55 protein-coding genes and 2 tRNA genes are annotated in these 53,988 nt (G+C 69.2%); 24 read left to right on the top strand and 33 right to left on the bottom strand.

The features are described 5' to 3' along the window. Positions 1–52: 52 nt before the first annotated feature. Positions 53–334 carry a hypothetical protein gene (locus N5095_RS00850; RefSeq protein ID WP_267620014.1) on the bottom strand — a complete coding sequence of 94 codons (282 nt, stop codon included), beginning with the start codon at positions 332–334 and terminating at the stop codon, positions 53–55. 222 nt (positions 335–556) lie between these two features. Here N5095_RS00850 and N5095_RS00845 point away from each other — a divergent pair, with 222 nt between their 5' ends. Then, positions 557–1,066 (top strand): hypothetical protein, encoded by a 510-nt coding sequence (locus N5095_RS00845; protein ID WP_267620012.1) that lies wholly within the window; start codon positions 557–559, stop codon positions 1,064–1,066. A 523-nt stretch (positions 1,067–1,589) separates the two neighbouring features. On the opposite strand, the gene glyA is transcribed toward N5095_RS00845, so the two are convergent. After that, a complete protein-coding gene (glyA, locus tag N5095_RS00840) occupies positions 1,590–2,852 on the bottom strand; it encodes a serine hydroxymethyltransferase (RefSeq protein ID WP_267620009.1) in 1,263 nt (420 codons plus the stop codon). 144 nt (positions 2,853–2,996) lie between these two features. On the opposite strand from glyA, the gene N5095_RS00835 reads away from it, so the two are divergent. Then, complete coding sequence (locus N5095_RS00835; protein WP_267620007.1) at positions 2,997–5,027, top strand: hypothetical protein; 2,031 nt, start codon at positions 2,997–2,999, stop codon at positions 5,025–5,027. Positions 5,028–5,140: 113 nt separating this feature from the next. Here N5095_RS00835 and N5095_RS00830 read toward each other — a convergent pair whose 3' ends face one another. After that, positions 5,141–5,326, bottom strand: coding sequence for a hypothetical protein (locus N5095_RS00830; RefSeq protein WP_267620005.1), 186 nt, complete (start codon positions 5,324–5,326; stop codon positions 5,141–5,143). Between the two features lie 220 nt (positions 5,327–5,546). Here N5095_RS00830 and tbsP point away from each other — a divergent pair, with 220 nt between their 5' ends. The 3 genes from tbsP (at position 5,547) to N5095_RS00815 (ending at position 9,674) form a co-directional block, all read left to right on the top strand. After that, a complete protein-coding gene (tbsP, locus tag N5095_RS00825; RefSeq protein ID WP_267620003.1) occupies positions 5,547–6,368 on the top strand; it encodes a transcriptional regulator TbsP in 822 nt (273 codons plus the stop codon). Positions 6,369–6,571: 203 nt separating this feature from the next. After that, positions 6,572–8,380, top strand: coding sequence for a YcaO-like family protein (locus tag N5095_RS00820; protein ID WP_267620001.1), 1,809 nt, complete (start codon positions 6,572–6,574; stop codon positions 8,378–8,380). A 151-nt stretch (positions 8,381–8,531) separates the two neighbouring features. Continuing rightward, entirely contained in the window at positions 8,532–9,674 is a 1,143-nt protein-coding gene (locus N5095_RS00815) for a pyridoxal-phosphate-dependent aminotransferase family protein (protein WP_267620274.1), read from the top strand. Between the two features lie 111 nt (positions 9,675–9,785). Here N5095_RS00815 and N5095_RS00810 read toward each other — a convergent pair whose 3' ends face one another. From N5095_RS00810 to N5095_RS00800, 3 genes are all read right to left on the bottom strand, one after another. Beyond that, complete coding sequence (locus tag N5095_RS00810) at positions 9,786–9,935, bottom strand: DUF7563 family protein (protein ID WP_267619999.1); 150 nt, start codon at positions 9,933–9,935, stop codon at positions 9,786–9,788. 113 nt (positions 9,936–10,048) lie between these two features. Beyond that, on the bottom strand, positions 10,049–10,663 hold the full coding sequence (locus N5095_RS00805) for a DUF7344 domain-containing protein (RefSeq protein WP_267619997.1): 615 nt from the start codon (positions 10,661–10,663) through the stop codon (positions 10,049–10,051). A 300-nt stretch (positions 10,664–10,963) separates the two neighbouring features. Then, positions 10,964–11,037: transfer RNA gene (locus N5095_RS00800), tRNA-Lys, on the bottom strand. Between the two features lie 479 nt (positions 11,038–11,516). On the opposite strand from N5095_RS00800, the gene N5095_RS00795 reads away from it, so the two are divergent. Continuing rightward, complete coding sequence (locus tag N5095_RS00795) at positions 11,517–12,971, top strand: DHH family phosphoesterase (protein ID WP_267619995.1); 1,455 nt, start codon at positions 11,517–11,519, stop codon at positions 12,969–12,971. A gap of 28 nt (positions 12,972–12,999) precedes the next feature. Here the strand turns inward: N5095_RS00795 and N5095_RS00790 are convergent, their stop codons facing one another. Further along, the gene (locus N5095_RS00790; protein ID WP_267619993.1) at positions 13,000–13,302 is read right to left on the bottom strand and encodes a PRC-barrel domain-containing protein; all 303 of its coding nucleotides are present in this window, start codon (positions 13,300–13,302) and stop codon (positions 13,000–13,002) included. A gap of 327 nt (positions 13,303–13,629) precedes the next feature. Here N5095_RS00790 and N5095_RS00785 point away from each other — a divergent pair, with 327 nt between their 5' ends. Beyond that, positions 13,630–16,794 (top strand): FAD-binding and (Fe-S)-binding domain-containing protein, encoded by a 3,165-nt coding sequence (locus tag N5095_RS00785; RefSeq protein ID WP_267619991.1) that lies wholly within the window; start codon positions 13,630–13,632, stop codon positions 16,792–16,794. 181 nt (positions 16,795–16,975) lie between these two features. On the opposite strand, the gene N5095_RS00780 is transcribed toward N5095_RS00785, so the two are convergent. The 3 genes from N5095_RS00780 to N5095_RS00770 form a co-directional block, all read right to left on the bottom strand. Then, on the bottom strand, positions 16,976–18,052 hold the full coding sequence (locus tag N5095_RS00780) for a pyridoxal phosphate-dependent aminotransferase (protein ID WP_267619989.1): 1,077 nt from the start codon (positions 18,050–18,052) through the stop codon (positions 16,976–16,978). Between the two features lie 79 nt (positions 18,053–18,131). Further along, entirely contained in the window at positions 18,132–18,923 is a 792-nt protein-coding gene (locus N5095_RS00775; protein WP_267619986.1) for a helix-turn-helix transcriptional regulator, read from the bottom strand. A gap of 277 nt (positions 18,924–19,200) precedes the next feature. After that, positions 19,201–19,629 (bottom strand): GIY-YIG nuclease family protein, encoded by a 429-nt coding sequence (locus tag N5095_RS00770; RefSeq protein ID WP_267619984.1) that lies wholly within the window; start codon positions 19,627–19,629, stop codon positions 19,201–19,203. Between the two features lie 154 nt (positions 19,630–19,783). Here N5095_RS00770 and N5095_RS00765 point away from each other — a divergent pair, with 154 nt between their 5' ends. Continuing rightward, positions 19,784–20,284: a DUF555 domain-containing protein gene (locus N5095_RS00765; RefSeq protein WP_267619982.1), complete on the top strand. Its 501-nt coding sequence runs from the start codon at positions 19,784–19,786 to the stop codon at positions 20,282–20,284. Between the two features lie 46 nt (positions 20,285–20,330). On the opposite strand, the gene N5095_RS00760 is transcribed toward N5095_RS00765, so the two are convergent. The 4 genes from N5095_RS00760 to N5095_RS00745 all read right to left on the bottom strand — a co-directional run bounded on the left by N5095_RS00760 (position 20,331) and on the right by N5095_RS00745 (position 24,640). Then, entirely contained in the window at positions 20,331–20,567 is a 237-nt protein-coding gene (locus N5095_RS00760; RefSeq protein WP_267619980.1) for a UPF0058 family protein, read from the bottom strand. A gap of 302 nt (positions 20,568–20,869) precedes the next feature. After that, complete coding sequence (locus tag N5095_RS00755) at positions 20,870–21,049, bottom strand: DUF7836 family putative zinc-binding protein (RefSeq protein WP_267619979.1); 180 nt, start codon at positions 21,047–21,049, stop codon at positions 20,870–20,872. Between the two features lie 94 nt (positions 21,050–21,143). After that, positions 21,144–22,127, bottom strand: a complete 984-nt coding sequence (locus N5095_RS00750) for a transcription initiation factor IIB (protein ID WP_267619977.1) — start codon at positions 22,125–22,127, stop codon at positions 21,144–21,146. A gap of 395 nt (positions 22,128–22,522) precedes the next feature. Beyond that, complete coding sequence (locus N5095_RS00745) at positions 22,523–24,640, bottom strand: thioredoxin domain-containing protein (protein WP_267619975.1); 2,118 nt, start codon at positions 24,638–24,640, stop codon at positions 22,523–22,525. A gap of 257 nt (positions 24,641–24,897) precedes the next feature. Here N5095_RS00745 and purD point away from each other — a divergent pair, with 257 nt between their 5' ends. The 4 genes from purD to N5095_RS00725 all read left to right on the top strand — a co-directional run bounded on the left by purD (position 24,898) and on the right by N5095_RS00725 (position 27,765). Continuing rightward, entirely contained in the window at positions 24,898–26,208 is a 1,311-nt protein-coding gene (purD, locus tag N5095_RS00740; RefSeq protein ID WP_267619973.1) for a phosphoribosylamine--glycine ligase, read from the top strand. Between the two features lie 220 nt (positions 26,209–26,428). Then, the gene (locus tag N5095_RS00735; protein WP_267619971.1) at positions 26,429–27,022 is read left to right on the top strand and encodes an acyltransferase; all 594 of its coding nucleotides are present in this window, start codon (positions 26,429–26,431) and stop codon (positions 27,020–27,022) included. 42 nt (positions 27,023–27,064) lie between these two features. After that, positions 27,065–27,487 (top strand): hypothetical protein, encoded by a 423-nt coding sequence (locus tag N5095_RS00730; RefSeq protein WP_267619967.1) that lies wholly within the window; start codon positions 27,065–27,067, stop codon positions 27,485–27,487. A 47-nt stretch (positions 27,488–27,534) separates the two neighbouring features. After that, on the top strand, positions 27,535–27,765 hold the full coding sequence (locus N5095_RS00725; RefSeq protein WP_267619965.1) for a hypothetical protein: 231 nt from the start codon (positions 27,535–27,537) through the stop codon (positions 27,763–27,765). 9 nt (positions 27,766–27,774) lie between these two features. Here the strand turns inward: N5095_RS00725 and N5095_RS00720 are convergent, their stop codons facing one another. The 3 genes from N5095_RS00720 to N5095_RS00710 all read right to left on the bottom strand — a co-directional run bounded on the left by N5095_RS00720 (position 27,775) and on the right by N5095_RS00710 (position 30,241). After that, a complete protein-coding gene (locus N5095_RS00720; protein WP_267620271.1) occupies positions 27,775–28,557 on the bottom strand; it encodes a mechanosensitive ion channel domain-containing protein in 783 nt (260 codons plus the stop codon). Then, entirely contained in the window at positions 28,554–29,369 is an 816-nt protein-coding gene (gene dacZ / locus N5095_RS00715) for a diadenylate cyclase (protein WP_267619963.1), read from the bottom strand. The genes N5095_RS00720 and dacZ overlap by 4 nt, the downstream gene beginning before the upstream one ends. A gap of 134 nt (positions 29,370–29,503) precedes the next feature. After that, positions 29,504–30,241: a beta-ketoacyl-ACP reductase gene (locus N5095_RS00710; protein WP_267619961.1), complete on the bottom strand. Its 738-nt coding sequence runs from the start codon at positions 30,239–30,241 to the stop codon at positions 29,504–29,506. 166 nt (positions 30,242–30,407) lie between these two features. On the opposite strand from N5095_RS00710, the gene N5095_RS00705 reads away from it, so the two are divergent. After that, positions 30,408–31,571 carry an acyl-CoA dehydrogenase family protein gene (locus tag N5095_RS00705; protein ID WP_267619959.1) on the top strand — a complete coding sequence of 388 codons (1,164 nt, stop codon included), beginning with the start codon at positions 30,408–30,410 and terminating at the stop codon, positions 31,569–31,571. 123 nt (positions 31,572–31,694) lie between these two features. Here the strand turns inward: N5095_RS00705 and N5095_RS00700 are convergent. Further along, a tRNA-Leu gene (locus N5095_RS00700) sits at positions 31,695–31,778 on the bottom strand. A gap of 205 nt (positions 31,779–31,983) precedes the next feature. On the opposite strand from N5095_RS00700, the gene N5095_RS00695 reads away from it, so the two are divergent. Then, positions 31,984–33,318 carry a cytochrome P450 gene (locus N5095_RS00695; RefSeq protein ID WP_267619957.1) on the top strand — a complete coding sequence of 445 codons (1,335 nt, stop codon included), beginning with the start codon at positions 31,984–31,986 and terminating at the stop codon, positions 33,316–33,318. A 74-nt stretch (positions 33,319–33,392) separates the two neighbouring features. After that, a complete protein-coding gene (locus N5095_RS00690) occupies positions 33,393–33,701 on the top strand; it encodes a transcription initiation factor IIB family protein (RefSeq protein WP_267619955.1) in 309 nt (102 codons plus the stop codon). A gap of 33 nt (positions 33,702–33,734) precedes the next feature. Here the strand turns inward: N5095_RS00690 and N5095_RS00685 are convergent, their stop codons facing one another. From N5095_RS00685 to N5095_RS00675, 3 genes are all read right to left on the bottom strand, one after another. Next, positions 33,735–34,229 (bottom strand): phosphopantetheine adenylyltransferase, encoded by a 495-nt coding sequence (locus tag N5095_RS00685; protein ID WP_267619953.1) that lies wholly within the window; start codon positions 34,227–34,229, stop codon positions 33,735–33,737. A gap of 132 nt (positions 34,230–34,361) precedes the next feature. Further along, on the bottom strand, positions 34,362–34,931 hold the full coding sequence (locus N5095_RS00680; protein WP_267619951.1) for a helix-turn-helix domain-containing protein: 570 nt from the start codon (positions 34,929–34,931) through the stop codon (positions 34,362–34,364). Positions 34,932–35,123: 192 nt separating this feature from the next. Further along, a complete protein-coding gene (locus tag N5095_RS00675; protein WP_267619949.1) occupies positions 35,124–36,248 on the bottom strand; it encodes a glutamate--cysteine ligase in 1,125 nt (374 codons plus the stop codon). Between the two features lie 207 nt (positions 36,249–36,455). On the opposite strand from N5095_RS00675, the gene N5095_RS00670 reads away from it, so the two are divergent. Continuing rightward, the gene (locus N5095_RS00670; protein ID WP_267619946.1) at positions 36,456–37,493 is read left to right on the top strand and encodes an SDR family oxidoreductase; all 1,038 of its coding nucleotides are present in this window, start codon (positions 36,456–36,458) and stop codon (positions 37,491–37,493) included. 35 nt (positions 37,494–37,528) lie between these two features. Here the strand turns inward: N5095_RS00670 and N5095_RS00665 are convergent, their stop codons facing one another. The 3 genes from N5095_RS00665 to N5095_RS00655 are packed head-to-tail and all read right to left on the bottom strand — an operon-like array spanning position 37,529 to position 39,360. Next, complete coding sequence (locus tag N5095_RS00665) at positions 37,529–38,176, bottom strand: fibrillarin-like rRNA/tRNA 2'-O-methyltransferase (protein ID WP_267619944.1); 648 nt, start codon at positions 38,174–38,176, stop codon at positions 37,529–37,531. Next, a complete protein-coding gene (locus N5095_RS00660; RefSeq protein ID WP_267619941.1) occupies positions 38,173–39,075 on the bottom strand; it encodes an NOP5/NOP56 family protein in 903 nt (300 codons plus the stop codon). Before N5095_RS00660 ends, N5095_RS00665 begins: the two co-directional genes overlap by 4 nt. 57 nt (positions 39,076–39,132) lie before the next feature. Beyond that, on the bottom strand, positions 39,133–39,360 hold the full coding sequence (locus N5095_RS00655) for a DUF7385 family protein (protein ID WP_267619939.1): 228 nt from the start codon (positions 39,358–39,360) through the stop codon (positions 39,133–39,135). Between the two features lie 156 nt (positions 39,361–39,516). Between N5095_RS00655 and trpB the strand changes: the two genes are divergently transcribed. The 4 genes from trpB (at position 39,517) to N5095_RS00635 (ending at position 44,322) form a co-directional block, all read left to right on the top strand. Beyond that, positions 39,517–40,692 (top strand): tryptophan synthase subunit beta, encoded by a 1,176-nt coding sequence (gene trpB, locus N5095_RS00650; RefSeq protein WP_267619937.1) that lies wholly within the window; start codon positions 39,517–39,519, stop codon positions 40,690–40,692. 171 nt (positions 40,693–40,863) lie between these two features. Beyond that, complete coding sequence (locus tag N5095_RS00645; RefSeq protein ID WP_267619935.1) at positions 40,864–41,757, top strand: bifunctional methylenetetrahydrofolate dehydrogenase/methenyltetrahydrofolate cyclohydrolase; 894 nt, start codon at positions 40,864–40,866, stop codon at positions 41,755–41,757. A gap of 210 nt (positions 41,758–41,967) precedes the next feature. After that, positions 41,968–43,275, top strand: coding sequence for an outer membrane protein assembly factor BamB family protein (locus N5095_RS00640; protein ID WP_267619933.1), 1,308 nt, complete (start codon positions 41,968–41,970; stop codon positions 43,273–43,275). Positions 43,276–43,341: 66 nt separating this feature from the next. Beyond that, positions 43,342–44,322, top strand: coding sequence for an alpha/beta hydrolase (locus N5095_RS00635; RefSeq protein ID WP_267619931.1), 981 nt, complete (start codon positions 43,342–43,344; stop codon positions 44,320–44,322). 14 nt (positions 44,323–44,336) lie between these two features. Here N5095_RS00635 and corA read toward each other — a convergent pair whose 3' ends face one another. The 5 genes from corA to N5095_RS00610 all read right to left on the bottom strand — a co-directional run bounded on the left by corA (position 44,337) and on the right by N5095_RS00610 (position 48,062). Continuing rightward, positions 44,337–45,317 carry a magnesium/cobalt transporter CorA gene (gene corA, locus N5095_RS00630; RefSeq protein ID WP_267619929.1) on the bottom strand — a complete coding sequence of 327 codons (981 nt, stop codon included), beginning with the start codon at positions 45,315–45,317 and terminating at the stop codon, positions 44,337–44,339. Continuing rightward, positions 45,314–45,490 carry a hypothetical protein gene (locus N5095_RS00625; protein WP_267619927.1) on the bottom strand — a complete coding sequence of 59 codons (177 nt, stop codon included), beginning with the start codon at positions 45,488–45,490 and terminating at the stop codon, positions 45,314–45,316. Before N5095_RS00625 ends, corA begins: the two co-directional genes overlap by 4 nt. Before the next feature lie 108 nt (positions 45,491–45,598). Further along, entirely contained in the window at positions 45,599–46,219 is a 621-nt protein-coding gene (locus N5095_RS00620; protein ID WP_267619925.1) for a DUF6517 family protein, read from the bottom strand. Positions 46,220–46,324: 105 nt separating this feature from the next. Next, complete coding sequence (locus tag N5095_RS00615; protein WP_267619923.1) at positions 46,325–47,155, bottom strand: enoyl-CoA hydratase/isomerase family protein; 831 nt, start codon at positions 47,153–47,155, stop codon at positions 46,325–46,327. Beyond that, positions 47,148–48,062 carry a 3-hydroxyacyl-CoA dehydrogenase family protein gene (locus N5095_RS00610; RefSeq protein ID WP_267619921.1) on the bottom strand — a complete coding sequence of 305 codons (915 nt, stop codon included), beginning with the start codon at positions 48,060–48,062 and terminating at the stop codon, positions 47,148–47,150. Before N5095_RS00610 ends, N5095_RS00615 begins: the two co-directional genes overlap by 8 nt. Before the next feature lie 195 nt (positions 48,063–48,257). Here N5095_RS00610 and N5095_RS00605 point away from each other — a divergent pair, with 195 nt between their 5' ends. The 3 genes from N5095_RS00605 (at position 48,258) to N5095_RS00595 (ending at position 49,403) form a co-directional block, all read left to right on the top strand. Beyond that, complete coding sequence (locus N5095_RS00605; RefSeq protein ID WP_267619920.1) at positions 48,258–48,494, top strand: amphi-Trp domain-containing protein; 237 nt, start codon at positions 48,258–48,260, stop codon at positions 48,492–48,494. Between the two features lie 70 nt (positions 48,495–48,564). After that, positions 48,565–48,966 (top strand): methylated-DNA--[protein]-cysteine S-methyltransferase, encoded by a 402-nt coding sequence (locus N5095_RS00600; protein ID WP_267619917.1) that lies wholly within the window; start codon positions 48,565–48,567, stop codon positions 48,964–48,966. 86 nt (positions 48,967–49,052) lie between these two features. Then, positions 49,053–49,403 carry a DUF7344 domain-containing protein gene (locus tag N5095_RS00595; protein WP_267619915.1) on the top strand — a complete coding sequence of 117 codons (351 nt, stop codon included), beginning with the start codon at positions 49,053–49,055 and terminating at the stop codon, positions 49,401–49,403. A 27-nt stretch (positions 49,404–49,430) separates the two neighbouring features. Here N5095_RS00595 and N5095_RS00590 read toward each other — a convergent pair whose 3' ends face one another. The 3 genes from N5095_RS00590 to N5095_RS00580 form a co-directional block, all read right to left on the bottom strand. Further along, entirely contained in the window at positions 49,431–50,939 is a 1,509-nt protein-coding gene (locus N5095_RS00590; protein ID WP_267619913.1) for a zinc ribbon domain-containing protein, read from the bottom strand. Next, on the bottom strand, positions 50,936–52,144 hold the full coding sequence (locus N5095_RS00585; RefSeq protein WP_267619911.1) for a thiolase domain-containing protein: 1,209 nt from the start codon (positions 52,142–52,144) through the stop codon (positions 50,936–50,938). The genes N5095_RS00590 and N5095_RS00585 overlap by 4 nt, the downstream gene beginning before the upstream one ends. A gap of 162 nt (positions 52,145–52,306) precedes the next feature. Next, on the bottom strand, positions 52,307–52,753 hold the full coding sequence (locus N5095_RS00580) for a hypothetical protein (protein ID WP_267619908.1): 447 nt from the start codon (positions 52,751–52,753) through the stop codon (positions 52,307–52,309). 141 nt (positions 52,754–52,894) lie between these two features. Here N5095_RS00580 and N5095_RS00575 point away from each other — a divergent pair, with 141 nt between their 5' ends. Beyond that, a complete protein-coding gene (locus N5095_RS00575) occupies positions 52,895–53,089 on the top strand; it encodes a cold-shock protein (protein WP_267619906.1) in 195 nt (64 codons plus the stop codon). An 88-nt stretch (positions 53,090–53,177) separates the two neighbouring features. On the opposite strand, the gene N5095_RS00570 is transcribed toward N5095_RS00575, so the two are convergent. Continuing rightward, positions 53,178–53,651 carry a DUF8009 family protein gene (locus N5095_RS00570; RefSeq protein WP_267619904.1) on the bottom strand — a complete coding sequence of 158 codons (474 nt, stop codon included), beginning with the start codon at positions 53,649–53,651 and terminating at the stop codon, positions 53,178–53,180. Positions 53,652–53,988: the final 337 nt, after the last annotated feature.

Here is a 53,988-nt window from a genome sequence, read left to right as displayed (position 1 = left end):
GTTTGTCGGTGACTCAACTCCCGGAGCCGTGCCGCGAGTCCGACACGGAGAGTCATTCCTCGGGGGACGAATGGAGAGACTTGAATAGGGGTAGAAAAGCGAACCACAGCAGCACTCCGGCTGTCGTGAGAAAGAGAAGAACGAATCCGGCACCAGTTAGTCCGAGAACGGAGTTGACGACGACTGTCGCAAGAATGGAGCTGAGGAAGAAGCCGACGGCGGCGAGGTACTTCGGAACGTGACCGCTGGTCTCTGCACCACCGTCCATCGGGTCCCACATACTCGACGTGTTCTCACAGCCGACGATAATCGTTCGGGGGATACGGAGGAACACACGCTCTGTCACCCCGACCAACGTTGGAAGAAACGTTCTTTGCTCCGACTGGGCTCGACGTAATTCGGCTCCTGGAGACGTACCGCGTATCCAGCGAGCGCTTCTGGCAGAAGCGCGACACACTTCTAGTGGCCGTGCTGCATACGATGTTCAATTCACCGTCAACGGTTGTCCATCGTACTGACCACAATAGTTATATCTCATATATAAAATAACCTTAATATGAGGAATAGAAGAGTCATTCAGATTTTAGGAGACCATGGTATCAGTCCGATACTCATTTCGATGGCTGGCTTCGTGGCGGTGGTCGTCGGGGTTCATCAAGGGGTTCTACACGTTGCACCGGGGTACCAAGGAACGATCGACGCTGGTGGAGAAGTACTCGGTCGGAGGGAGTGGTTGCTCGTAGGAGTGGGGACTGTTGGAGTCGTTGGGGCGGCTTCCTCCAAGCGAAGGAAGCGCCTCTCCGCTGTGCCAGTTGCGTCGGGAGGGGTTGTCCTATTCGAGGCGTTCCGGACGGTCATTCTCGCAGCGAATGGGCTCCCCTACCCGCTTTTCAGAGAGACGACTTACCGGTCGTCTGGCGGTCCCGTGATGTTCATTCTCGGCGCGGAGCCGTTCCTCCTCGTCGCCGGTGGCGTTCTCCTCGTCGCCGCCGGAGTCGGCGGGCGGCGTCTACATCGGCACCGAGAAGACGACGAGATGTCGTCAGCGCCGTCGACCTCAGCGTAGAGTCGGGTCCTGTTTTATCAACGAGGGTTTCACTCCGGGCGAGGGCAAGCAGTGGGAATACGTGCTCTGTATGCAGCACGACGGAAATGGCAGAGTTATAAGTAGTCGAACACTCCACTACTGGACTCACGCTTCGTCTCTATGAGCTGAGTCACCCCGAAACACGACGGGAGAAAACCACTCGGAAGCCCCCGGTGTCCCGGCTCGCTGTCGTTCGAGAGAGCTTCGCTCTCTCGTGATGTCGCCGGAGCCGTTGGCTCCGGCTGCTAACCGGAACGCTTCGCGTCCTTACCTCGTCGCGGAGCTTCGCTCCGAGGGATGCCACTGAGTGAAGCTCAGTGAGCAGCTTGCACGGACGAGTGCCGTCGGGAAGTTCGACCAATCAAGCACCGCAACCCGAGCGAAGCGACGGTGAGGCGCGCAACGAGTGGGACGAGTCGACGGCGCGAGGGCGTCGCTGGCTCACCAGCAGACCTCGTCCGGACGAATTCGACAGAAAAGAATCGGTACCTGCGATAGCGACTTATCGCGACGGCAGCTCCTCGTACAGCGGGTGGGCGTCACACAACTCGTCCACACGAGACGAGACCTCGGACTTCACGTCCCCGTCGTCGACGTTGTCGACGACCCGGTAAATCAGCTCACCGACCTCTCGACAGGCCTCCTCGTCGAACCCGCGGGTCGTGAGGCTGGGCGTCCCGGCACGAATCCCGCTCGGGTTGAACGCGGAACGGGTCTCGCCCGGCACGGTGTTCGCGTTGAGGACGATGCCGACCTCCTCGAGTGCCTCCTCGACGTCCTTGCCGGTCGTGTCGGGGTGGGACTCGCGCAGGTCGACCAGCACGAGGTGGTTGTCCGTCCCGCCGGAGATGAGCGAGAGGCCCTGCTCTTTCAGCGACTCGCCGAGCGCCTCCGCGTTGGCGACGGTCTGCTCGGCGTACGCCTCGAACTCGGGCTGGAGTGCCTCCTGGAACCCCACCGCTTTCCCGGCGACGTTGTGCAGGAGCGGCCCGCCCTGCATCCCCGGAATCACGGCCTTGTCGACCTCGTCTGCGTACTCCTCGCGACACATGATGATGCCGCCGCGACCGGCGCGGATGGTCTTGTGCGTCGACCCCGTTACGAAGTCGGCGTGCTCGACCGGCGAGGAGTGGACGCCGGCGGCGACGAGCCCGGTGATGTGGGCGATGTCGGCGAGGTGGTAGGCGTCCACGGCGTCCGAAATCTCGCCCATGCGCTCCCAGTCGACGTCCCGGGTGTACGCGGAGTAGCCGGAGACGATGAGGTCGGGGTCGTACGCCTCGGCCTGTTCGGCGACGGCGTCGTAGTCGAGGCGGCCGGTGTCGGGGTCGACCTCGTACTGCTCGACGTCGTACACCTGGCCGGCGAAGTTCGCCGGGTGGCCGTGGGAGAGATGCCCGCCGTGGGTCAGGTCGAGCGAGAGAATCTTGTCGCCGGGCTCCAGGACGGCGAGGTAGACGCCCATGTTCGCCTGCGAGCCGGAGTGGGGCTGGACGTTGACGTGTTCTGCACCCCACAGCTCCTTCGCGCGGTCGATGGCGAGCTGTTCGACGTCGTCGGCGAACTCACAGCCGCCGTAGTAGCGTTCGCCCGGGTACCCCTCGGCGTACTTGTTGGTGAGGACGCTGCTCTGGGCCTCGAGGACGGCCTCGCTGACGTGGTTCTCGGAGGCGATCATCGCCAGAGTGTCCTGCTGGCGCCCGACCTCGCCCTCGAGCGCGTCTGCGACTTCGGGGTCGACGTCGCGGACGTGACTGTAGTCCATACGTGAGGCCCGGACGTAGCGGGCAAAAGCCTATCCCTCCCGACGTGATTCGCGGGGACGTCGTCCACCGACGGGCCATCAGCCGGCGATATCGGTCGGTTCGACAGTGATTTACGTTCTCCGACGATGTATCGCACAACCGCGATGATCGAGGTAGTGTCGACGGAGAAGGGGCTCAGGGCGGTCGACGCCCGGAAGAACTCCATCGACGTCGTCACCGGAGACTGGGCCCCAACCACGGTCGAAGACGACGTGCCCAGCCCGACCGACGTCCGCGTCGCCGGGACGACGACGTCGCTCCGCCTGCCGCCCGCGTTCGTCTCCGTCACCCGTCTCGACGACAACGCCACCTTCGAACTGGGAAGCGAGACCGGCCCGCTCGAACTCGGCGACGCCGAGTTCCTCGTGCGTGTCAGCGGCAACGTCAACAGCTACCTCCGCTTCTCCGGTCCGGCGGAGGTCTCGAAACCGAACTACGAGGCGACGGTGCTCTCCTTTCTCCGCCCGACGGAGGTGACGCTGGGGTTCCGAAGCAGGGTCCAGTCCCCCTCGGGAACCCTCACGGTCCCGCGCACGCCGGCGGGCGTCGCCACCGCGCTCACTCACCTCTCAGCCAGCAACCGGACGGCGACCCCGGACCGGTCGTTCCCCACGATGCGGGGCCACCCGCCGCTGGTCGAGTTCGGCGAGGACACCACCGTACCGACGTTTCTGGAGGGTGGAACCGACGACACCGAGCTCGTGCTCCCGGCCGGCCTCGAGTACCTCTTCACGGCGGCCTCGCTCGCGCACTACCTCGGGGCGACCGTGACGGTCGAACGCGACGCCGACCCCCTGCTCAGGACCGCCGCCGCCGACCACCGGTTGGGGACGCTCCCCGAGTTCGAGCGCCGGGTCGCCGCCCTGCTCCGGCGGTGTTTCCTTCTCGACTGTCTCGTGCGAAACGCGGGTCCGTACGGGACGGACCTCGCCGAGTCGGCGCTCCTCGAGACGCTCTCGCTCGACGCGGACACCCTCTACGAGGCGAGCGTCGGGGAGCGCGTGGACGCCTACCTCGACGCGCCGTTCGAGCGCGTCGACGCCGACCTCCCGGAGTGGCACCTGTCGATGTACGTCGACCCCACCTACGACCATGTCGGCGTCCTCCCGTACCTGCTCGTGAGCCTCCCGAACGTCTTCCTCCCGCGGTCGGACCCGCTCCGCGAGGACGAACGGCTGTCGCGTTCGCTCGACGACTTCTACCGGAACGAAGTGGGAGACGCGGTCGCGGTCGACCTCGTCAAACCCCACCTCGGCCCGGGGCGAATCCACGGGTGGCTCGCCCCCGGGACGCCTATCGACGTGTTCAAATCGGTGCCGGCGGCGTACCGGAACGGCACCGGATACGAGTGGCGCGCCGACGAGTCCATCTCCATCGTCGCCGTGCTGAACGACAGCGAGATGTCGGGCGAACACGGCGAGGCGGCCCGAATCTACCGCGAACGGGCGCTCGACCTCGACCTCGACATCACCGTCCGCGAGCGGCTCTCCACCGAGGAGCTCGCCCGCACGTTCGAATCCTCACACGACCTCGTCCACTACATCGGTCACTGTGAGGAGACCGGCCTCCGCTGTCCCGACGGGACGCTCTCGATGTCGAGTCTGACCGAATCCAACGCTCAGACGTTCTTCCTCAACGCCTGCGGTTCGTTCTACGAGGGGCTGACTCTCGTCGAGAAGGGGAGCGTCGCGGGCGCGGTCACGTTCAACAAGGTGCTCGACGCCGACGCGGCCCGGGTCGGTACGAGTTTCGCCCGCATGCTGATGCACGGGTTCTGTCTCGAACGCGCACTCGACCTCGCACGCCGGCGCATCATGATGGGGAAAGACTACACCGTCGTCGGCGACGGGACGCACACACTCACGCAGTCCGAGAGCTTCATCCCGGTGACGATGACGCTCGACCCGCGAGCGGACGGACGGTTCGACGTCGAGTTCGACGCCTTCTCGGCGGAGAAGGTCGGCGGCCACTACCAGCCACACGTCCCGTCCTCCCGCCGGTCGTACCTGCACGGGAACCGTGCGGCGTTCACGCTCGACCACGAGGCGACGGAGGAGATTATCTCCCGAGCGGACGCGCCGGTCGTCTACGACGGCGACCTCCACTGGTCGAAGGACCTCGTCGACCTCCTGTGACGCCGACCGGGACCGTCACCATCGGCCGTCTACGGGCCGACGCCATCGCTCTCGCCCGTACACGCCGCGAAAAATCAGTCTATCGTCGACCGTTCGTGGCTCGCCCTTCCCGTTCAGGGACCGGTGTCCGAACTCGCGGCGCTGTTCGTTCCGGCCTCGAACAACTCGGCACCGACCGTTCCCTGCATCGCGATGAACAGCACGGTGAGTGCGGCCGTCAACACGAGTCGGGGGTGCGCCGCTGCGAACCCGGATACATCGTACGCCACCGCTCCCGTAGTACGTCCCTCTCGTGGCATGGACGTCCACAGAGATGGCACCTATCTGTAAATACCTTTGCCTGACTCTCACACGGGCACGTCCGGTCGCGCAGTCACCGTTGCTCGACTTCCGCACAATCGCGGTCGTTCTCGCTGTCGATTCGCCGAGCTACACGCCCACCGTCACGACGAGATTGTCTCCGACTGCCACGACTGCGATAAGATTAAGTACCGGAGCGTCTATTAACACCGTGTAGCAATGACTTCGAATTTACTCGAAGAGGGGGTCGAGGATATCCTGGAGACGCTTCTGGCCGACGCCGACGACGAGCTGCTCGTCGTCGACCCGTCCGCGAGCACCGTCGAGGAGCTCGTCACCGTCGCCACGGAAGCCGAGGACGAACTGCCGACCATCAAGCTCGTCGCCGCCGACGGCGTCCTCAAGGACGTGATGGGCGACTTCATCGTCGCGAGCAACGCCGCGGACCTCGTCGAGGCCGGGGCGCTCTCGCTTCGCACCAGCGCGGACGCCGGCGGCAACTCGCTGTTCGTCACGCGCGAGGCCGTGATGGCGCTCGTCACCGCCGGCGAGCACGTCGCCGCGCTGACGACCGAGGACGAGGAGTTCGTCGCCGACGCCTTCGACACCTACGAGGCCGAGTGGGAGTCCGCACCGGAGTTCAAGCTCCGCACGCCCGCCATCTCGCGCGTCCGCGAGACGCTCGGCACCGACATCGGCGACGCCACCGAGAGCGACTTCGACACCGTGCTCGCCTCGCTCGAGACCGCCCGCGGCGACGGCGACGGCCTCGACGAGGTCACCATCAGCCTGCTCGTCGCGGCCAAGAACGACGTCCTGCTGTACGACATCAGCAAGTGGGGCGAGGACGTGGGTATCGCCTCCAAGGCGACGTTCTCCCGCACCAAGACCAAGCTCGAGGACATGGGGCTCATCGACACGGAGAAGGTACCCATCGACGTCGGCCGGCCGCGTCTGCGCCTCAAGCTCGGCGACGACCGCCTGAAGAACGCCGACGCCCGCGAGCTCGCCGGCGTCGCCCAGAGCCTGCTCGCGTCGTAGTCGCCACGACGACGACCGACGAGCCGGCCCGACACACGAGCGTATCGCGACCCCCCGCGACGCTTTCAGTCTTCCACTTCGCTTCTACGCCCCGTAGCGGCGGTGCCGTCCGCCCCGCTTCTCGGTCTGGCCTCTCGTTCCCGTCCGGACCCACCCGACGCCGCTACCCGACCTTTTTCTTCCCCGTCGCCCGTCGCCCCGGTATGGACGTCAACGTAGGTGTCGTCGGTGAGGGGCCGGCCGTCGAGGCGTTCCGTGCCGCCCTCGCGGACGTCGACGCCTCGGTCCGGTCGGTCGAGGCGACGAATCTCGGGTCGGTCGACTTCGGCGCCGTCGTCGGAACCGTCGGCGACGACGCCTTCTCGCGCGCGAACGAGGCCGCCGTCGTCGCCGACGACGAAGGTGGGGACGAAGACGGAGACGGCGCCCCCTCCGAGGGATGGGTCGCCGTCGAACTCGGCGGCGTCGGTGGCCACCCGATTGCGGGTGTCGACGCCGCCGTCGCCGTCTTCGCCGGCGACGCGGGCTGTCACGACTGCCTCCGACGACGGGTCGCCTCGAACCTCGACGAGGGGGCGTCGGCCGGGAGCGGGGAGGGAACCGTCGGGAGCGAGGCGACGGCCGACGGCGACGGGCCCGCGGGGGTCGACTCCAGCGCGGCTCGGTTCGCCGGGGCCGTGGCCGGCCGCCGGGCCGTGCGGCTCCTCTCCGGGGAGGCCCTCGGCGGGACGGTCGTGGAGGTGCCGGGTCCCGAGCGCGAGTTCCTCCCGGCGCCGAACTGTACCTGTGGCGAGCCGGTCGACCGAACCCTGCGCGTCGACCACCGCGACGTGTCGCTCGACGACGCCCTCTCGCGGGCGGAGCGCGCCCTCGACGACCGGGTCGGTGCGGTGTCGGAGGTCGGCGAGCGGGAGTCGTTCCCGGTCCCGTACTATCTCGCGCGCGTGGCCGACACCCGGGCGTTCGGCGACGCGCGGGCGGCTCAGTTCGCCGCCGGCGCCGACCCCGACTGGGACCGGGCGTTCGTGAAGGCGCTCGGCGAGGCGCTCGAACGCTACGCGGCCGGCGTCTACCGAACCGGCGAGTTCACCCGGGCCGCCGAGTCGGACCTGCTCAACGCCGTCTCCCCCTCGCGATTCGTCCGGCCCGCCGGGGCCGCGAAGCCGGACCCGTCGCGGGAGATGCCGTGGGTCGAGGGGCGGGACCTGGCGTCCGGCGCGAACAGGATGCTCCCGGCGGAGTTCGTCCAGTTCCCGCCGCCCGAGGAGCGCCACAAGCCCGCCATCACGACGGGGCTCGGCCTCGGCAACTCGACGGTCGAGGCGCTGCTCTCGGGGTTGTACGAGGTCGTCGAGCGCGACGCGACGATGCTCGCGTGGTACTCGACGTTCGAGCCGCTCGGACTCACCGTCGCCGGCGAGAGGTTCCGGTCGCTGGTCGGCCGCGCCCGCGCGGAGGAACTGACGGTCACGCCCCTGCTCGTCACGCAGGACGTGGACGTGCCGGTCGTCGCCGTCGCCGTCCACCGCGAGGGCGAGTGGCCGAACTTCGCGATGGGCTCCGCGGCCGACCTCGACGCGGTCGCCGCCGCGCGCTCGGCGCTCGCGGAGGCGCTCCAGAACTGGACGGAGCTCCGTGCGATGGGCCCCGAACAGGCGTCGACCGAGGAAGCCGCTATCGGGGAGTACGCCGACTTCCCCGAGGCCGCTCGCGAGTTCGTCGCCACCGACGGCGAGGTTCGAGCGGCCGACCTCGGCGGCGACCCGGTGTCGGGTACGGCCGAACTCCGCGCGGTCGTCGACCGCGTCGCCGACGCGGACCTGGACGCCTACGCCGCTCGGCTGACGACGCGCGACCTGGACCGACTCGGGTTCGAGGCGGTACGCGTGCTCTCGCCCGCGGCCCAACCGCTGTTCACCGGTGAGCCCTTCTTCGGCGACCGCGCCCGCGAGGTGCCGGCGTCGATGGGGTTCGAGGCGCGACTCGACCGGGCGTACCACCCCTTCCCCTGACCCACGCCGGAGTCCGCGAGCGGTGTGACCCGGGTGGCTACCGTCTCCGACGCGTGTCACCGCAACCCACGGGTTTTTGCTCTCTCACGGACGTGTGGGGCGTATGCAGAAGCCAGACGTGGGCGAGCTGACGCCGCCGAACCGAACGCTGATGGGACCGGGTCCGAGTGACGTGCATCCGCGGGTACTTCGGGCGATGAGCACGCCGCTCGTGGGGCACCTCGACCCCTCGTTCGTCGAGATGATGGACGAGGTGCAGGACCTCCTCAGATACGCCTTCCGGACCGAGAACAAGTGGACCATCCCGGTGTCGGGCACCGGGTCGGCGTCGATGGAGGCTGCGGTCGGTAACCTCGTCCGACCAGGGGACACGATGCTCGTCCCGACGAACGGCTACTTCGGCGGCCGGATGGAGTCGATGGCCGAGCGCGCCGGCGGCGAGGTCGTCCACGTCGACGCGCCGTGGGGTGAACCGCTCGACCCCGCGGACGTGGCCGACGCCTTCGACGAGCACCAACCGGACGTGTTCGGCTTCGTTCACGCCGAGACGAGCACGGGCGTCCTCCAGCCGGACGTGCCCGAACTGACGAGCATCGCCCACGAGCACGACGCCCTCGTCGTCGCCGACACCGTCACCTCCCTCGGCGGAGTGGAGTTCCGCGCCGACGAGTGGGACGTCGACGTGGCCTACTCCGGTCCGCAGAAGTGCCTCTCCTGTCCGCCGGGCGCCTCGCCGCTCACCCTGAACGACGAGGCGATGAGTCGGGTATTGGACCGGGAGGAGCCCGCCCGGTCGTGGTATCTCGACCTCTCCCTGCTCGAGGGGTACTGGGGGAGCGACCGCTCGTACCACCACACGGCGCCGATTACCAACGTGTACGCGCTGCGCGAGGCGCTCCGACTCGTCGCGGAGGAGGGAATCGAGGAGCGCTGGGCGCGCCACCGTCACGTGGCGGGCGCGCTGAAGGCGGGCGTCGAGGCGATGGGACTCGAGATGAACGCCGCCGACGAGTTCTGGCTGCCGAGTCTGAACGCCGTCCGCGTCCCCGACGGCATCGACGACGGCGCCGTCATCGACTACTTGCTCGACCGCTACGACCTCGAAATCGCCGGCGGGCTCGGCGACCTCTCCGGTGCGGTCTGGCGCATCGGCTGTATGGGTCACTCCGCACGCCCGAAGAACGTCTCCTACCTCCTCTCGTCGCTCGCCGACGCGATCGACGCACAGGACGCGTCGGTGTCAGTCGACGCGGACGCTGGGATGGAGGCGATGCAGACGGCGCTCGGCGAGTGAGGCCGGGCGCTGCGCTCTCTGTTGGATAGCGTGTACGCGAATCGGCGTCGAGCCGGCCCGTCGAGACCAGGCCGTGGTGGATGGGTCGGAAACGGACGTCCGACTCCGGCCTCAGACCACTTGCTTCCGCTTCTCTTCCCTCTCAGAGGCGGCGCCGGCGTCGGGACACTGTGGACAGCTGAACACCCGGCCCTCGTTGTCGCCGAAGACGCGTGCAAACTGGGCGGTGACTGGCTCCTGGCAGTTTTGACAAGTGTGCATGTGAATGCCTCGCACTCGAATTGACGCGAGGGGATATGAGTGTTCGGTACCTTCTCACCGGGCAACGCGAGGAGACCGTAAGAAACGGGCCGTTGGTGGTCGGGAGTCCCGAGTTACGCACTGTCGCCGTCGGCGGCACCGAACCGGTCGACGGCGAGGACGGCCGCCAGCGCGACGAGGAGGACGACCGTCGCGAGGGGGTCCGACGGGACCGCGTCGAGGCCCGGGACGCCGAGCGTCTTCGCCCCGAACAGCGCGACGCCGAGCGCGCAGACGGCGGCCGGGACGTCGGTTCGGCGGGTCGACTCCGTCGTCGGCTCGTCGTCTTCGACGTACGACCGCAGTTCCGAGAGCGCGGGGCCGGCCGTCACCGACCGGCCGTCTTCGTCGTAGTCGAGGATGCCCGCGTTCTCGAGCTTCGGCAGGTGGGTCTGCTGGAGCGACACGTAGACGCTCTTGTATCGTCCGTCTGCGTCCTCTTGACTGTCGGTCTCGGCCGCGGCGAGCCGCTCGGCGACCGTCGAGAGCGCGACCTCACCGTCCGCTTCGCAGAGGAGTTCGACGACCCGGCGCCGTCGCCCGTTGGCGAGGAGGTCGAAGGCTTCGTCCCGCGTGATGGGGTCCGGGGGGTCCGTGTTCGCTCGGGGCTCGTCGGGGGGTGCGTCACCGTCCCCCCTCGAAGCCGAGGGCTGTCCGACCGCACTGACGAGTAAGGCATTCCGGCACATGACGTGCGTACGATTAGTCGAATCACGGACGGATAAATGTGTCTTCGGCGCCCCGACAGAGAACGCAACGGCTCGTTGAGGTGTCGGACACGACTCGGATGCGGCGGTAGGCAGCGGTTACATGCCGCTGTCCGTCCCTGGAACGACGGCTGAATCGCTCCGCTCGCCGCCGTACTGCCTCGGAGAAGCGGGCCAAGGGGGAATTGAACCCCAGTCGAACCTCGCTTCGCTCGGTTCTCCCTGGTTCGATTCCCCCCTTCGTAGACCTCACCGCCTCGCTGTCGCTCGGCGGTTCGAGAACGGGCCGGGAGGGAATTGAACCCCCGACCGACGGATTAAGAGTCCGTCGCTCTGCCTGACTGAGCTACCGGCCCTCACGAGTTCGTTGCCCAGGTATCCTAAAAGGCGTTTCCCTTCGCCCGTGACATCACACTCGTTGACACGGGCGCCGTCAGCGCGTCCTCGGCGGAAGTTCTCGTCCTCCGGGACACGTACACGCCCTGCCGACCGCCATCCCCGTCGCGCCCGTCCGCCGAGCGAACGGTAGCTCTGCGGGCGGACGACGGGAACGTCGGCAGGCGATGGAGAGGGGAGTACCACGACCGGCGGTCGGTGGGTCCGCAGGGGCCACACACCCTGCCAGCGAGTGGGGGGAGTGGATGCCGGCGGCCGGTGTGAGCCGTCGCGGACGACCGCTCTACGACGGGTGGGAGCGTCAGTATTGACACCCTGCCTCGGAGGAAACACCCATTACCCACCCGAACGGGAGACGTTCGGCGCTGTACACGCCCACTCGGTCCGGGCGGCGGAACCGATGGACCTTAAGTGACGGCACTCGGTATTCTCGTCCACGATGAGTGCTGGGGTCACCATATCTTCGATGTCTACCTACGCGATTCTCGGGTGTGGGAGCGTAGGCCACATCGTTGCCGAGGAGCTCGCAGAGGAGGGCAAGGACGTGCTCATCCTCGACAAGGACGAGAGCCGGGTGGAGACGCTTCGGGACCAGGACCTGAACGCCCGACAGCAGGACATCAGCGACCCCGAGGTCGCCGGCGTCGTCGCCGGTCGCGACGTGCTCCTCATCCTCGCCTCCGACGTGGCGGCCAATCGCGAGGCCGTCGAGACCATCCGCGAGAGCGGCGGCGACCAGTTCATCGTCGCCCGCGCCTCCGACCCCGTCTCCGCCGACGAACTGCGCGAGTCCGGCGCCGACGTGGTCGTCAACCCCTCGGAGGTCATCGCCGACTCCGCCATCCGGTCGCTCGAATCCGGCGAGATGGAGTACAAGGCTCGCCAACTCGCGGACCTGCTCGAACGCGTCGACGGCGAACTCGCCATCCTCACCCACGACAACCCGGACCCGGACTCCATCGCCTCCGCCGTCGCCCTCCAGATGATCGCCCGCGAGTACGACCTCGACGCAGACATCCTCTACCGCGGCGACATCGGTCACCAGGAGAACCGCGCGTTCGTCAACCTGCTCGGCATCGAACTCACCCCGCGCGAGGAATCCCGGCCCCTCGGCGAGTACGGCGCCGTCGGACTCGTCGACCACATGAAATCCGGCGACCCCGAACTCGACGTGGACGTCGACATCTTCATCGACCACTTCGAGCCCGGCGAGTCCATCGAAGCCGAGTTCACCGACGTGCGCCCGAACGCCTCCTCTACCTCCACGATTCTCACGAAGTACATCCAGGAGTTCGACCTCAGCCCCACCGAGACGGTCGCCACCGCCCTGCTGTACGGCATCCGCTCGGAGACGCTCGACTTCAAGCGCGACACGACCCCCGCCGACCTCACCGCCGCCGCCTACCTCTACCCCTTCGCAAACCACGACACGCTCGAACAGGTCGAGTCGCCGTCGATGTCGCCCGAGACCCTCGACGTACTCGCAGAAGCCATCCAGAACCGCGAGGTACAGGGGTCGCACCTCGTCTCGAACGCCGGCTTCATCCGTGACCGCGACGCGCTGGCGCAGGCGGCGAACCACCTGCTCAACCTGGAAGGAATCACCACCACGGCCGTCTTCGGCATCGCCGACGACAACATCTACCTCGCGGCCCGCTCGAAGGACATCCGACTCAACATCGGGAAGGTGCTCCAGGACGCGTTCTCCGGCATCGGCGAGGCCGGCGGCCACTCGACGCAGGGCTCCGTCGAGATTCCGCTCGGCATCTTCACCGGCATCGAGGCCAGCGACGGCAACCGCGACACGCTCCTGTCGCTCACCGAGGAGGCGGTCCGCAAGAAGCTGTTCCGCGCGATGGGTGTCGACGGGAGCGAGAGCGGAAACGGAAACTGAATCTGACCGGACTCGACCTCGACCCGCCTCAGGCGACGACTTCGCCCTCCTCCTCCTCTTCGCCCTCCTTGACGCGTTCGATGGTGTCGTTGACGAGAATCACGTCGCCGACCGCACGGACCCAACGGTAGGGAATCATCACGCCCTTGCCGCGGGCGATGCGGCCGCGGAACAGTTCGTCGTTGAGTCGGCCGAGCGCGAGACCGGTGACGACCTCCTGGTCGAGGTCGAGTCGCACGTCCTCGACCTCGCCGACGAAGACGCCGTTGTTCGAGTAGACCTCCCGACCGACGAGAGTCGTGATCTCCTGGGGGCTGGCGCTGTCGTTCATGTCCCCTCTGTTGAAGTCGCGGGCCTTAATTGTTCCTTGCGACGGACGCCCGGCTGACGGCGTGGCGTGGCCCGTCAGCGGGGTTCGGACGCTGGATGGGGGACCGTACCTGTGAGAGCAGGGACGACCCTCGATGGGGGGCTCCGGCACACGAACGCCCGCAGCGTTCGCCAGACCGCCGATGCCTCACAGCGGCTCCAGCCTGCTCACTCCCGGCGCCGATGCCTCGACCCGACCCCAAGGGGATATGTATCTCGCCTCCGGTGTGTGACGTGAGAACATCCGCGGTGCGGCGAGGCATACGCGACTTAAATCACCACGATACACATGAGCAAGGGTACGCACGAGCCGACGGCCGACCCGGCGAGCGACGACCGAGCAGACTACGACTACGCGAGCGACGACGTCGAGCGCCCCGACCTCGTCGCCGACCTCCGAGAGCGCGTCGACGGCGACGTCCGATTCGACAGCTACTCGCGACAGCTGTACGCGACGGACGCCTCCATCTACGAACGGACGCCGGTCGGCGTCGTCTTCCCCACCTCGACGGCCGACGTCGCCGCGGTGATGGAGTACTGCGCCGGCCGCGCGATTCCCGTCCTCCCGCGGGGCGGCGGGACGAGCCTCGCCGGCCAGACCGTGAACGAGGCGGTCGTGCTCGACTTCACGCGGCACATGAACGGACTCCTCGACCTCGACCCCGACGGTCGGAGCGCGACCGCCGAGGCTGGCATCTACCTCGGCGACCTCAACGCCGAACTCGCCGTCCACGACCTGAAGTTCGCCCCCGACCCGGCCTGGGGAGACAAGTCCGCACTCGGCGGGGCGGTCGGCAACAACTCCACCGGCTCGCACTCGTTGGTGTACGGCAAGACGGACTACTACATAGAGGCGGTGGAAGCCGTGCTCGCCGACGGCACCGTGACTCGTTTCGGCGAGGTCCCGGTCGACGAACTCCGGGAGAAGGCCGACCCGGACGCCGACGCGTGGGGACCGGACGGTCCCGAGAGCGACCTGCTCCCCCGAATCTACGCCGAAGTCGTTCGAGTCCTCGACGAGGAAGCCGAGGAGGTCGACGCCCGCTACCCGGACCTCAAGCGCAACGTCTCGGGGTACAACCTCGACAACCTCGTCGACGAGGCCCGCGGCGAGCGCCGTACCGCCGACGACTCCGGGCTGGACCCCGACAGCGAGGCTGGCACGGTGAACCTCGCGCGTCTGCTGGCGGGGAGCGAGGGGACCCTCGCCATCGTCACCGAGGCGACCGTCTCGCTGGTCCCGGTCCCCGAGACGAAGGCGGTCGCGCTCCTGACGTACGACGACCTGCTCGACGCGATGGAGGACGTCGAGCCCATCCTCGAACACGGCCCCTGTGCCGTCGAGGTGATGGACGACGTGCTGCTCGACTTGGCCCGCGAGACCGCCGAGTTCCGCGAAGTCGTCGGTCTCCTCCCGGACGATACCGACTCGGTGCTGCTCGTGGAGTTCTACGCCGACTCCGTCGAGGCGGGAAAGCGGAAGGTCGCGGACCTGCTCGCCGACCGCGTGCCCGACGCCGACTCCTCCGCGGAGCCGAGCGAGGGCGCCGCCGACACCACCGACGAGCCCCACCGAGCCGTCCACGCGATGGAGGCTCACGACGCCGAGACGCGCGGGAAGTTCTGGAAGATGCGCAAGTCCGGGCTCCCCATCCTCCTCTCGCGCACCTCCGACCGCAAACACGTCGCCTACATCGAGGACACCGCCATTCCGGCGCGGAACCTCCCCGAGTACGTCGCCGACTTCCAGGACGTGCTCGACGAGTACGACACGACGACCTCCTACTACGCCCACGCCGGACCCGGCGTGCTCCACATCCGCCCGCTGGTGAACACGAAGACGGTCGAGGGGGTCGAACAACTGGAGGGCATCGCCGACGCCGTCACCGACCTCGTCGTCGAGTACGGCGGTTCGGTCTCGGGCGAACACGGGGACGGCCGCGCCCGGACCCAGTGGAACCGGAAGCTGTACGGCGACCGTCTCTGGGACGCGTTCCGCGACCTCAAGAGCGCCTACGACCCCGACTGGCTGCTCAACCCGGGGAACGTCTGCGGCGTCGACGAGGCCGAGGCGACCACGCCCGGGTCGGGTCCCACCGAAGCCCACGACATGACCGAGTATCTCCGGTTCGACCCGGACTACGAGTTCGACGCCGGGTTCGACCCCGAGTTGAACTGGGACAACGAGAACGGGTTCCAGGGGATGGCCGAGCTGTGTCACGGCTGTGGCGGCTGTCGGGGGAAACAGGAGACCACCGGCGGCGTGATGTGTCCCACCTTCCGCGCCGAGAACGAGGAGGTGCTCGCCACCCGCGGCCGGGCGAACATGCTCCGACAGGCGATGAGCGGCGACTTAGAGGAGGGCGAGCAGTTCGAAGACGAGTTCGTCGAGGAGGTGCTCGACCTCTGTATCGGCTGTAAGGGGTGTGCGAAGGACTGCCCCAGCGAGGTCGACATGGCGAAGATGAAAGCAGAGGTCGAACACGCGTATCACCAGCGCAACGGCGCGAGCCTGCGGGACCGCGCCTTCGCGAACGTCGGACTGCTCTCCCGACTCGGGTCGACGTTCGCCCCGCTGTCGAACGCCGCGACGGCCGTCCCCGGCGCCCGGACGCTCATGGAGGAGACGGTCGGCATCGCGAAGGAGCGTTCGCTACCGACGTTCCATCGTCGGAGTTTCGTCGACTGGTTCGAGGAGCGGGGCGGGGCCCGGATTCCGGAGTCCCGGGCCGACCGGAAGGTCCTGCTCTTCCCCGACACCTACACGAACTACAACCACCCGAAGGCGGGTCGCGCGGCCGTCTACGTGCTCGAGGCCGCAGATATCCACGTCGAGGTCCCCGAGGGTGTGACCGACAGCGGTCGACCGGCCCACTCGAAGGGGTTCCTCGACCGCTCCCGCGCGGCGGCCCGGCAGAACGTCGAGGCGCTGGCACCGCGCGTCGAGGAGGGGTGGGACGTGGTCGTCGTCGAGCCCTCCGACGCGGTGATGTTCCAGTCGGACTACCTCGACCTGCTCTCCGGCTCCGACGCCGAGACCGTCGCCGACGCGACCTACGGCATCTTGGAGTACCTCGACGTCCACCGGCTCGACGAACGACTCCCGGCCGCCGTCTCCGACGACCGTGGCTCGCTGACCTACCACGGCCACTGCCACCAGAAGGCGACCGCGAAGGACCACCACGCGGTGGGCGTCCTCCGTCGCGTCGGCTACGAGGTCGACCCGCTCGACTCGACGTGCTGTGGGATGGCCGGCTCCTTCGGCTACGAGGCCGAGCATCACTCGATGAGCACGGCCATCGGCTCGATACTCTTCGACCAGGTCGACGAGAGCGACGGCGAGGAGACCGTCGCTCCCGGCGCCTCCTGCCGGACCCAGCTCGGCGACCGCGACGCCGAGAGCGACCAGCCGCCGCATCCGGTCGAGAAGGTCGCGGCGACGCTCGTCGACTGAACGGCGTCGTCGACCTCGGGTTCAAATAGCAGGACGCGGCCACGCCCGCCGTGACCTGACCCTCCGCCGCGCGGCGGTCCGCGGGAGCCCGACGACCCGCCGTGCGTCCGACGACCCGACCGTCGGCTGTTCGCCACCGAGCCCCGGGAAGTCCCGTCCCCGAGTACCCCCGGCTCCCGACCTACAGTTCGTCCAACACCACGCCGAACGCGTCGAGCGCGGCGGCCGTCTCGTCGGCGGACTGGCCCACCGAGACTCTGAACGCGTCGGCCGTGTCGAAGAACCGGCCGGGGACGACGAGGATTCCCGCGTCCCACGCCGCCTCCACGACCGCGTCGCCGTCGGCCGACTCGTGGCTCAGGAAGGCGTAGCTACAGCCGTCGTGGACGCGCCCGGAGAGGTCCTCGCGACCGGAGGCGAACTCGGCGAGCAACCGGTGGTTCCGCCGGAGGCGTTCGCGGGCGTCGGCACAGAGCCCCTCCCGTCCATCGACGGCCCGGGCCGCGAGCGCCACGCTCGGCTCGGAGACCGCCGGGACGTGCGTCATCGCGCCCCGTGCGTCGTCGACGAACGACGGCGGCCCGACGAGCCATCCGACACGCACGCCGCCGAACCCGAGGAACTTCGTGAGCGACCCGGTGACGACGGTGTTCGAGAGCGCCGCGGCGCTCCGCCCGCCGAAGGGGCCGTCGAGCGACTCCGCACCGAACGGGGCGTACACCTCGTCGACGAGCAGCGGTGCGTCGACCGCGGCCGCGGCCGAAGCGGCGGCTTCGAGCGATTCGAGACTGCTCCGTCGGCCGCTCGGGTTGTGACGGTTCGTCACGGTCACGAGTGCCGTCCGGTCGACGACGGCACCCTCGACTCGGTCGGGGTCGACCGCGTGGTCGGCGTCGGGGGGACGGAGGAACCGGTCGACCGTCGCCCCGAGTGCGGCAGGTGTCGCGACCAGCGGCTGGTACCCCGGCTTCTCGACGAGCACGTGGTCGTCGTCTCCGTTCAGCGCCGCGGCGGCCGCGAGGAAGTTGGCGTGGGTCGCTCCGGCGGTCACGAGGACGCACTCCGGGCTGACGCCGTACAGCTCTGCGACCTGCTCGGCGAGGCTGGTCCCCGCTGGTGGATCCGGTCGGTCGACGAGTCGCTCGGGGGCGACGCCCGTCTCGGCCGTCGTCGGGCGGAGGTCACTCGACCCCAGGTCGTGCGTCGCGGCGGCGGGCTTCCCGGCGATCCAGTCGATGTACGGGACGGCAGGGAGCATGGCCCGTTCGACGGCGGGGCGTAGGTAAGAGCTATCGCTTCTCCGAGGTCGGCTTCTGTGGGGTCGGCTCTCTGTGCGGTCAGCTCTCACCGATGCCCGAGAGCGGCCGCCCCCGATCCCAGCGTCGTTCGAACTCCCGTTCGGCCCACCGCACGGCCTCCGGGCCGTCGTTTCCGAGGTAGCCGCTGACGCTCCCGCCGTCGGCATACACTAGCAGTCCGACCGCCGGCCCGTCAGCCGTCTCGGCGACGGTGAGACTGTACGGAAGCGGTCCGTCGGCGACGCGAACGGCCAGTTTGCCGGTGTCGAGGGCCTCCGAGAGCGCCCGACTGTACGAGGAGACGAGTCGTTCCACCACGGCCTCGGCGAGGAGTATCTCCGCTTCCATCCCGCGGTCGACAATCGACTCGTGGTACGCGTCCACCTGTTGGGGAAACACAGCCGGTCCGAACGCCCGGACGTCACGTGCCCGCCGGACCAGGTCGGTGAGCCGGGTGACGGGGCGGTTGGGCGAGTGTCGTGTCGGACGGACGACCTCGCATCCGTCGACCAGCGCGCCGTCGAACGGTGTGTCCGGCGGGAGCTCCGCGAGCAGCGGTCGACACTCGAGGACGCCGGCGACGTGGTCGGCGAACCGGCGGTACTCCCGCAAGGCGAGTTCGCCCGCCAGCGTCCGCCGGTAGCCGTCGGTCGTCCGTTCGACGAGTCCCGTCCCCTCGAGTTCGCGGACCGCTCGGTCGACCGTCGAACGCGAGATATCGAGCGACGCCACGAGGTCGCGCTTGCGGGTCCCGTCGCCCCCGACGACCTCCAGTACGTCGCCGCGGCGTGCGACGGCGGCCATGATCTCGTCGGGGTCGGAATCCGTCATCCTATTGTAGCGAACGAGGACTGAATATAAGCGTTCGGCTGCCGCCCCACTACTTGAATAGAGGAAAAGTAATTTATACGATAGTCGAACGGTGACGACGATTCCGACGAGTGAAGTAATGTCGTCACGGAGCGAACGTACCGTTGCCGGGGTGCTTCTGACGCCGGCAACCTCGGCGGCGCCTCGGCCTTGCCCGGACCGTCGCGCCGCCATCGAGAGGTCCTCTCCACTGTTGGGCGGCCGCCTTGCCCGGACGGTCGCCCGGGGGCTTCGCCCCTCACTCTTCGCCGACCCGAGCGTACGCGTCCGATACCGCGTCGCGGAGTCTCGCCTCCGAAGGTCGGTAGGCGAGGTGGCTTTCACACGCACAGTCGGAGGCACCGAACCCCGACACAGGCCCGTCTCCGAGCCGTCGGGCCACCGCACACTCCACGTCGCGACCGACGGCCGTCTCGACCCCGCGGAGCGTCGCCGCGGGGTGTCCGCCGAGGTAGTCGACGTGCCAGTGGCGGACGTCGTGGTCGCCAGCGGCGACCCGTTCGTGGCGGTCGATGCGCGCGAACCCACCGGTACCCAGTGCGCTTCCGGTGTACGCGTACCAGCCCGCGTCGAAGGCGTGACTCCCGAGCGCACCGACTCCGATTCGAGCTGCCTCTGCGAGCTCGAACAGGAGGGTGTAGCTCCCGCCGTCGGTGTCGTCACCCATCGGTGGTCGGTGGGTCGCCGGCCGTGAATGGGTTCCGGCCGTCGCCAACCCCGGCGTCGCCCGACTGCCGTATCAACGCTGAAAACTGTCTTTTCGGGTGGACTGAGCCTTCTCGGGCCGAAGCTTCATTGATGCGGGCCAACATACCAACGGTATGGACTGTAGAGTCGTCGTTGAGGCCGCGGTTCCCGTATACGACGTCGAGACTGTCGACGAAGCGGTCCGAATCGCGATTTCGAAGACGGGGGAGATGCTCAACCCCGACCTCAACTACGTCGAAATCAACATGGGACACCGGAAGACGGAGTCCGGAGAGGAGCTCCCTCCGGCGTTCATCGCGGCCGACGAGGCGCTGGTCGCCCTCGAACTGGAGATGACCGTGTTCAACGTCGAGCGTGAGGAACACGCCCGGCGTATCGCTCGGAAGGAGATCGGCCAGCGACTCACCAACATCCCCCTGAAGGTCCTCGACGTCACGGAAGTCGTAGACGACGACGAGGAGGCGACGACGGAGGGGAGCGGGGAGTCGGACGGGGACGAGGCGACGACACACGGCGACGAGGAGACCGACGGGGACGAGACGGCCGGCGACGACGAGGAGGACGACCTGCTGCCCGAGTTCGAGGAGATGGTCGAGGACGACCGGTCGCAGTAGCTCGCCGGTTCGGTGTCGGGTTAGCTTCGAGGAGTAAGGCGGCGACTCAGTCGGCCTTCGCTGCGAGCGGCTCGGACTCTTCGGCGTCGATGCCCTTCGTGACTCCCTTTGCGAGTTTGAAAACAGCTGCTTTGTGGTCGGTCTTCGATTTGTGGATGGATGTCGGTCGGACTCCGAGATCCTCGTACTCCTCCATCGCGAACGTATCATCCTCCCACTCTTCGCACTGGTTCTGTACTTGAGCAAGCAGGCCGTGAATGTGAATGAGCTCCTGCTTCTTCATAGGCACTACCCGCTTGCCGCTGGAGGGTTATAGAACTATCCTGACTACCGTTACCACACTCCTCCGGGCTGTTTGACACAACTGCGAATTCCGCAGTATTCGGCCCCGTCGACTGGTCAGAAAGGAGTAACGTGCTCGAGGGCTGGCGGGTCGACACACCGCTGACTGTCGTCGATCAGGGGGTCGGCGGGCAGACCCACAAAGTGACATTGGGGTGCAGAAATTCGGCGTTTTCACCGGGAGGATGCGGCGGGACAGTCGGCCCGTTCACTGCTCGTCGACACCGGGTCGTCCCGTCCGGACTACTCGAACTGGCGGACTATCTCGAGGTCGCGTTCGGTCCGCATGAACTCGGTCAGCCGTCGGGTGGCGTGACAGTTGGGACAACTGAAGTTCACGCGCGTCTCCGGCAACTCGGTCGGATTCGATTCCCACTCTTTGCCGCACTCGGGGCACAACAGCCGGACGAACGCTTCGACCATACCCGAACGTGAGCCAGCACGGTCAATAAAACTTCCCGCCGTGGGAACGACTGTCACCTCCCCTCAGCACGGGCGGCGACCCCAGCTCGTCCGTCTACTCGACGAACAGGCCGACGTCCTCGGCTTCGAGGAGCTCCTTGTACCGGTTGCGGATGGTGACCTCGGAGATGTTCGCCACCTCGCTCACCTCGTTCTGGGTCACCTTCTCGTTGGTGAGCAGCGAGGCGGCGTAGACGGCGGCGGCGGCGAGTCCGACCGGGGACTTCCCGGAGTGGATGCCGGTCTCCTTGGCGTTCTTCAGCAGTTGGCGGGCGCGGCGCTCCGCTTCGTCGGAGAGGCCGAGGTCCGAGGCGAACCGCGGGACGTACTGCTCGGGGTCCGCGGGCTGAATCTCGAGTTTGAGCTCGCGAACGATGTAGCGGTACGTCCGGGTGAGCTCCATCTTGTCGACCCGACAGACCGCGGCTATCTCGTCGAGGCTGCGCGGCGTGCCGGCCTGTCGGGCCGCGGCGTACAGCGACGCCGTGGCGACGCCCTCGATGGAGCGACCCGGCAGGAGGTCCTCGGACAGCGCCCGGCGGTAGATGACCGAGGCGGTCTCGCGGACCTGCTGGGGGAGGCCGAGCGCGGAGGCCATGCGGTCGATTTCGCCGAGGGCCTGCTTCAGGTTGCGCTCCTTGGAGTCGCGGGTGCGGAAGCGCTCGTTCCACGTGCGCAGGCGCTGCATCTGGCGGCGCTGCTTCGCCGACAGGGTGCGCCCGTAGGCGTCCTTGTCCTGCCAACCGATGTTCGTCGACAGCCCCTTGTCGTGCATCATCTTCGTCGTCGGGGCGCCGACGCGGGACTTCGCGTCCCGCTCGGAGCTGTCGAACGCACGCCACTCCGGGCCACGGTCGACGGCGGCGTCCTCGACGACGAGCCCGCAGTCGGCACAGACGGTCTCGCCGTGCTCGTCGTCGGCGACGAGCTGGCCCTCGCACTCGGGGCAGGTGCGGACGGCCTCGCTCACCTCGTTCTCCGGTCGTTCCTCCTCCCGTTCGCTGGCGTCGGTGTAGGTTCTGATGGTGGTGTCGCTCATGGTGGGGCGGACGGACCTCTCCGGGGATAGAGAGACAGAAAGGCGTAATCCGGCGCGGCGCGTCCTTACCCATAGTAAGGTCGAAAAGGATATAAACCTGTCGCGGAAGTGCTTCGCCGAAAACCGAGCGACAGGAGCCGTGAAACGCCAACTATTCCGGTTCTGTCCTTTTCGAGGCGACCGATTAGGAACGTATAACGATCTCGCACCGGCGTGACCTATCTAATATAAATATTTCGTAGATAGTGAATGTGCTCGGCCGACAGACGGCCGCGTGGTCGGCGTCCGGGAGTCGACACTCGACAGTCCGTCCACCGACTCCTCCGGCCCCTAACTCCCGACCGTTGCTCTGCTCCCGTCTCCACCGTCCGCTGTGTGCGCCTCGCCGCTTCGAATCAGCGCTCGGCGGCCCAGTCGAGGGCGGCTCGGATGTCCGTCTCGGGCGGCGAGCAGGTGAACGACCGGCACGCGTAGGCGGTCGGCTCGCCGTCGACGGCCTCTCGACCCTTCCAGATCGGCGGCGCCTCCTCCAGGCCGAGGGTGTCCAACCACTCCGCCAGCCCCGCCTCGGTCGCGGGGCGCGGGGAGACGACGGCGTCCGGGAGGTATCGTGCGGAGAGGGCGTCCCGCCAGTCGTCCGGGACCGTGTCCGTCGCGAGGGTCAACTCGAGCGGGCCGCGGTCGTACTTGTCGGCCGCGAGAGCCAGCGAGACGTGTTCGAGCGGGCTCCCGCGGATTCGGTTCGCGTGTGTCTTCAGGGTTCGGTCGACCACGTCCTCGAAGCCGGCGCTCGGGTCGAAGTGCGCGAGGTCGAGCAAGAGGCCGACGGCGACGCCGAGACTCGACGGCGTGGACTGGTCCTGAAGCTCCTGTGGTCGGGTAACCAACCCCTCCCCACTCGACGGGGTGAAGTACAGCGTCCCGGCCTCCTCGTCCCAGAACTCGGCGACGACGGTCCGGGCGAGGTCGAGTGCGAACGCGAGGTGCGTCACGTCGCCGGTCGCTTGGTACAGGTCGAACGCTCCGCGCCCGAGGAAGGCGTAGTCGTCGAGGTAGCCGTCGCCCTTTACGTCCCCCTCCTTGAACCGGCGGGCCAGCCGTCCGGGGCCGTCGCTCCCGTCCGCCTCGGCCGTCCACAGCCGCTCGCGGACGAACTCGAGGGCGGTCTCGGCCGTCTCGGCGAGCACCGGGTCGAGCGCCCGGGCACCGAGGGCGTACGCCGATATCATCAGCCCGTTCCAGCCGGCGAGCACCTTCTCGTCGCGAGCCGGGCGTGGACGTTCCTCGCGGGCCTCGAACGCCGTCACGCGGGCTTCGAGCAGGCGTTCGCGCACGTCGGACTCCGCCATCCCGTACTCCTCGGCGAGGTCGACGACGCCCCTCGCCGCCGACAGCACGGTCCGCCCGCCCTCGAAGTTGCCGCCCGACGTGATACCGTAGTAGTCACAGAAGAGTTCGGCGTCGACGTCGTCGAGGATGCCGTGGACCTGCTCGCGGGTCCAGACGTAGAACGCCCCCTCCTCACCCTCGCTCTGGGCGTCGAGCGTGCTGTAGAACCCCCCGTCGGGGTGTCTGAGTTCGCGCTCGACGAACGCGAACGTCTCCTGGGCGATGCGGGCGTACCGACACTTGCCGGTCACCTGGTAACCGGCGAGGTACGCCTTCGGGAGTTCGGCGTTGTCGTACAGCATCTTCTCGAAGTGGGGGACGGTCCACTCGGGGTCCGTCGTGTACCGGTGGAACCCGCCGCCGACGTGGTCGTACAGCCCGCCGTCCGCCATCGCGTCGAGCGCGTCGACGGCCACGTCGAGCGCCTCGCCGCGTCCGCTCCGGATGTAACTCCGCAACAGGAGGTCGACCCGCCCCGGCTGGGGGAACTTCGGACCGCTCGTCCCGAACCCGCCGTTCTCGCGGTCGGCGCTCCGGAGGGCCGCACCGGCCGCGCTCCCGAGAATCGTCTCGTCGGGCGCCTCGTCGGCGGGTTCCGGCGTCGACTCCAACTCGTCCTGGATGGCCGCGGTCCACTGGTCGGCGCGGTTCTCGATCTCCTCGCGGTCCGCCTCCCAGGAGTGACGGAGCCGTTCCAGCACGTCGCGAAAGCCGGGCATCCCGCGTCGCTCCTCGGGCGGGAAGTACGTGCCGACGTAGAACGGGCGCCCGTCCGGCGTGAGCCACACCGAGAGGGGCCAGCCACCCCCGCCGGAGACGAGCTGGCAGACCGTTTGGTAGACGCGGTCGACGTCCGGGCGCTCCTCCCGGTCGACCTTCACCGGGACGAACCCGTCGTTGAGAACCGCCGCCACCGCCTCGTCGGTGAAGCTCTCCTCCTCCATGACGTGACACCAGTGACACGCCGAGTAGCCCACCGAGAGGAAGATGGGGACGTCGCGCTCGCGGGCGGCGTCGAGCGCGATGTCGTCCCACGGCTGCCAGTGGACCGGATTGTCCGCGTGTTGGCGGAGGTACGGACTCTCCTCCGCACCGAGTCGGTTCCGGTCCGCAGAATCGCTCATAGGTCGCTTACGACCGCCTCCACCTAAAGGGTCGTATTCGCGTTCCGAACGGTCTCCGGGGGTGCCGCTCGGACAGCCGTGAGGGCCGACCGGTGCCGGGACGCGGCGAGTCCCGCTCGACCGGCGCGCCGGTCCCCGACGGACCGCCCCGAGTCTCGGCGGGGACGGTCGAGTACCGCCGTCGTACCACACATTCGTGCGCATTTTCCTCCCGCTCGAAGGTAACGCTTACACTCCTGTGCGTATCGCTACCGACTATGAGCGAGACGGTACTCCTCGTCGGCGGCGGCGGCCGCGAACACGCGGTCGCCCGGTCGCTGGCCGACGACTGTGACCTGTACGCCTGCGCGAGCAACCGCAACCCCGGCATCGTCGCCCTCGCCGACGGGTTCAAGTCCGTCGAGGAGACCGACACGGAGGCGGTCGTCGCCTACGCCGAGTCGGTCGACGCGACCCTCGCCGTCGTGGGCCCCGAGGCGGCTCTCGCCGCGGGCGTCGCGGACGCGCTCGCCGAGGTCGGAGTCTACACCTTCGGCCCGACCGCCGAGGCCGCCCGCATCGAGACGGACAAGGCCTACCAGCGCCGGTTCATGCAGGAGGAGTCGATTCCGGGCTGTCCCGACTTCGCCGTCTTCGAGGACCGGGACGCCGCCTGCCAGTACGTCGACGCCTACGACGGCGACCTCGTCGTCAAGCCCGCCGGCCTCACCGGCGGCAAGGGCGTGAAGGTGATGGGCGACCAGGTCGACGCCGAAGAGGCGAAGGCGTACATCCGGGAGGGCGGCCACGACCGGGTCGTCCTCGAAGAGCGCCTCGTCGGCGAGGAGTTCACCGTGCAGGCGTTCGTCGCCAACGGGGAGGTCCGACCGACCCCCGCCGTGCAGGACCACAAGCGCGCCTACGAGGGCGACGAGGGTCCGAACACCGGCGGGATGGGGAGCTACAGCGACGCGACGCTCGAACTCCCGTTCATGACCGCCGACGACTACGCCGACGCCGTCTCGATTCTCGAAGCCACCGTCGACGCCCTCCCCGAGTACACCGGCGTGCTCTACGGCCAGTTCATGCTCACGGCGGCGGGCGTGAAGGTCGTCGAGTTCAACGCCCGCTTCGGCGACCCCGAGGCGATGAACACGCTCCCCGTGCTGGAGACGCCGTTCGTCGACGTGCTCGCCGCCGCCCGCGACGACGACCCGCTCCCGGAGCTCTCCTTCGCGCCTCGGGCGACGGTGTGTAAGTACGCCGTCCCGGCGGGCTACCCGACCGACCCCGACGCCGGCGCCCGAATCGAGGTCGACGAGGCCTCGGTCGACGCCGCGGCCGCCGGGAAAGGGGACGCCGACGCGCTCCTCTTCTACGCCTCCGTCGACGAGCGCGAGGACGGCCTCTACACCACCACCTCGCGGTCGTTCGCCGTCGTGGGCTTCGCCGACGACATCGAAACGGCCGAGGCGGTCGCGGAGGAGGCGCTCTCCGCGGCGGGCGACGGCCTCCGCATCCGCCACGACATCGGGAAGGCCGACCTCGTGCAGTCCCGAATCGACCACGTCGAGGAGCTTCGGGGCTGAGTCGTCGATAGGGACGCCACTCGGTAGCGACTCGCGCGTCGGACACGCGGCGACGACCGGCCCATCGACCGGCAGGGTGGGGCTCCCGAAGGGGACGCCGTCTCGACGGGGGCTTCCGTATGCTCCGCGACGACCGAGGAGCCGGCTCTCGCTCCGTCGAACCCGACGGCACCTCCGAAGGACCGCGCCCCTTCAAGGCCCCGCCGGACCAACTCCCGTCGTGAGCGAGGACACCCCCGGTGAGGACGCCTCCGAGGAGACCACCGCCGACGAGAGCGCCCCCGACGACACCCCCGCCCGGTACGACCGCACCACCCGCCACCCGACGCCGGGGCCGCGGAACTCCCTGCACGACTGGCCCAGCCACCGCTCCCCGCTGGTCGTCGCCTTCAACTATGCACTCATCTGGCTCGTACGGGTCTCGCCGAGCCTCCGCCTGAAGCGACGCCTCCTCTCGGCTATCGGCGTCGACGTCGGGGAGGGTGTCTCGTGGGGGCTCGAGGCGACACCGGACGTGTTCTGGCCGAACTACATCACGCTCGGCGACGACGTCATCGTCGGTTACGACGCTACCCTCCTCTGTCACGAGTTCCTGCAGGAGGAGTACCGAACCGGCGAGGTCGTCCTCGGCGACCGAGCGATGATAGGGGCCGGCGCCATCGTTCTACCGGGCGTCCACGTCGGCGCCGACGCACAGGTCGCCGCCAACTCCCTCGTCGCCCACGACGTGCCCCCGGGGGCGACGGTCGCGGGTGTGCCCGCGGAGGTCGTCTCGGAGACCGACTCCGACGCGGAAGACGTGACCGACGACTGAATCGGAGAACCCTTTTCTCGCCGTACGGCGACGGTGTCCGACGTGGTCCCGCTCCAACCCCTCCTGTTGCCCGTCTTGGTCGCCCTCGGTGTCGGCTGTCTCGCCCTCGGCGTCGCTTCGTTCGTCGGTTGGGTGTATCTCGACGCACGGGCACACGGCCGGTCGAGCCGTAGCGCGGTCGCCTGGGCCGTCGTCGCGCTCTTCGGGCCGATGACGCTCGTCTACCTCCTCCTCGTCCGTCCGCGCGCCGGCCCGCGCGAGTATCCGCCGACACGCCGCGAACGGGGGACGCTCGCCTTCGCGCTCGCGTCCGTCGGCGCGATGGTCCTCGGCGCGACGCTGTCGCCGCCGGACCCGCTCACGCAGGTTCTGTACCTGACGGCGTTCCTGCTCGTGACGCTTCCGGTCGCGGCACTCGCCGTGTCCGGAACCGTTCGGCGTCGACTCGGAGAGGCTCTCCGGTAGCGTCGGTCGCCGCCAGCTACAACCGAACTCCGTTCCAACTCGTGACCGTGACTCCGCCGACCGGCGTCGCGACGCTCGCCTCCCGCCTCGCCGACCTGCTCGAGGACCCGGTCTCGCTGTTCACGACGCTCGTCGGACTGCTCGTCGTCTGGTACGCCTGGTCGCGGGTGACGGCGGACCCGGACCTCGACCGGGCGAAACGGGTGTACGAGGAACGGCGGTCGGAACGCGACGAGGAAGGGCACGGGAAAGGCGACGGGGAGAGGAACGGGGGCTGATGCCGCGACTTAGCGCACCCGAACGATGCCGTCCTTGAACACCCGGCTGTTGGGAACGATGTACTCCTCCTCGTCGCTCTCGACGTGGGTGACGAACAGGTCGACCTCCTGGACGATGCCGCGCTTCTCGCCGAGTCGGACCTCGTCGCCGATGCCGTAGGGTTCGTTGAGGAGGAGGTACACCCCGGCGGCGGCCGAGCGGAGCATGTCCCAAAAGGCGACGACCGAGAAGGCGATGAGCGCGAGGCCGTAGACACACAGCAGCGCGACGAGTGCGAGGACGTCCAGACCGACCTGCGACAGCGCGATGAGCGTCGCGATGTAGAAGACGGTGTACTTCGCGAGCAGCGGGATGACGTTCACGTCCGGGAGCTTCACCTCGCTGAGGCGCTCCTGGACGACGAGTTCGACCTTGTCGCCGACGACGACCCCCACGATGAGGATGAGGACGGCGATAAAGAGTTTGGGAACGAACTGGACGAGGTCGCTCCAGAAGATGGCGGTGTACTCGATTCGCGCCACGGTGAGCGCGACGACGATGGCGATGGCGAGCACGAAGTACGCCGACAGTTGAGCGACGATGGCGACCGTCGAGGTGCCCAACTCGCGGGCCATCCGCTCGAAGGCGGTTCCCTCGATGGTCGACGGAACGCCCGCCCGGCGCAGGAGCCGGCGGTTCACCAGACCGACGAGGTAGGCGAGCATCGCCCCGAGCAGGAAGACGGCGGCAGCGAGCCAGTAGCGCGGCGGGACGTCCCCGAGGACGCCCCCACCGAACTGCAGCACGGTCAGTACTCCTCCGGGTCGATCTCCAACAGCAGTTTTCCACCCTTGAACGCTCGAACCAGCCCGTCGGACTCGGAGAGTACGATGGAGATGGCGTTGGTGTCGCGGGTGATGGCGCCGCCGGCCATGTGGCGCGCGCCGAGCCCCTTCGGGATGTCGACACCCTCGGCGGACGGTTCGAGGTAGCGGTAGGCGGAGACGATCTTCCCCGAGTCGCTGATGACGAACGCGCCGTCGAGCCGCGAGAACTCCTTCAGCATCACGTTCACGATGGGGTCGCCGACGTGGACGTGGGACTTCTCGAAGGGGTTGTACGAGAGGGGCCGGGACTTGTTCATCACCTTGCCGGCGTCGCCGACGATGAACAGCGCGCCGACGGGTTTCCCCTTCTGGCCCTTCTTTCCGAGTTCGATGGCCACGTCGAACACGTCGCGGACGACGCTCGGCTCCGCTCGGGAGTTGGTAAAGAGGTCGTAGATACCCGAGCGCATCTCCTCGCCCACCCGGACGCGGACGATGGAGTCGATGTCACCGCCGAACGTCGGCACGGCACAGGCGACGACGTCGCCGTCGCCGAAGAGACCGCGCTCCATCGCACCTTCGATGCCGAACCTGATTCGGTCCCGGATGTTGTCGAACTCGAGGGGGAGGTCGACGTACGTCTCCGCGTCGACCGCGTTCTCCGGCGCGACGACGACGAGGTCCGCGTCCTCCTCCCACCCTTCGAACCGCTCGTAGAAGGACCCGCTGGGGGAGAAGAGGAGCACGCCGTCGACGCCGTCGACGAGGTCGCCGACGAGTTCGCTGAGCGTCGCCATTGAAACTGGAAACTCGTGAGAGGGAGAAAAAGGTACGGGGTGTGTCATACGCCCGTCGGGGAGTTTCGGCGCCGATTGCCGGGGAACGCGACGGTCACCCCTCGACGACGCCCCGGGACGCGCTGCTCGACCCCTTAGAGGTCCTTCCCGCCGTTGACGTCGATGACCTCGCCCGTGATGAACGAGGAGTGGTCGCTCGCGAGGAAAGCGACGACCTCCGCGACCTCCTCGACGGTGCCGAGGCGTCGCAGGGGAGTGTCGGACTTGATGCGGTCCTTGATGCGGTCGGGGAGTTCCTCGACCATCTGCGTCGCGATGAACCCCGGGGCGACGCAGTTGGCGGTGGCGCCCTCACGGGCGAGTTCGAGCGCGAGCGTCCGGGTGAATCCGAACATCCCCGCCTTCGCGGTCGCGTAGTTGGCCTGGCCGAAGTTCCCGCCCTTCCCGACGATACTCGAGATGTTGATGAGTCGTCCCCCGTCGGCGGCCGCGAGGTCGTCGTAGAACGTCTGGGTGCAGTGAAACGCGCCGTCGAGGTGGACGTCGAGCACCACGTCCCACTCCTCGTGAGACATCTCGCTGAACAGCACGTCCTGGTTGATGCCGGCGTTGTTCACCAGTACGTCCACCGTCCCGAACGTCTCGTGGACCTCCTCGCGCATCCGCTCGACCCCCTCCAGGTCGGTCACGTCGGCCTGCACCGCGATGGCGGAGCCGCCCGCCTCCTCGATTGCCTCGACGGCCTCCTCCGCCTCGCCCGCGGAGCCCCGGTAGTTGACGACGACGTTACAGCCCTCCCTGCCGAACCGCTCGGCGATTCCTCGTCCGATTCCGCGCGACGACCCGGTGACGACGCAGGTTTTCTGTTGCATGGTGCTGGTTTCTTAGGCCGATGTCCAATGAACTTTTATGATGGTGGTTTGCGTGTCGGCCGTCGGTAGTCTCGCCGGGGCCGTCCGGCTCGTTCGGTTTAAACTAGCCCGTTCGACTCTCCCGACCCGTGCGAACCACTATCCGTGGTGAGTGTGAGGTCGACTCATGCGTTTCGAGCCGACGCCCGAGCAGGCGGCCCTCCGAGACGACGCCCGGACGTTCGCCCGGGAGGTCGTCGACCCGGTCGCTCGCGACCTCGACCGTGACGGGTCGTATCCCGGTGAGATTCTCGCCGAACTCGGCGACAGACGACTGACCGGTCTCACGACTCCCGAGGCGTACGGTGGGCGCGGCGAGGGGATGGTCGAGTTGGCGCTCGTCGTCGAGGAGTTGCCGGCCTCTCTCATGGCCGTCGCTAGCGCCCTCGGGCTCCACCTCGGCGTCGCGGAGGCTATCGAGCGTTTCGGCACCGACGACCAGCGCGAGTCGCTGCTCCCCGAGATGGCGGCCTACGACACCGTCGGCGCGCTCGGCCTCAGCGAGGAGAACGCCGGAAGCGACAAGTCTCGACTGGAGACGACGGCGAGACGTGAAGGTGGCAGCGACGACGACGGCGACGAGTGGATTCTCGACGGCCACAAGCGCTGGGTGACGAACTTCGCCGACGCCGACCTCGTGCTCACCTACGCGCGGACCGGGTCCGATGCGAACGGCCGGCAGCGCGTCACCGCCTTTCTCGTCCCGACCGAGGCCTTCGAGGTCGACACCGTCTGGGACACCCTCGGTGCCCGGAGCGTGAAGTCGCCGAAGGTGACCCTCGACGGCGTGCGCGTCGGCGACGACCGCCGCGTCGGCGAGGTTGGACGGGCGATGGCCGAGCGCGGGCGGCTCGACACCGGCATCAACGTCCCCGCCCGCGGCGTCGGTATCGCTCGCGCCGCGCTCGAAGATACCGTCGCCTACACGAGCCAGCGCGAACAGTACGACCGGCACATCGGCGACTTCCAGGGCGTGCGCTGGCGCGTCGCGGAGATGGCCGAACGCGTCGACGCCGCCCGCCTGCTCACTCTCCGCGCGGCCGACCTGGCCGACCGCGGCGTCGACACGACGCGGGCGTTCTCGATGGCGAAGGTGAACGCGACGCAGGCCGCCGTCGACAACGCGAACGAGGCGATGCAGCTCCACGGCGGAATCGGCTACACGACCGAGCGCGACGTGGAGCGATACCTGCGCGATGCGCGGTTGTTGACGGTCGCCGGCGGGCCGAACGAGGGACACCGAGATACGGTGGCGGAGGCGGTGTACGAGAGGCACGGTGGGGAGAATTAACCGATTTTCGGGGTCCTGGGACCGGATTTGAACCTCAGTCGCTCCGTTCGCTGACGCTCACTTCACTCCCTGGTTCGAATCCGGACGTAGTGATTTCTCTGCTCACTATCGTTTGCAGAGAAATGCACGGGACCGGATTTGAACCGGCGGACTCCTACGAGACAGCGTCCTAAGCGCTGCGCCGTTTCCTGGCTTGGCTACCCGTGCGCATCCCGGAGTACCGCCAACGCGCCAAAGAACCTATCGCTCTCCGTCGAACCCGGCTTCCGAGCGGACGACAAAACCCGACTTCCAACTGTGGGCGGGGCTTCCGAAGGTCACTACCGACACGACAGTACCCAGCGAATCACACCCGACTCCAACGAATCCGCATGCCCGCAGACTCTTACCACGTCCCGCCGACTCCCGACGCATGACCAGCCGACCCCCGACGCCAGCGCCCCATCCGGTCGTCGGCAACACCTACCAGTTCGCCCAGTCGCCGTTCGAGTTCATCGACAAGGCCAAAGACGACCACGGCGACGTGTTCAACATCGACCTGTTCGGCCGGCCGGACCTCTACGTGCTCACCCACCCCGACCACGTCCGGCAGGTGCTCGTCGACGAACCGGAGGCGTTCGCGAAGACGCAGGACTTCGCGCGGGCGTTCGGCGACGGACTGCTCGCCATCGACGACGCACGGTGGGCCGACCACAACCGGATGCTCCAGCCGATGTTTCAGGCTGAACGCATCCGCGAACACACCGACGTCATCCGCGAGCGCGTCGAACGCCGCCTCGACACGTGGGAGGCGGGCGACGTAATCGACGTAGAGGCCCAGATGAACGGCCTCGCCCTCGAAATCCTGTTCGCCGTCGTCCTCGGTCGGGACCTCGGCGTCGGGGAGGACGACCACCTCCGGGAGGCCGCGAACCGCCTGGGGTACTGGTTCGAGCCCATCTCGTGGACGCTCCCGTCGTGGGTGCCCACTCCGGCCCGACGGAAGTTCCGCGACGCTCGCGCCACGCTGCGCGAGGAGGGGGAACGCCTCATCGACGAGCGTCGGGAGGAGGGCGTCGACGGCGACGACCTGCTGTCGACGCTCCTCCGGGCGTCCGAGGGGGACGCGCCGGTCGAACTGTCGGACGAGCAGATATACGACCAGATGGTGACGATGATTTTCGCCGGCCACGAGACGACGGCGACGGTGATGACGTTCGCGTGGTACCTCCTCGCGACCCACCCGGCGGTCCGCCGACGACTCCACGAGGAACTCGACGCGGTCCTCGGCGACGAGCCGCCGACGGCCGACACCCTCGGCGAACTCGACTACCTCGACCACGTCGTCAACGAGACGATGCGGCTCTACCCGCCGGTTCACACCATCCCCCGGCGCACCCGCCTCGACGTGGAGGTGGGCGACTACCGCATCCCGGCGGGCGAGGAGGTCCACCTCTCCGTCCTGCAGATTCATCGCGACGGCCGGTTCTACGAGGACCCGCTCGGCTTCCACCCGGAGCGCTGGGACGACGAGGAGGACGCCGGCGACGAGGACGACCGCGAGAACTTCGCCTTCGTCCCCTTCGGCGCCGGCCGGCGGAGCTGTCTGGGCCGGCCGCTCGCCCTCACCGAGGCGAAGACCGTGCTCGCGACCGTGATGCAACGGTGCGACCTCGAAGCGACGAAGCGCGCGGTCGAACTCGGCGGCCGCATCACGAGCAAGCCCAAGGAGGGCGTTCCGATGCGGGTCACTCCGCTCGACGGGTAGTCGCGAGCGACCCTCACCACGGGCCGGTGTGCACCGGGGAAGGGGTCAAGTAGGTCGGGTCGGTAGGGGGTGTCATGTACCGGGCGGGCGACCGAATCGAACACGAGGAGTGGCTGACGGAACTCGAACGCGCCGGCGACGCGCTGTCGCTCTCCTCCGACGCGCGGTCGACGGCGGCGGACCTCTTTCTCTCGAACGTCCCCGAGGCGGAGCGCTCGAAGCGCGCGGTCGCCGCCGCGAGCCTCTACGCCGGCGCGCTCATCGCCGGCGACGAACGCTCGCAGTCGGCCGTCGCCGACGCCATGTCCGTCACGCGGCTCAGCGTCCAGCAGAAGTGGAAACCCATCCTCGAAGACGCGGGGTTCAGACCGCCGACGTGGTGAAGCGAGGGGTCGGTAACTTCGGCCCGCGTGTCGCTACCGTTCTCGCATCGGGTTCCGGCCGTTCCGGTCGGGCGTGAGGTTCCCGTGGCGGTCTATCTCGCCTTTAACGATGCGCGTCGAGGAGATGCGGTCGCCGTCCTCGGCGGGCACGTGGTCGACGACCTCGATGCGGAGCGAGTTGCGCCCCATCTCCTCGCGGAGTTCGTTGATACGTTCGCCGGTGGCGACGGTCTCGGGTGAGACGATGAGCACGTCGAACTGGGGTTCGGTCGCGATGCCGGTCGGCTGTTCCAGCTTTCGGACGCTGAACTCGCGACCGTGCTCGGCGGCGAGCGGTTCGAGTTCGGCCTCGAGGTCGCGCTTTCGCTCCTCGAACGGCCGGACGTACCGGTCGACATGCCGGGTCGCCGGGGCGAGTTCGTCGGAGGTGAGGCCGACGGTCACGTCGCCGAGTTCGAACGCCCGCTCGAACAGCGCGAGATGACCGTCGTGTACGGGGTCGAACGTCCCACCCAGCGCCACGTCCATACCGTCGCCGTCGGCGCCCCCCGACTTAAATGAGGGGATTCGCCGTGCCGGCGTGCCCGTTCCCGTTCGTATCCCGCGGCTTCCGGGGCACCCTACCGGAGAACAACGCGGCTCCGAGCGCGAGCCTCGGCTTCAGTCGTCGGCCTCGGCGGTCTCGGCGGTCTCGCCCTCGGAGTCGCCTGCGCCGCCTACTTCGCCGAACTCGATGGCGCTCTCGTCGACGGAGATAGTCACCGGGTCGTCGCCGCCGTCCTCGCCGCGCAGTCGGGCGTCGAGGTCGAACACCGTGTTGAGCTGGCGCTGGACCTCCCCGACGGCGCCGCGGACGAGTTCGCCCGGGTCGACCGCCTCGTACTCGTACGGGTTGTTGCCGGCGCCGGCGTTCTCGCGCTTGTCCCGGCCGACGAACTCCTCCTCGTGGAGTTCGGCGAGCGCCTCCCGGACCGTGCTCGGGTAGAGACCGGTCCCCTCGGCGATCTCGTCGCTCGTGCTGTCGGGGTGAAGTCGGAGATAGAGGTAGATTCGAGCGCGGGTCTCGGTGTCGAGCAGCCACGCCAGCAGGTCGACGATGCCCTGGTCGACCTCCTCGACCGTCCGGTCGACCCCCTCTTCGAACTTCTCGCGGGCCATCCCGGTCGCGTCGCTGGTCCTCTCGAGGTCGGTACCCTCCCCTGATTCGTCCGACGAATCCTCCGCTGCCATGTGTTTCGGCCCGCAGGTCAGAACTACTGCAGTAAAAACGTTGTCCTGTTCGAACTCGGAGACGACTCCGTTCGCTCTCCTCTCCGACTCCGGGCGGATTCCGGACCAGGGACCGATTCGGTATCGACCCGACTTCGACCCGGCGGCGGCCTGGTCTCGACCCCACCTGACCCGGTGCCAACCCGGCCGCCTTCACCCGTCCAGCAGGAGTGACCGATACAGCGCCTCGGGACCCTCCTCGTCGCGTATCCGGCGCTGTCGGCTCGCCCCGCTCTCCCGGGCGAGCAGGTCGCGAATCCCGTCGACGCCGAGGCGGTCGGCCTCGCTCTCGACCACGTCGGTCAGCGAGACGGTCCCGTCCCCCGAGCGCGCGACGAACTCGGCTTCGCGGCCGTACCGCATCGCCCGCCACTTGTTCTCGTCGAGGAGCTCTCGCCGGAGGCCGGTCCCGGCTTCCCCGCCGTCGCCGCCGGCGACGGGCGGCACCGTCGGCTCTGTCTCCTCCTCGTAGCGGTCCGCGAGGTCAACGACGAGCGCGTGGACGTACTCGACGAACGCGTCGACGACGGCCGGGTCGGACTGGCCGTCCGGCGTCCGCACCTCGACGGTGCCGTGGCCGGTGTGGGGGCGCACGTCGTACCAGAGTTCGCCGCGGTCGTTGATGGAGCCGGTCTCGACCATCCGACGCTCGAAGCGCTCGAACGCCTCGAAGCTCTCGAAGCGCGTCGGCATCCCGGTGTTCGGGAGCCCCTCGAAAACCTTCGCCCGGGCCGACGCCAACCCGGTGTCGTGTCCGTCCCAGAACGGCGAGTTCGCCGACAGCGCGAGCAGCGGCGGGAGGTACCACCGCAGGGCGTTCGACACCCACACCGCCTTCTCGGCGTCGTCGACGCCGACGTGGACGTGCAGCCCCGCCGTCGTGTTTCGGTGCTGAGGGTACTGGATGCGGTCGAGTTGGGCGCGGTAGCGCGGCTTCTCCGCGTGGTCCAGCTCGCGCCACTTCGCCGCCGGGTGGAGTCCGGCGCCGGCGATACGGTAGCCGTGGTTCGCGGCGTGTTCGACCAGCGCGTCCCGGACCGCCCGGAGCGACGCGGACGCCTCCCTCGGCGCCTCGATGAGCGGCGTCTGCGTCTCGATGGTGAACTTGAACAGCTCGTGGTCGAGTCGCCCCGCGAGCGGTTCGGGCGGGTCGTCGTCGCCGTAGACGAGGTCGTCGATGCCGTTCGCCGGCCGTCCGCGCTCGTCGACGACGTAGAACTCCTCCTCGACGCCGAGCGTGCCCATCCGGTCGAACGACTCCGGCGAACCCAGTTCCATTACCGGGCGTTCGAGGGGGCTCAGTAAATACGTCCTGTTTGCGGTCGCTGTCGCGCCCGCGGTGCCCATCCGTCGTCCGTCCCCGCCCGAGGCGACCCGCCGTCGAACCCGTCGCCACCGCCGAACCCACCGTCGCCACCGAAATCTCGGCACCGCTCGTTCGTCCGCGCTACGTCTATCACCCCTCCTCTCCTACCCCTCACCGATATGATACTCGTCGTCGGTGCGACCGGGCAACTCGGGTCGGCGGTCGTCCGGAAGCTCGCACTGGAGGACCTTCCGGTCCGGGCGTTCGTCCGGCCCGACTCCCGCTACGACCATCTCACGCGCTTCGACGGGGTCGAGGTGGTCTACGGTGACCTCCGTGACCCGACCAGCGTCGAGCGCGCCCTCGACGGCGTCTCCGCCGTCGTCGCCACCGCGACCGCCGTCCTCCCCCGACCCGGTGACAGCCTCGCTCGGGTCGACGACGCCGGCTACCGGAGCCTCGTCGACGCCGCCGAGCGCGCCGGCGTCGACCGGTTCGTCTTCGTCTCCCTGCCGCCGTCGCCGCTCGACGACCGGCTCGCACACCTCGGGTACAAGCGCCGCACCGAGCGTCGCCTCCGCGAGAGCGACCTGAACTACACCGTCGTCCGAACGGCCCCGCTCATGGAGATGTGGCTCGCGTTGGTCGGTAGCTCCGTTCCTCTCCGCGGTGCCCAGTCGCCGACGCTCCGACGCTCGAGCCGGGCGCTCCGACTCTACCGCGGGCTGACCGGGAGCCTCGTCGAGCGCCGCGGGATAGCGCTCGTCCCGGGGTCGGTCGACACGCGCCACGCGTTCGTCGCCGTCGACGACGTAGCCACCTTCCTCGTCCGCTGCCTCGACCACCCGCTCGCGACCCGTGCCACCCTCCACTTCGGCGGCCCCGAGGCCGTGTCGTGGGACGACGTGACCGAGACGTTCGGTCGCGTCCTCGACCGGCCGGTCCGGGCGGTGTCGATTCCGGACCTCGCGCTCCGCGTCGGCGGACTCCTCGCCGGACGCGTCTCGAAGCCGACGGCGACGTTGCTCTCTCTGAATCGGTACGCCGCGTCGACGGACACCGAACCGACGGACCCGGAGAGCGCCGACGCCGTCGAAGCCATCGTCGACTGGCGGCTGACGACCGTCGAGCGGTTCCTCCGCGACCGGGCCGCCCTCCCGGGGGCGACGCGGTCGCGACTCGGTCGACAGCCGGACCTCGGCACCGGGGCGTCGTAGGCCCCGCTGACGGCCCGACGGCCCTCGGTTCGGCGTTACTTCGGACGCGCGACGACGCCGAGGTGGTCGTCGTGGAAGCGGTCGAGCCGGGTCGTTTCGAGCACTTCGTACCCCTCCTCGAGTTCGTCGAGCAGGCGTTCGAACACCGTCTCGGGCGCCGCGGTCACGTCCTCGCTTCTCGCCTTGAACGCCGCCAACAGCCGCCCCTTTCCGTCGCCGCGGAGGAACTGCCGGTTCCGGAGCGCGACCTCGGCCTGCCCCCGGGTCGCCACGTCCTGGACGACGACGTCGAGGTCGGCCTCGACGACGTGGGCGTAGCTCGTCGGCGCCCGGGCGTCCTTCAGGAGGGGAAAGAGGTTCTCGCGGTCCTCGGCGACGCCGACGAGGTCTCTGACGGGTCGGGGTGCGAACTCGACGGCGTAGGTCGGGCCGGCGAAGTCGGCGACGTGACTCACCGTGGTTCCGGAGGCGGCCCCGAGGTAGAGCACCGACTCGCCGCCGTCGAGTCCGGTTCCCATCCCGAGTTCGAGCATCGCCCCCAGCTTCGAGCGCCCGACGTCCCAGAGCCGCCAGTCGCCGTCGGTCGGCTCCCCGTAGACGGTCGGGCCGCTGGTGGCCAGTCGCTCCCGCCCGTCGAAGGTACGACGGTCGACGCCCTCCGGCAGCGAGTCGTCACCGTTCATTCGGCCGCACCTCCCTCGGTCGAATCGTCGTCCGTGTCTTCCGCACGCGCCCGAATCGTCTCCATGCGCTCCTGCAGGTCCTCGTGCAACTGTGGCCGACGCTCGCCGGCGTAGTGGTCGGCGCGGGCGGCCAGCGCCAGCTTCCCGGCGAACGCCCGCGCCGCGGAACCGCGGTCCTCGGGCCGCGTCCCGCGGACGAACTCGTGGGTAAAGATGACGCCGTGCTTCGGCGAGGGCGCCCGGCCCCGAAGATGCGCGAACAGGGCGTCCTCGGCGCCGAGCACCTGCACCGTCCCGGCGGGCTTCTTCGCCAGGGAGTCCAGCCCGCCGGCGAGCGACAGCAGGCGGGCCGCGAGCACCGGCCCCGCCATCTCGGTGAGGTTCGGCGCGACCGTCGGCGCCCGCTGTTCGATGTACGTCCGGAGGTCGTCGGCCTCGTCGGCGAGGTCGGCGACGCGCCCCGCGAGCGAGACGACGCGCTCCTGGTCCGGCCCCTCGGGGTCGCGCGCGGCCAACTCCCGGGCGTAGTCGACGCCGGAGCCGGCCTCGAACTGCGTCCCCGCCCACTCCGAGACCCGCTCTGCGAGCTCGTTTGCGACGCGGTCGGCGTCGTCCATCGAGCGCACCGCGTGGACGAGCTGGCGGTCGTCCGCGCGCTCGCGCTCGGCCGCGGCCTCGCGTGCGGCCTCGACCGTCGCCTCGCGGAGCCGGGCGTAGTAGTCGGTCTCGTCGTCGGCGAACCCCGACTCGACCGCTCGAGCGGGCCAGTCGGCGGGGGCGTCGGCGCTCCCGTCGCGGATTCGGCGCGTCGCCGCCTTCTCCTCGGCGTCGTCTGCGTCGTCACCGTCGAGACCCTCGAACCAGCCTCGGGGCTCCGACGCCGTCGTCCCGTCGTTCATGCGCGTCGGTTCTGTTCCTGCTCGTAAATCCGTCCCGATACGGGGATTCGGAAGCAGCTACTGGTGGGTGAAGATGTACGCCTTCCCCTCGTCGACGCCGACACAGAGGTCGAGCTGCTTCGAGAGGTTCAGGCTCGTCGGGTTCTCCTTGCAGACGACGAGGTCCTCGAAGGGTTCGCCGCAGGCCGGACAGACGACCGAGACGGTGTTCTGGTAGGACTTGATGGCGCTGTTCTCCTCCCGGGGGGTGAGCGACGAGCGCAGTTCGTCGGTGTCGATGTCCATACACTCCCCTTCGTCCCGTTGCTAATCAACGTCCGGGATGATTCGCGGCGGCGGGACCGGCGACGCGAGTCGGGGCGGGTGGCCCGGCGGCCGCTCCGTTTCACCGAAACTGAGGGCTCCGATACAGTTTTGTGCATCAGCACCCGTGTTCGTGCCATGTCAGACCAGTCCACACAGTCCTCCGAAGACGGCGACTTCGAGGGGTACGGCGGCCGGTACGTCCCGGAGGTGATGGAGGAGCCCCTCGACCGACTCGCCGAGGCGTTCGAGGGAATCGCACGGACGCCCGAGTTCCACGCGGAGTTTCGGGACCTCCTGGAGGAGTACGCCGGCCGCCCGACGTCCATCACCTACGCCGGCAATCTCTCGGAGGCCTACGGCGCCGACATCTACCTCAAACGTGAGGACCTGCTCCACGGCGGGGCGCACAAAATCAACAACTGTCTGGGACAGGCCCTCTTGGCCGACAAGGCGGGGAAGGAACGCCTCATCGCGGAGACGGGGGCGGGCCAGCACGGCGTCGCGACAGCGATGGTCGGCGCGCTCTTCGACCTCGACACGGAGATATACATGGGGAAGAAAGACGCCGACCGCCAGCGGATGAACGTCTTCCGCATGCGTCTGATGGGCGCCGAAGTGAACGAGGTCACCGACGGTGGGTCCGGCCTCGCCGACGCCGTCGACGCCGCGCTCGAGGATTTCGCTCACAACGTCGAAGACACCCACTACCTGGTCGGCTCCGTGGTCGGTCCCGACCCGTTCCCGCGGATGGTCCGGGAGTTCCAGTCCGTCATCGGCGAGGAGGCCCGGCGGCAGTTCGAGGCACGGACCGGCGGCCTGCCCGACGCCGCGGTCGCCTGCGTCGGCGGCGGGTCGAACGCCATCGGCCTCTTTCACGCCTTCCGGGACGACCCGGTCGCCTTCTACGGCGCCGAGGGCGGCGGCGAGGGGGCCGACTCGGCGCGTCACGCCGCCCCGCTCGCGAAGGGGAGAGACGAGGTCATCCACGGGATGCGCACCCGCGTCATCGACGAGGACGTGGAGGTCCACTCCGTCTCCGCCGGCCTCGACTACCCCGGCGTCGGCCCCGAGCACGCCATGTTCCGCGCCGTCGGGCGCTGTGAGTACCGCGGCGTGGACGACAACGCCGCGCTGGCCGCCTTCCGCGACCTCTCCGAGCAGGAGGGTATCATCCCCGCGCTGGAGTCGGCCCACGGGGTCGCACTGGCGAAGGACCTCGCCGCCGAGGGCGAACACGACTCGATTCTGGTGAACCTCTCCGGGCGCGGCGACAAGGACGTGGAGCAGGTCGCCCGGATGTTCGACCTCTAGGCGGCGCACGACCGCTCCCGCCGCCCCGGTATCGCGCTGTCCACGCGACCGTGCCGTTCGACGACCGTTGCCGCGCCGAGGTAAGCACGAACTCGCATACTTTCACGGTTTGGCAGAGAGAGTTGTACACGAACCCGAGGGTTGAAGGGTCCGGGCCGCGCCCCTCCGAGTATGACGACTGTCATCGACGGCAACGCGGTCGCCGCGGAGGTCCGCGACGGGTTGGAGGACGCCATCTCGACGCTGACCGACGCGGGCCACACGCCCGGGCTCGCCACCGTCCTGATGAGCGACGACCCCGCCAGCGAAACGTACGTCTCGATGAAACAGCGCGACTGCGAGGAGGTCGGCATCGAGGGGATTCACGTCGAACTCGACCCCGAGGCGCCCGCCGAGGAGCTGTTCGACACCATCGAGGACCTGAACGGCCGCGACGACGTCCACGGCTACCTCGTGCAGATGCCGGTTCCCGACCACGTCGACACCCGGGAGGTCATCCGCTCGGTCGACCCGGTGAAGGACGTCGACGGGTTCCACCCGGAGAACGTCGGTCGACTCGTCGCCGGCGACGCCCGGTTCAAGCCCTGTACGCCCCACGGCGTGCAGAAACTCCTCGACGCCTACGACGTGGAGACGGAGGGCGCCGACGCCGTCGTCGTCGGCCGCTCGGACATCGTCGGCAAGCCGATGGCGAACCTCCTCATCCAGAAGGCACCGGGCGGCAACGCCACGACGACGGTGTGTCACTCCCGCACCGACGACCTCGCGGCGAAGACCCGCGAGGCCGACGTCGTCGTCGCCGCCGCGGGCGTCCCCGAGATGATAACCGGCGACATGCTCTCCCCGGGCTGTACGGTCGTCGACGTGGGCATCAACCGCGTCGAGGCGGACACCGAGAAGGGGTACGAACTCATCGGCGACGTGGAGTACGAGAGCGCGAAGGAGAAGGCCGACTACATCACGCCCGTCCCCGGCGGCGTCGGGCCGATGACCCGCGCGATGCTCCTGTGGAACACGGTGAAGGCGGCGAGCGAGCAGACCGGCGTCGACGTGGACCTGCCGTAGTTCCAGTTCTCGACACGCTCCTCCGATGCGGTCGAAGTGGACGCCACTTCGCCTGACTCTCGTGCGGTGACCGTTTCCGGAAGCCTCGCTCCGGCGACCCGGCTCCGTCCGGAGCCCCACCCTGCCGGTCGTTCGGCCGGTCGTCGTCTGTCGGGGCGTACTCCGTCGACGGAGCAGAAGACACTTGATAGATTGACGGCACCTCCGGGTGTGTCGTCCCCTCCACGCGGTTCTCGCACCGACTCGAGACCGTCCTCTCGCCGCGCGTTCCTCGGCACGGCCGGTGCGGTCGGCCTCGTCGCCCTCTCCGGCTGTACCGTCCAGGGGTTTAAGGACCGGAAGATTCGGTCACGCTCGGCGCCGGCACCGACCACCGACTCCGTCGGCGACGGGTGGCCGGCCCGTCGTCACGACGCACGGAACCGCGGTCGAGCGCCGGGACCCGGTCCGGGTTCGAAGCCGGGAGTCGTCTGGCAGTACGAGTGGCCGAACGGCGCCGCGTGGCTGCGCCACGAACCGGCCGTCGTCGGCGACACCGTCTACGCCACCGAGTACAACGACGGCCACCTCGTCGCGCTCGACCTCGCGGACGGAACCCCGACGTGGCACGTCGGCCTCTCGGACGACGACTGGGAGACGACCGGCCCGACGGTCGTTTCGGGTCCCGACCGCGACCTCGTCCTCGTCGGTCGTCACGGGACGCTGTACGCCTACGACCGCCGAGGAACCCAGCAGTGGACGACGGGCGACCGGCTCTCCGGTGCGGTCCGCGGCGTCACGGTCGCCGGCGACACCGCGTTCGTCGCTACGGCCGACGGTCGGCCCGCTCTGTACGCGGTCGACCTCGCGGACGGCCGGACCCGCTGGCGACAGGAGACCGGCCTGCTGGAGGCGCCGCCCGCCGTCACCGGCGGCCTCGTCGTCGCCGGCGACATGGACGGCCAACTCGTCGGTGTCGACCGCGAGAGCGGTGCGGAGCACTGGGAGGCGCCGGTCGGCGCGGCGTGGACGAAATCGGCGCCGCTGGTGGACGACACGACCGTGTACGTCGGCGCCAGCGACCCGGAGTTCGACGCGGGCGCGATTACGGCGGTGAACATCGTGACGGGCCAGCGCGAGTGGCGCCGTCGCCTCACCGAGGTCGGCGTCGACTCCTCGCTCGCGCTGGGGCCGGAGAACCTGTACGCGGCGACGTTCGCGGGCGACCTGCTCGCGCTCGACCCCGACACCGGCGCCGAACGGTGGTCGTTCTCCCCGTCGAACCCGTTCGGCGACGACTCCGACGGCGACGTGTACGCCGACAACTCCCCGACCGTCGCGGGCGACCACGTCTTCTACACGGGCGCCGGGAACCGCCTGTACGCCGTCTCGCAGTCCCCTGCTTCCGTCGCGGGGCGGACCCGCGCCGACTGGTCGGTCGACCTCGGGGACCTGTTCGCCCCGCCCGTCGTCGCGGGCGACCACCTGTTCGTGGCGAGCGAGCGGGGGGTCACCTGCCTCGGCCCGTCGGACGGCTGAGCCGTCGTCGACCGACCGGTGTCACCACCCGGAACCCTTTGTCGGCTGCCACCGTCTCACGCGGTGATGCCGGACCAGTTAGACCGCGACGCGGCGGAGATGCTCAGGCTGCGCGAGGAGGCGGACCTCCCGGATATCGTCGACATGACCCCGGCGGAGGCCCGGGCGCTCTGGGACGAACTCGCCGTCGTCCCCGAGGAGCACCGCGAACCCGTCGACAGCGTCGAGGAGCGAACGGTTCCCGGCCCCGACGACCGGGCCGACGAGATACCGGTACGGGTGTACACGCCGGAGTCGGTTGCGTCGGCTTCCGACGACGGGGCCGGCGCGCCGGTCGTCGTCTTCTTTCACGGGGGCGGGTTCGTCATCGGCGACCTGGAGACGCGCGACGCGACCTGTCGCGCGCTCGCGAACGACGCCGACTGCGTCGTCGTCTCCGTCGCGTACCGCCTCGCACCCGAGCATCCGTTTCCCGCGGCCGTCGCCGACGCCTACGCGGCGACCGAGTGGGTCGCGGACAACCCCGACGCTGTCGGCGGGGACGGTCGGCTGGCCGTCTCGGGCGACAGCGCCGGCGGCACTCTCGCTGCCGTCGTCACCCTTCTCGCGCGCGACCGAGACGGCCCCGGCATCGACTACCAGTCGTTGATCTACCCGGGGACGAGCGGGAGCGAGGACTGGGACTCCTACGACGAGAACGAGACGGGGTATCTGCTCGAACGCTCGACGGTTCGGTACTTCTACGGCCACTACTTCCGGCACGCACTGGAGCGGGCCAACCCGTACGCGTTTCCGATGGCGGCCTGCTCGTACGAGGACTTGCCCCCGACGACGGTGCTGACCTGCGGGTTCGACCCGCTCCGGGACGAGGGACTGGCCTACGCCGACGTCTTGGAATCGGCCGGCGTCGACGTGAGCCGTCTCCACTACGACGACATGATTCACGGCGCCATCACGATGCTCGGCGAACCGGGCGTGACGCAGGCGAGGCGGATGGTCGAGGACCTCGCGGCGGACTTGCGCGCCGGGTTCGAGACGGCCGAGTAGCCCCGTGTCCTCCCCTACAACCACCCGTGTCGGCGGAAGTACGCGACGAGCACGAGCGAGACGAGCGCCATGCCGAGCATCACCGCGTGGTAGCCGTACGCCCACTCCAGTTCGGGCATCGAGGAGAAGTTCATGCCGTAGACGCCGACGACGAACGTCAGCGGCAGGAGCACGGTCGCGACGACGGTGAGCGTCTTCATCACCTCGTTCGTCGACTGGGCGACCGTGTTCTGGTAGATGTCGCGGGCGCCGCGGGCGAGGTCGCGGTAGGTCTCGGTGAGGTCGACCAGTTCGACGAGGTGGTCGTACACGTCGCGGTAGTACTTCTCGGTCGCCGTCCGCACCTCGTCCACGTCGCCGCGGGCGAGCGTCCCGACGGCCTCGCGGGTCGGCCACAGCACCTTCCGGAAGGAGAGCAGGTCGCGGCGGACGGCGTTCAGCGCCTCCAGCACCTCGGGGTCGGGCCCGTCGAGGACGCCCTCCTCGATGGTCTCGATGGTCGTCTCCACGTCGTCGAGCAGGAGAAAGTAGTCGTCGACGAGCCGGTCGAGCACCCGGTAGGCAGCGAAGTCCGGACCGGCTCTGAGGATGCGGGCGTCCTCGCCGAGGGTCCCCTCCCACACCCGCGAGACGGCGTCGACCTCGTCGGTCGTCATCGTCACCAGCCAGTCGGGGCCGACGAACAGCCCGACCGGCTCGGTGCGCACCTCGTCTTCGAACGTCGTCTCCCCGCGGCGGAGGCTCGCGGTCTTCGCCAGCACGAACACGTGGTTCGGGTAGTCCTCCGTCTTCGGGCGCACCCCGCTACGGACGTCCTCGACCGACAGGGCGTGCACGTCGAAGACGTCGGTGACGAGGCTCAACTCGGTCGGGTCGTCGCCGGTGACCCGGACCCAGGTCGTGCCGGGTGCCGCCTTCGCGTCGGCGAGGGCGGACCTCGTGTCCGCCGAGTGGCGCTCCGTCCCCGACGGGGCGAAGACGGCGGCCTCGATCATCCGCGCTCACCTCGCTGGCGACCGGCGCCGACGGCGAGTAGCGTGAGTCCGACCATCAGCCCGGTCAGAGAGAACGCCCGTCCCGGGTAGGCTGTGGCGACCCCGACGAGGTAGCCGAGCACCGAGAGCCCCGTGAGCACCGCGCCCGCGACGGCCGTTGGACTCGTAGCCATTGCTACCGCCGGCGGACGCGGCGCGACGTGAAAAGCGTTGGCCGGCGTGTGGTGCCTGTGTGGTCGTCCGTAGCCGACTCCGGGAGAGCGAGCCGTCCGAACCGGAGGTTAGGCCGGGTGTGAGACGGACTCGACCATCGCGTGAACCGTCTCGGCCTCGTCGAACCGCGTCGGGTACACGCCGAGCGCGACCACGTAGTCGCCCTCGTGGCGGACCTTCCCGACGTGCACCGCGACGTCGACCTCGACGCCCTCGTACGTCGTCGTCGCCGTGTACTTCGACACCTCGACGTCCGAGCCGAGCATCCGTACCGTCGTCGAACCGGCCGGCTTCGGCGACTCGATGCCGCCGTAGTTGGCCGCGAACTCCTCGACGAGCCGGGCGTTGTCGAACGTCCCGATGGGGTTCAGCGACTCGCCCGCGACCTCCACGTCCGGGGAGGCGACCAGCGCGAACGCGCCGAGTTTCGACTCGCCGACGCCGGGGACTTCGAGCGTCTTCTCGTAGGTCGCGACGTGATTCGTGACGGTCACGGTCCGTCCGGCGACCTGGCGTTCTAACGTCGAGGGTCGCGAGTTCGCAAACTCGTACCCGCCGGTCGGCTCCGTCCTGGCACCGGACGCCTCGAAGCTGAGGCCGTCGCCGTTGATGACACCGAGGCACCCGCTTCCGAACCCGAGCGCGAGCGCCGCCGGGGCACCCGCGAGCAGGCGTCGTCTCCGCACCATGACCCGGCGTTTCAACCCCGTCGACAAGAACTTTCCTACCGATACGTCGCTACGGGAAACGAAGTCTGACGGGCGTCAGACGACGATGAAGTCCCCCCGTGTGGGTCACTCGCCGCGCCACTCCGGCTCGCGGTCCTCGAGGAACGCGTCGATTCCTTCGTCCTTGTCGTGACTGGCGAACAGCCCGACGAACAGCTCCGACTCGTAGTCGAGGCCGGCGTCGAGGTCCAACCGCTGGGAGGCCCGGAGCGCCTCCTTCGCGCGCTGCAGGACGAGCGGGCTCTTCGACGCCATCTTCGCGGCGAGGTCGTCGACACGGTCGTCCAACTCTTCGGGGTCGAGCGCCTCCTCCACCAGTCCGAGCTCGGCCGCCTCTTCGGCGTCGACGAGTTCACCCGACAGCACGAGTTTCATCGCCTGCCCCAGCCCGACGAGTCGGGGGAGCCGCTGGGTGCCGCCGCCGCCGGGGATGAGTCCCAGATTCGTCTCCGGCTGGCCGAGCTTCGCCCGCGTGCTGGCGACGCGCACGTCACAGGCCTGTGCCAACTCGCAGCCGCCGCCGAGGGCGTGGCCGTTGATGCGGCCGATGACGGGTTTCGGACAGTCGGCGACCGTCTCGTACACCCGGGGGCGCTCGCTCGCCTCGCGCTGTTCGACGACGCCGCGCTCGCGGAGTTCGGTCACGTCGGCGCCGGCGACGAACGCCTTCGCGTCGTCGGAGCCGGTGAGCACCACGACCCGAACGGCGTCGTCGTCGGCGACGGCGTCGAACACGGCCTTCAGCTCCGAGCGAACCTGCCCGTTCAGCGCGTTGCGCGCGTCGGGGCGGTCGATGGTGACGGTGGCGACCCCATCGCCGCGGGTGCCCACCTCGACGTCGAGGAGTCCGCAGTCGGCGCCGGCGTCGACCGTCGATGCCGTCTCGCCGTCAGTCATGGCTCTCCTCCTGGCGTTCCTCGCCTTCCGCCTCCACCTCGCCCGAGACGCCCACTATCTCGCCGTCCTCCCAGACGTAGAACCCCTCGCCGGTCTTCTTCCCGAGCTTCCCCGCTCGAACCTTCCGCCGGAGGTTCTGTGGGGGTCGGAACCGTTCGCCCAGCTCCTCGCGGAGGTGCTCGAGGATATCGAGGCGCACGTCGAGACCGACCACGTCGCCGAGTTCGATGGGGCCCATCGGGTGGTTGTAGCCGAGTTCCATCGCGGCGTCGACGTCGCGGGGGTCCGCGACGCCCTCCTGCACCATCCGCATCGCCTCGACGCCCAGCGAGACGCCCAGTCGCGAGGAGGCGAAGCCGGGCGAGTCCTGCACGACGACGGCGGTCTTGCCGACGTCCTCGACGAACGACTCCGCGAACGCTTCGGTCTCCGCGCTCGTCTGCTCGGCGACGACCACCTCGACCAGCCCCATGATGTGGACCGGGTTGAAGAAGTGGAGACCGACGAACCGGGCGGGGTCGTCGAGGGCGCTCGCGATGCCCGTCACCGACAGCGAGGAGGTGTTCGAGGCGAGCACGGCGTCCGCGGGGGCGACGGCGGCGACCTCCGAGAGCACCCGCCGCTTGAGCTCTGCGTCCTCCGGCACCGCCTCGACGACGAGGTCCGCGTCGGCCGCGGCTCGCTCGAGGTCGGTCGTCCCCGCGATTCGCGAGAGGGTCGCCTCTCGCTCCGCCTCGGTGACCTTCCCCCGCTCGACGCCGCCGTCGAGGTTCTCGCGGATTCCCGCCAGTCCGTCCTCGACGAGGTCCTCCTCCACGTCCCGCAGGCGCACCTCGTGGCCCGCCATCGCGCTCACCTGCGCGATGCCGTGACCCATCGTCCCCGCGCCAAGTACACAGACGTTCATGAACGACGCGCCGCCCGCCGGGCGGTTAAGCGGTTCCCTTCCCGGCGGCCCTACGCCGACCGCACCCACCTACGCCGACCCGTCGACCCACCGACCCCGCCGGCCCGCCGTCGTTCGGCCGGACCGTCGTCGCCCGAGACGGGAGCTGTCACCGCTACCCACACGATTACGGCGCGACCGACCGTACGCGTCGTTATGGCTGACAAGACGTACCACGAGGAGAAGCTCACGCGCGAGGAGGCGGCGGCCCGACTCCAGGCGCTCGCCGACGAACTGCTGAAAGAGGGCGACGTGGACGTACAGGCCGGCAACAAGCGGGTGCGACTCCACCCCAAGTCGAGCGTGGGGTACGAAATCAACGTCCGCGAGCGCTCCTCGGTGCTGCGCGGGAGCCGCGAGTCGGTCACCATCAAACTCGACTGGAAGCCGTAGCGGCCGTCGACGGACCGCCGCCGGCGGTCCGAACCCTTCTTGTCGTCCCGACGCCGTCCTTCCGGACGAGATGCGCCTCTCCGTCCGCGGCGACGAGTACGACCTCGACTGCGACCTGCTCGATGCGTCCCCCGAGGCGGTCCGGACGCAGGTCGCCGAGTACGAGCGGGGCGAGCGCCGCGCGTTCGACCTCCCGGTCTCGTTCCCGGCGGGGCTGACCGGCGAGGTGATGCGCGCGATGGTCGAGATTCCCTACGGCGAGACGCGAACCTACGGCGAGATAGCCGCCGAACTCGACACCGCCGCACAGCCGGTCGGCGGCGCCTGCGGACGCAACCCGCTCCCGGTCGTCGTCCCCTGTCACCGCGTCGTCGCCGCCGACGGCCTCGGCGGCTTCTCCGCCGCGGCCGGGGTCGACGCGAAGCGCCGCCTGCTCGCCTTCGAGCGCGGGGAGTCGCTCGACGCGTTCTGACTCGCGGCCCGTCGCGAGCGGAAGGTGACTTATCGCCAACACGTAGGCGAGTGCAACTAAGTATCAGGAAGACACTATTGACTGATATGGCCTCCGTCGACGACGTGTTGGAACTGCTGAGCGACGAGCGGCGGCGATACGTTCTGTATCTCCTCACGGACGGGGACACGCCGAATCGGATTCGTGTCGAGAATTTGGCCGAACGGGTCGCGGAGATAGAGGCGGACGAGGACGAGACGGTCGGCGAGGAGTCGGTCGCGAACGTCACGATAAACCTTCAGCACGTCCAGCTGCCGAGGGCCGCCGAGGCGGAGTTCGTCGAGTACGACCCGGACGCCGGGGTCGTGCGACTGCTCGGCACCCCCCCGGAGTTCGAGGCGCTGGTGACTCTCGCGGAGGATATGGAGCGGGGGGAGCGAACGGAGGAGACGCAGTGACTCGGCACGGAACGCACGCTCGCTCGTCTACTCGACCGGCCGCACCTTCCGCCCGTAGCGCGTGACGCCCTCCTGTGTGTAGATTCGTCGAACTACGGCCTCCACCTCGTCGCCCGCGTCGAGCTCCGCCGGGTCGCAGTCGGTCGCCTGTAGCGGGACGCTCGCCGAACCGGCACCACCCTCGCCGTCCGCCTCGCGCTCGAAGGCGACGATGGCGACGCCGAACGCGCCGCCGCGCTCGGCCTGGGGGACGAACTCCGGCGGAGCGCCGCCGGGCGAGACGGTCGTCACGGCCTCGACCACCCCCTGCTTCGGGAGTTCGACCGGCTCGAACTCGGCGAGCGAGCCGCAGTCGGGACACGCCCCCTCCGGCGGGAACGCGAGCGCACTACAGTCCGGGCAGGCGCCGGCGACGAGCCGGTAGCGCGCTTCGCGGCTGCGGCGCCACGAGGGGACCGAGACGGCCGCGCCGCCGCCGGCGGGCGGACCGTCCGTAATCTCGCCGCGAAGCCGGAGGTACTCTGCGTAGCTCACGTCTTCGCCGGAGTCGCCTGCGCGGTCCGTCGGCGGCGCTCCCCCGTCGGGGTCGACGACGACCTCGAAGGCGTCGGCGCCGGCGCCCGACCCGTACCCGACGACGACGACGCGCTCGCGACCCGCGTCGAGGGCTCGGACGAGCGCGAACAGCGGGCTCGCCGCCCCGAGGTCGCCGAGGTCGTGGACGGGCGTGACTTCGCTCACCAGGTCCGCGTCGGCTCCGAGTGCCGCCGCGGCGCGGTAGGGGAGCTTCCCGTCCGGCGCCTGTAGCGCGAGCGCGTCGGCGTGGGCGAGGTCGGTGCCGAGGTTCGAAACGGCCCCCCGAACCGTCTCGACGAACGCCCGTCGGTCGTACGCCGAGACGCCGAGCCCCTCGACGCGCTCGCTCCCGGCCTCCCGGAAGCGGGTTCCGGGGTAGTCGACGGCGTACTCGGCGCGGTCCCCGACCGTCGCTGGGCCGTCGGCGGTCAGGACGAGCGCGGCCGCGCCGGCACCGGCGGCGTGGTCCTCGGGGCTCGACGGCTCCCCTCGCGGGCGGTCGGCGGCGACGACGAGCGCCGGGAGGGTGTCGGGAACGCGTTCGTTCCCCACGCCGTTCGCGCGGTCGAGCGCCGCGGCGAGCGCGCTCGTCCCGGCCCGCGTCGACCCCGAGAGGTAGCGACGGGACGCCCCGGACGGGACGCCCAGGAACGCACCCAGTCTGGGCGTCGGGTCCTCCTCTTCGAGCGGCGGTGTCGACGTGCCGAACGTCAGGCAGGAGACGCGCTCCGCGTCGACGCCGGCGGCGTCGAGGGCGCGGCGGGCGGCCTCGGCGGCCATCGTGAGGCTGTCCTCGTCGGCGCCGGCGACCGCCTTCGACTGCACGCCCGACGCTTGGAACCGACCCCAGGCCTCCCGAACCGCGTCGGCGCCGATGCGGGCACGGGGGACGGAGGCGGCCGCACCGGCGATGCCGACCCTCGGCGCCCCGCTCCCGTCCGTCGGCGACCCGTCGCTCATCGGCCCACCTCCCCGCGACCGGCGCCGGCACCCCGTGGCTCGGGGGCGTCCTCCCGTTCGAAGACGTGGACGACCGCGGCGCCGCCGCTCCCGCCGACGTTGTGCGTGAGCCCGCGTTTCGGGTCGTCGAGTTGGCGCTCGCCCGCGTCGCCGGTGAGCTGTTTCCACGCCTCGACGGCCTGCCCGGCGCCGGTCGCGCCGATGGGGTGGCCCTTCGACTTCAGGCCGCCGGAGGTGTTGACCGGGAGCGCGCCGTCGAGGTCGGTGACGCCCTCGTCGACGAGCCGGGCGCCGTCGCCGCGCTCGGCGAACCCGAGGTCCTCGTAGGCGAGCAGTTCGGCGATGGCGAAGCAGTCGTGGACCTCCGCGAAGTCGAGGTCGGCGGGCCCGACGCCGGCGGCGCCGTAGGCCGCGTCGGCCGCGTCGGTGGAGGCCGGAACCCCGGTGTAGGTGTCCCGCTGGAAGAGGCCGACCCGGTCGCTGGCGGCGCCGACGCCGGCGACTCTGATTCGCTCGTCGAACGACCGAGCGGCGTCCTCGCTGGCGACGAGCACCGCGGCGGCGCCGTCGCTGGTCGGACAGCAGTGATATAGGGTGAGCGGGTCCGAGACGGCGGGCGCCGACTCGGCGTCTTCGACGGTGCAGGTGAACCCCAACTGCGCCTGAGGGTTCTTCGCGCCGTTCGCGTGGTTCTTGACGGCCACCCGCGAGAGGGACTCGCGCTCGACGCCGTACTCGCGCATGTAGGCGTCGGCCATCTGGGCGTACACGCCGGCGAACGTCGTCCCGGACATGCGCTCCCACGCCGTCTCGCCGCTGACGCCGAGCCAGTACTTCGTCGCCTCCGAGGAGCTGTCGGTCATCACCTCGAACCCGCCGGCGAGGACGAGGTCGGCCATCCCCGACCGGACGGCCATCACGGCCTGTCGGATGGCGTACCCCGACGCCGCACACGCGTTCTCGACTCGCGTGCAGGGGACGCCGCGCAGGCCGACGTGCTCGGTGACGGCTGGACCCGATAGGCCGAGTTGGCGGCCACCGACGCCGAGCGTGCCGACGTAGGCCTCGTCCACGTCGTCGGCGTCGACGCCGCCCGCACTCTCGACGGTCGCCTCGTACGCCGTGCGAAAGAGGGACCGGTAGCTCTCCTCGGGGAACGCGCCGTAGTCGGACTGACCGGCGCCCACGAGGTACGTGTCTCTCATGGCCGGTTCTTCCCGGTCGTTCGTGATAGGTGTGCGGGATTGGGCTTCCGGGTCCAGGCCGGGTTCCCAGACGCGAGCCGTACTTCGGACGCCGGCTCCCGTCTCGGGGGTTCGAGCCCCGTTTCGAGGCCGGTGGCCGTCACCTGTCGCCGCGGAGGTCCATCACTCGGCGTCGGGAGCGGACGGCGGCGGGGACGCAGACTCGTCGTCAGCCCCTGGCTGGCCGACGTCGAGGCGCTCGTTCCGGCGCTCGCGACGCTCGTTCTCGCGGTCGATTCGGCGGCCCGCGTAGAGGTAGTACGCCGGCGCGACGAGCGGGAGCACCAGCGTCGCGGCGAACCAGAAGTGGCGGGCGAAGCCGAAGTCGAGGCCCTGCCGACGGAGTGCGAGGAGGTCCCAGCGGACGAACCCGGCGAGGAAGACGTGGGTGACGACGTAGACGGCGACCACTCCCTGCGCGCCGGCGAAGGGAGCGAGCAACAGGAGAGGGACGCCGACGGCCCAGATGAGCCCGACGAGGCTTCGGTACGGGGCCACGATGGGCGAGCGCGCGACGGCGTCGTTCTCGGCTCCGGCGTTCTCCCCGCGCAGGTACCCATCCGATTCCATACCCGAACCGACAGCCGCCGCCGGCAAAAGCGTACTGTCGTCGGGAGAACCGGGAGGCGTGTCGCTCGGAAGCCGAGTTCGGCCCCGGGACGAGACAACTATTTATCCTTCAAGTGCCCACTTGTGGGTGGAGACTTGCGAATGGCGAAAGGTAAGGTCGCGTTCTTCAACGACACTGGCGGGTACGGATTCATCGAGACCGACGACGCGGACGAGGACGTCTTCTTCCACATGGAGGACGTCGGCGGCCCCGACCTCGAAGAGGGTCAGGAGGTCGAGTTCGACATCGAACAGGCCGACAAGGGCCCACGCGCGAAGAACCTCCAGCGACTCTAACCCCCGGCGTCGACGGCGGTATCGGCACACGAACGCGGCTTCTCCTGTTTTCGACCCCCGAGCGACGGCGCACGCTACACCAGGCCGGTCAGCCGAGACGCTTCACGTCGACGACGTGCCCCTCGTCCGGTGGGTCCGCGTCGTCTCCGCCGGCGAGCGGGAGGGCGACCCGGTCGACGACGTGGTCGCGGACCGCTCGACGCCACTCGGCGACCGCCTCCGCGTGGGCCTCGTACAGCGCCCCCTCGGTGACGGCGTCGCCGTCGGCCTCCAACCGGTCCGCGGTCTCGTCGACCTCGGGGTACGCCGGCGTCTCGCCGTCGACGAGCCGTCGGGGGTCGAGGTGGATGGGGTCGACGGACCCGTCGTAGCCGGCCGGCCCCTCCCCGCCGGCGACGTGGAGGCGGGCCCGCGCTCTGGCCGGGAACGGCGGTGTGATTCGGAGCACGGCGTCCCGGCCGCCTCGCGTGGCCGCCTCCAACGCGGTGACGAGGTCGTCGACGGTGACGGCGACCGACCGGATGCGCTCGGGGTCGTCGCTCAGTGGTGCGTCGGCGGGCATCTGCTTGTCAGCGGTGGTCGGAGTAACATAGCGGCGGCGGTTCGGCGTTCCGGGACACCTCCGCGATAGTTCCTCGTAGGCCCGGCGTTCGCCCTCGTCGCCGGAAGTAGCCGTGGCTCGGGAGTCGCTCCCGCCGGCCGGTCGTGGGGTGTCGAAAACTCACTTGCGGACGCCCGCGGATTCAGGTCCCACTGGCCGAGGACCCCCGGAGCGACCCGCCACAGGCCGGACAGGACGAACGGTACGCCGCGGAGCTCACTCGTCGTTCGCACTCCCGGCAGACGTACGGCAGCCGTTGCGACATCGACCCCATCTGCGCGGCGAGTGATGTTAAAAC

The organism is Halobium salinum, assembly GCF_026586625.1.
In the GTDB taxonomy this organism is placed as follows: Archaea; Halobacteriota; Halobacteria; order Halobacteriales; family Haloferacaceae; genus Halobium; species Halobium salinum.
This window is presented reverse-complemented; position numbering and strand designations above follow the sequence as displayed.

Coding starts and splice junctions, on each gene's coding strand:
- N5095_RS00760 (WP_267619980.1), bottom strand. CDS start 20,567: ATGAAGAAGCAGGAGCTCATTCACATTCACGGCCTGCTTGCTCAAGTA.
- trpB (WP_267619937.1), top strand. CDS start 39,517: ATGTCAGACCAGTCCACACAGTCCTCCGAAGACGGCGACTTCGAGGGG.
- N5095_RS00600 (WP_267619917.1), top strand. CDS start 48,565: ATGCGCCTCTCCGTCCGCGGCGACGAGTACGACCTCGACTGCGACCTG.
- N5095_RS00785 (WP_267619991.1), top strand. CDS start 13,630: ATGAGCAAGGGTACGCACGAGCCGACGGCCGACCCGGCGAGCGACGAC.
- N5095_RS00655 (WP_267619939.1), bottom strand. CDS start 39,360: ATGGACATCGACACCGACGAACTGCGCTCGTCGCTCACCCCCCGGGAG.
- N5095_RS00750 (WP_267619977.1), bottom strand. CDS start 22,127: ATGAGCGACACCACCATCAGAACCTACACCGACGCCAGCGAACGGGAG.
- N5095_RS00765 (WP_267619982.1), top strand. CDS start 19,784: ATGGACTGTAGAGTCGTCGTTGAGGCCGCGGTTCCCGTATACGACGTC.
- dacZ (WP_267619963.1), bottom strand. CDS start 29,369: ATGGCGACGCTCAGCGAACTCGTCGGCGACCTCGTCGACGGCGTCGAC.
- N5095_RS00790 (WP_267619993.1), bottom strand. CDS start 13,302: ATGAACGACAGCGCCAGCCCCCAGGAGATCACGACTCTCGTCGGTCGG.
- N5095_RS00745 (WP_267619975.1), bottom strand. CDS start 24,640: ATGAGCGATTCTGCGGACCGGAACCGACTCGGTGCGGAGGAGAGTCCG.
- N5095_RS00605 (WP_267619920.1), top strand. CDS start 48,258: ATGGCTGACAAGACGTACCACGAGGAGAAGCTCACGCGCGAGGAGGCG.
- N5095_RS00775 (WP_267619986.1), bottom strand. CDS start 18,923: ATGACGGATTCCGACCCCGACGAGATCATGGCCGCCGTCGCACGCCGC.
- N5095_RS00705 (WP_267619959.1), top strand. CDS start 30,408: ATGCGTTTCGAGCCGACGCCCGAGCAGGCGGCCCTCCGAGACGACGCC.
- N5095_RS00695 (WP_267619957.1), top strand. CDS start 31,984: ATGACCAGCCGACCCCCGACGCCAGCGCCCCATCCGGTCGTCGGCAAC.
- N5095_RS00805 (WP_267619997.1), bottom strand. CDS start 10,663: ATGTGCCGGAATGCCTTACTCGTCAGTGCGGTCGGACAGCCCTCGGCT.
- N5095_RS00675 (WP_267619949.1), bottom strand. CDS start 36,248: ATGGAACTGGGTTCGCCGGAGTCGTTCGACCGGATGGGCACGCTCGGC.
- N5095_RS00795 (WP_267619995.1), top strand. CDS start 11,517: ATGAGTGCTGGGGTCACCATATCTTCGATGTCTACCTACGCGATTCTC.
- N5095_RS00845 (WP_267620012.1), top strand. CDS start 557: ATGAGGAATAGAAGAGTCATTCAGATTTTAGGAGACCATGGTATCAGT.
- tbsP (WP_267620003.1), top strand. CDS start 5,547: ATGACTTCGAATTTACTCGAAGAGGGGGTCGAGGATATCCTGGAGACG.
- N5095_RS00815 (WP_267620274.1), top strand. CDS start 8,532: ATGGGACCGGGTCCGAGTGACGTGCATCCGCGGGTACTTCGGGCGATG.
- purD (WP_267619973.1), top strand. CDS start 24,898: ATGAGCGAGACGGTACTCCTCGTCGGCGGCGGCGGCCGCGAACACGCG.
- N5095_RS00620 (WP_267619925.1), bottom strand. CDS start 46,219: ATGGTGCGGAGACGACGCCTGCTCGCGGGTGCCCCGGCGGCGCTCGCG.
- N5095_RS00665 (WP_267619944.1), bottom strand. CDS start 38,176: ATGAACGGTGACGACTCGCTGCCGGAGGGCGTCGACCGTCGTACCTTC.
- N5095_RS00625 (WP_267619927.1), bottom strand. CDS start 45,490: ATGGCTACGAGTCCAACGGCCGTCGCGGGCGCGGTGCTCACGGGGCTC.
- N5095_RS00685 (WP_267619953.1), bottom strand. CDS start 34,229: ATGGACGTGGCGCTGGGTGGGACGTTCGACCCCGTACACGACGGTCAT.
- N5095_RS00830 (WP_267620005.1), bottom strand. CDS start 5,326: ATGCCACGAGAGGGACGTACTACGGGAGCGGTGGCGTACGATGTATCC.
- N5095_RS00835 (WP_267620007.1), top strand. CDS start 2,997: ATGATCGAGGTAGTGTCGACGGAGAAGGGGCTCAGGGCGGTCGACGCC.
- N5095_RS00595 (WP_267619915.1), top strand. CDS start 49,053: ATGGCCTCCGTCGACGACGTGTTGGAACTGCTGAGCGACGAGCGGCGG.
- N5095_RS00615 (WP_267619923.1), bottom strand. CDS start 47,155: ATGACTGACGGCGAGACGGCATCGACGGTCGACGCCGGCGCCGACTGC.
- N5095_RS00590 (WP_267619913.1), bottom strand. CDS start 50,939: ATGAGCGACGGGTCGCCGACGGACGGGAGCGGGGCGCCGAGGGTCGGC.
- glyA (WP_267620009.1), bottom strand. CDS start 2,852: ATGGACTACAGTCACGTCCGCGACGTCGACCCCGAAGTCGCAGACGCG.
- N5095_RS00770 (WP_267619984.1), bottom strand. CDS start 19,629: ATGGGTGACGACACCGACGGCGGGAGCTACACCCTCCTGTTCGAGCTC.
- N5095_RS00670 (WP_267619946.1), top strand. CDS start 36,456: ATGATACTCGTCGTCGGTGCGACCGGGCAACTCGGGTCGGCGGTCGTC.
- N5095_RS00580 (WP_267619908.1), bottom strand. CDS start 52,753: ATGGAATCGGATGGGTACCTGCGCGGGGAGAACGCCGGAGCCGAGAAC.
- N5095_RS00690 (WP_267619955.1), top strand. CDS start 33,393: ATGTACCGGGCGGGCGACCGAATCGAACACGAGGAGTGGCTGACGGAA.
- N5095_RS00755 (WP_267619979.1), bottom strand. CDS start 21,049: ATGGTCGAAGCGTTCGTCCGGCTGTTGTGCCCCGAGTGCGGCAAAGAG.
- N5095_RS00780 (WP_267619989.1), bottom strand. CDS start 18,052: ATGCTCCCTGCCGTCCCGTACATCGACTGGATCGCCGGGAAGCCCGCC.
- N5095_RS00710 (WP_267619961.1), bottom strand. CDS start 30,241: ATGCAACAGAAAACCTGCGTCGTCACCGGGTCGTCGCGCGGAATCGGA.
- N5095_RS00680 (WP_267619951.1), bottom strand. CDS start 34,931: ATGGCAGCGGAGGATTCGTCGGACGAATCAGGGGAGGGTACCGACCTC.
- corA (WP_267619929.1), bottom strand. CDS start 45,317: ATGATCGAGGCCGCCGTCTTCGCCCCGTCGGGGACGGAGCGCCACTCG.
- N5095_RS00635 (WP_267619931.1), top strand. CDS start 43,342: ATGCCGGACCAGTTAGACCGCGACGCGGCGGAGATGCTCAGGCTGCGC.
- N5095_RS00820 (WP_267620001.1), top strand. CDS start 6,572: ATGGACGTCAACGTAGGTGTCGTCGGTGAGGGGCCGGCCGTCGAGGCG.
- N5095_RS00810 (WP_267619999.1), bottom strand. CDS start 9,935: ATGCACACTTGTCAAAACTGCCAGGAGCCAGTCACCGCCCAGTTTGCA.
- N5095_RS00645 (WP_267619935.1), top strand. CDS start 40,864: ATGACGACTGTCATCGACGGCAACGCGGTCGCCGCGGAGGTCCGCGAC.
- N5095_RS00570 (WP_267619904.1), bottom strand. CDS start 53,651: ATGCCCGCCGACGCACCACTGAGCGACGACCCCGAGCGCATCCGGTCG.
- N5095_RS00585 (WP_267619911.1), bottom strand. CDS start 52,144: ATGAGAGACACGTACCTCGTGGGCGCCGGTCAGTCCGACTACGGCGCG.
- N5095_RS00575 (WP_267619906.1), top strand. CDS start 52,895: ATGGCGAAAGGTAAGGTCGCGTTCTTCAACGACACTGGCGGGTACGGA.
- N5095_RS00660 (WP_267619941.1), bottom strand. CDS start 39,075: ATGAACGACGGGACGACGGCGTCGGAGCCCCGAGGCTGGTTCGAGGGT.
- N5095_RS00610 (WP_267619921.1), bottom strand. CDS start 48,062: ATGAACGTCTGTGTACTTGGCGCGGGGACGATGGGTCACGGCATCGCG.